57 protein-coding genes and 1 riboswitch (1 of these 58 only partly in view) are annotated in these 55,191 nt (G+C 66.7%); of the genes, 20 read left to right on the forward strand and 37 right to left on the reverse strand.

From position 1 onward, the window contains the following. Positions 1-190: 190 nt before the first annotated feature. Positions 191-1,552, forward strand: coding sequence for a chromosomal replication initiator protein DnaA (gene dnaA, locus SPYCA_RS00005; protein ID WP_232003406.1), 1,362 nt, complete (start codon positions 191-193; stop codon positions 1,550-1,552). Positions 1,553-2,096: 544 nt separating this feature from the next. Here the strand turns inward: dnaA and SPYCA_RS00010 are convergent. From SPYCA_RS00010 to SPYCA_RS00110, 21 genes are all read right to left on the reverse strand, one after another. After that, positions 2,097-2,768 carry a glutathione S-transferase family protein gene (locus tag SPYCA_RS00010; protein ID WP_120218442.1) on the reverse strand — a complete coding sequence of 224 codons (672 nt, stop codon included), beginning with the start codon at positions 2,766-2,768 and terminating at the stop codon, positions 2,097-2,099. 254 nt (positions 2,769-3,022) lie between these two features. After that, positions 3,023-3,682, reverse strand: coding sequence for a ribosome biogenesis GTP-binding protein YihA/YsxC (gene yihA / locus SPYCA_RS00015; protein WP_120222057.1), 660 nt, complete (start codon positions 3,680-3,682; stop codon positions 3,023-3,025). Next, on the reverse strand, positions 3,679-5,439 hold the full coding sequence (yidC, locus tag SPYCA_RS00020) for a membrane protein insertase YidC (RefSeq protein WP_120218443.1): 1,761 nt from the start codon (positions 5,437-5,439) through the stop codon (positions 3,679-3,681). Before yidC ends, yihA begins: the two co-directional genes overlap by 4 nt. Positions 5,440-5,485: 46 nt before the next feature. Continuing rightward, the gene (yidD, locus tag SPYCA_RS00025) at positions 5,486-5,698 is read right to left on the reverse strand and encodes a membrane protein insertion efficiency factor YidD (protein ID WP_120218444.1); all 213 of its coding nucleotides are present in this window, start codon (positions 5,696-5,698) and stop codon (positions 5,486-5,488) included. Positions 5,699-5,840: 142 nt separating this feature from the next. Next, positions 5,841-6,188 carry a ribonuclease P protein component gene (gene rnpA, locus SPYCA_RS00030; RefSeq protein ID WP_120218445.1) on the reverse strand — a complete coding sequence of 116 codons (348 nt, stop codon included), beginning with the start codon at positions 6,186-6,188 and terminating at the stop codon, positions 5,841-5,843. A gap of 29 nt (positions 6,189-6,217) precedes the next feature. Continuing rightward, on the reverse strand, positions 6,218-6,352 hold the full coding sequence (gene rpmH / locus SPYCA_RS00035; protein ID WP_003046693.1) for a 50S ribosomal protein L34: 135 nt from the start codon (positions 6,350-6,352) through the stop codon (positions 6,218-6,220). A gap of 101 nt (positions 6,353-6,453) precedes the next feature. After that, a complete protein-coding gene (locus SPYCA_RS00040) occupies positions 6,454-6,762 on the reverse strand; it encodes a PGPGW domain-containing protein (protein WP_232003408.1) in 309 nt (102 codons plus the stop codon). Between the two features lie 189 nt (positions 6,763-6,951). Continuing rightward, positions 6,952-7,731 carry an alpha/beta hydrolase gene (locus SPYCA_RS00045; protein WP_120218446.1) on the reverse strand — a complete coding sequence of 260 codons (780 nt, stop codon included), beginning with the start codon at positions 7,729-7,731 and terminating at the stop codon, positions 6,952-6,954. An 85-nt stretch (positions 7,732-7,816) separates the two neighbouring features. Then, positions 7,817-8,476 (reverse strand): glutathione S-transferase family protein, encoded by a 660-nt coding sequence (locus SPYCA_RS00050; protein ID WP_120218447.1) that lies wholly within the window; start codon positions 8,474-8,476, stop codon positions 7,817-7,819. Between the two features lie 4 nt (positions 8,477-8,480). Continuing rightward, positions 8,481-8,963: a VOC family protein gene (locus tag SPYCA_RS00055; protein WP_120218448.1), complete on the reverse strand. Its 483-nt coding sequence runs from the start codon at positions 8,961-8,963 to the stop codon at positions 8,481-8,483. 39 nt (positions 8,964-9,002) lie between these two features. Continuing rightward, the gene (locus SPYCA_RS00060; RefSeq protein WP_120218449.1) at positions 9,003-9,806 is read right to left on the reverse strand and encodes a VOC family protein; all 804 of its coding nucleotides are present in this window, start codon (positions 9,804-9,806) and stop codon (positions 9,003-9,005) included. Between the two features lie 40 nt (positions 9,807-9,846). Next, on the reverse strand, positions 9,847-10,146 hold the full coding sequence (locus SPYCA_RS00065) for a DUF6958 family protein (protein ID WP_120218450.1): 300 nt from the start codon (positions 10,144-10,146) through the stop codon (positions 9,847-9,849). Further along, entirely contained in the window at positions 10,143-10,694 is a 552-nt protein-coding gene (locus SPYCA_RS00070; RefSeq protein ID WP_120218451.1) for a GFA family protein, read from the reverse strand. Before SPYCA_RS00070 ends, SPYCA_RS00065 begins: the two co-directional genes overlap by 4 nt. Continuing rightward, positions 10,691-11,329: a glutathione S-transferase family protein gene (locus SPYCA_RS00075; protein ID WP_120218452.1), complete on the reverse strand. Its 639-nt coding sequence runs from the start codon at positions 11,327-11,329 to the stop codon at positions 10,691-10,693. The genes SPYCA_RS00070 and SPYCA_RS00075 overlap by 4 nt, the downstream gene beginning before the upstream one ends. A 164-nt stretch (positions 11,330-11,493) precedes the next feature. Next, positions 11,494-12,216, reverse strand: coding sequence for a DUF1428 domain-containing protein (locus SPYCA_RS19770; RefSeq protein ID WP_120218453.1), 723 nt, complete (start codon positions 12,214-12,216; stop codon positions 11,494-11,496). Between the two features lie 32 nt (positions 12,217-12,248). Further along, positions 12,249-12,920, reverse strand: a complete 672-nt coding sequence (locus tag SPYCA_RS00085; RefSeq protein WP_120218454.1) for a glutathione S-transferase family protein — start codon at positions 12,918-12,920, stop codon at positions 12,249-12,251. A gap of 29 nt (positions 12,921-12,949) precedes the next feature. After that, positions 12,950-13,912 carry an alpha/beta fold hydrolase gene (locus tag SPYCA_RS00090; RefSeq protein ID WP_120218455.1) on the reverse strand — a complete coding sequence of 321 codons (963 nt, stop codon included), beginning with the start codon at positions 13,910-13,912 and terminating at the stop codon, positions 12,950-12,952. A 29-nt stretch (positions 13,913-13,941) separates the two neighbouring features. After that, positions 13,942-14,160 carry a DUF4287 domain-containing protein gene (locus tag SPYCA_RS00095; protein WP_120218456.1) on the reverse strand — a complete coding sequence of 73 codons (219 nt, stop codon included), beginning with the start codon at positions 14,158-14,160 and terminating at the stop codon, positions 13,942-13,944. Next, positions 14,157-14,573 carry a DoxX family protein gene (locus tag SPYCA_RS00100; protein WP_120218457.1) on the reverse strand — a complete coding sequence of 139 codons (417 nt, stop codon included), beginning with the start codon at positions 14,571-14,573 and terminating at the stop codon, positions 14,157-14,159. The genes SPYCA_RS00095 and SPYCA_RS00100 overlap by 4 nt, the downstream gene beginning before the upstream one ends. A 25-nt stretch (positions 14,574-14,598) precedes the next feature. Then, positions 14,599-15,036 (reverse strand): VOC family protein, encoded by a 438-nt coding sequence (locus SPYCA_RS00105; protein ID WP_120222059.1) that lies wholly within the window; start codon positions 15,034-15,036, stop codon positions 14,599-14,601. A 67-nt stretch (positions 15,037-15,103) separates the two neighbouring features. After that, the gene (locus SPYCA_RS00110; RefSeq protein ID WP_232003410.1) at positions 15,104-15,805 is read right to left on the reverse strand and encodes a TetR/AcrR family transcriptional regulator; all 702 of its coding nucleotides are present in this window, start codon (positions 15,803-15,805) and stop codon (positions 15,104-15,106) included. A gap of 161 nt (positions 15,806-15,966) precedes the next feature. Here SPYCA_RS00110 and SPYCA_RS00115 point away from each other — a divergent pair, with 161 nt between their 5' ends. After that, positions 15,967-17,475: a YifB family Mg chelatase-like AAA ATPase gene (locus tag SPYCA_RS00115; RefSeq protein ID WP_120218459.1), complete on the forward strand. Its 1,509-nt coding sequence runs from the start codon at positions 15,967-15,969 to the stop codon at positions 17,473-17,475. A 161-nt stretch (positions 17,476-17,636) separates the two neighbouring features. Then, entirely contained in the window at positions 17,637-18,881 is a 1,245-nt protein-coding gene (locus SPYCA_RS00120) for a multidrug effflux MFS transporter (RefSeq protein ID WP_120218460.1), read from the forward strand. Between the two features lie 368 nt (positions 18,882-19,249). Here SPYCA_RS00120 and SPYCA_RS00125 read toward each other — a convergent pair whose 3' ends face one another. From SPYCA_RS00125 to SPYCA_RS00145, 5 genes are all read right to left on the reverse strand, one after another. Continuing rightward, positions 19,250-20,806 carry an amino acid permease gene (locus SPYCA_RS00125; protein WP_120218461.1) on the reverse strand — a complete coding sequence of 519 codons (1,557 nt, stop codon included), beginning with the start codon at positions 20,804-20,806 and terminating at the stop codon, positions 19,250-19,252. Positions 20,807-20,907: 101 nt separating this feature from the next. Beyond that, a complete protein-coding gene (pbpC, locus tag SPYCA_RS00130) occupies positions 20,908-23,079 on the reverse strand; it encodes a penicillin-binding protein 1C (RefSeq protein WP_120218462.1) in 2,172 nt (723 codons plus the stop codon). 284 nt (positions 23,080-23,363) lie between these two features. Further along, positions 23,364-29,201: an alpha-2-macroglobulin family protein gene (locus tag SPYCA_RS00135; protein WP_232003411.1), complete on the reverse strand. Its 5,838-nt coding sequence runs from the start codon at positions 29,199-29,201 to the stop codon at positions 23,364-23,366. Positions 29,202-29,367: 166 nt separating this feature from the next. Continuing rightward, complete coding sequence (locus tag SPYCA_RS00140; protein ID WP_120218463.1) at positions 29,368-29,745, reverse strand: histidine triad nucleotide-binding protein; 378 nt, start codon at positions 29,743-29,745, stop codon at positions 29,368-29,370. Between the two features lie 9 nt (positions 29,746-29,754). Continuing rightward, positions 29,755-30,087 (reverse strand): phosphoribosyl-ATP diphosphatase, encoded by a 333-nt coding sequence (locus tag SPYCA_RS00145; RefSeq protein WP_120218464.1) that lies wholly within the window; start codon positions 30,085-30,087, stop codon positions 29,755-29,757. A gap of 164 nt (positions 30,088-30,251) precedes the next feature. On the opposite strand from SPYCA_RS00145, the gene SPYCA_RS00150 reads away from it, so the two are divergent. Further along, complete coding sequence (locus tag SPYCA_RS00150) at positions 30,252-33,335, forward strand: TonB-dependent receptor domain-containing protein (RefSeq protein WP_120218465.1); 3,084 nt, start codon at positions 30,252-30,254, stop codon at positions 33,333-33,335. 107 nt (positions 33,336-33,442) lie between these two features. On the opposite strand, the gene SPYCA_RS00155 is transcribed toward SPYCA_RS00150, so the two are convergent. Both SPYCA_RS00155 and SPYCA_RS00160 read right to left on the reverse strand, forming a co-directional pair. Beyond that, a complete protein-coding gene (locus SPYCA_RS00155) occupies positions 33,443-33,922 on the reverse strand; it encodes a vgr related protein (protein WP_120222062.1) in 480 nt (159 codons plus the stop codon). Between the two features lie 126 nt (positions 33,923-34,048). Further along, complete coding sequence (locus SPYCA_RS00160) at positions 34,049-34,579, reverse strand: copper chaperone PCu(A)C (protein WP_120218466.1); 531 nt, start codon at positions 34,577-34,579, stop codon at positions 34,049-34,051. 165 nt (positions 34,580-34,744) lie between these two features. Between SPYCA_RS00160 and dnaK the strand changes: the two genes are divergently transcribed. The 12 genes from dnaK to SPYCA_RS00220 all read left to right on the forward strand — a co-directional run bounded on the left by dnaK (position 34,745) and on the right by SPYCA_RS00220 (position 44,207). Beyond that, the gene (gene dnaK, locus SPYCA_RS00165; protein WP_120218467.1) at positions 34,745-36,649 is read left to right on the forward strand and encodes a molecular chaperone DnaK; all 1,905 of its coding nucleotides are present in this window, start codon (positions 34,745-34,747) and stop codon (positions 36,647-36,649) included. A gap of 118 nt (positions 36,650-36,767) precedes the next feature. Further along, positions 36,768-37,895, forward strand: a complete 1,128-nt coding sequence (gene dnaJ / locus SPYCA_RS00170) for a molecular chaperone DnaJ (protein ID WP_120218468.1) — start codon at positions 36,768-36,770, stop codon at positions 37,893-37,895. A gap of 85 nt (positions 37,896-37,980) precedes the next feature. Continuing rightward, the gene (gene ung / locus SPYCA_RS00175; RefSeq protein WP_120218469.1) at positions 37,981-38,685 is read left to right on the forward strand and encodes a uracil-DNA glycosylase; all 705 of its coding nucleotides are present in this window, start codon (positions 37,981-37,983) and stop codon (positions 38,683-38,685) included. A 10-nt stretch (positions 38,686-38,695) separates the two neighbouring features. Continuing rightward, on the forward strand, positions 38,696-39,454 hold the full coding sequence (locus tag SPYCA_RS00180; protein ID WP_120218470.1) for a sulfite exporter TauE/SafE family protein: 759 nt from the start codon (positions 38,696-38,698) through the stop codon (positions 39,452-39,454). Beyond that, positions 39,451-39,912 (forward strand): YaiI/YqxD family protein, encoded by a 462-nt coding sequence (locus tag SPYCA_RS00185; RefSeq protein ID WP_120218471.1) that lies wholly within the window; start codon positions 39,451-39,453, stop codon positions 39,910-39,912. The genes SPYCA_RS00180 and SPYCA_RS00185 overlap by 4 nt, the downstream gene beginning before the upstream one ends. Before the next feature lie 132 nt (positions 39,913-40,044). Beyond that, positions 40,045-40,230: a hypothetical protein gene (locus SPYCA_RS00190; RefSeq protein WP_120218472.1), complete on the forward strand. Its 186-nt coding sequence runs from the start codon at positions 40,045-40,047 to the stop codon at positions 40,228-40,230. Positions 40,231-40,364: 134 nt separating this feature from the next. Then, positions 40,365-40,703: a DUF962 domain-containing protein gene (locus SPYCA_RS00195; protein ID WP_120218473.1), complete on the forward strand. Its 339-nt coding sequence runs from the start codon at positions 40,365-40,367 to the stop codon at positions 40,701-40,703. 48 nt (positions 40,704-40,751) lie between these two features. Then, positions 40,752-41,180 carry an OsmC family protein gene (locus SPYCA_RS00200; RefSeq protein WP_120218474.1) on the forward strand — a complete coding sequence of 143 codons (429 nt, stop codon included), beginning with the start codon at positions 40,752-40,754 and terminating at the stop codon, positions 41,178-41,180. A gap of 173 nt (positions 41,181-41,353) precedes the next feature. Beyond that, a complete protein-coding gene (locus SPYCA_RS00205) occupies positions 41,354-42,232 on the forward strand; it encodes an arylamine N-acetyltransferase family protein (protein ID WP_120218475.1) in 879 nt (292 codons plus the stop codon). 57 nt (positions 42,233-42,289) lie between these two features. Next, positions 42,290-42,634, forward strand: coding sequence for a sulfotransferase domain-containing protein (locus tag SPYCA_RS00210; RefSeq protein ID WP_172594940.1), 345 nt, complete (start codon positions 42,290-42,292; stop codon positions 42,632-42,634). Between the two features lie 84 nt (positions 42,635-42,718). Beyond that, complete coding sequence (locus SPYCA_RS00215) at positions 42,719-43,540, forward strand: IS5 family transposase (RefSeq protein WP_066114500.1); 822 nt, start codon at positions 42,719-42,721, stop codon at positions 43,538-43,540. A gap of 46 nt (positions 43,541-43,586) precedes the next feature. Then, positions 43,587-44,207, forward strand: a complete 621-nt coding sequence (locus SPYCA_RS00220; protein ID WP_269462453.1) for a sulfotransferase domain-containing protein — start codon at positions 43,587-43,589, stop codon at positions 44,205-44,207. 11 nt (positions 44,208-44,218) lie between these two features. Here the strand turns inward: SPYCA_RS00220 and SPYCA_RS00225 are convergent, their stop codons facing one another. From SPYCA_RS00225 to SPYCA_RS00235, 3 genes are all read right to left on the reverse strand, one after another. Then, the gene (locus tag SPYCA_RS00225; protein WP_120218478.1) at positions 44,219-44,662 is read right to left on the reverse strand and encodes an NIPSNAP family protein; all 444 of its coding nucleotides are present in this window, start codon (positions 44,660-44,662) and stop codon (positions 44,219-44,221) included. A gap of 112 nt (positions 44,663-44,774) precedes the next feature. Further along, positions 44,775-45,017 carry an NAD(+)--rifampin ADP-ribosyltransferase gene (locus SPYCA_RS00230; protein ID WP_120218479.1) on the reverse strand — a complete coding sequence of 81 codons (243 nt, stop codon included), beginning with the start codon at positions 45,015-45,017 and terminating at the stop codon, positions 44,775-44,777. A 52-nt stretch (positions 45,018-45,069) separates the two neighbouring features. Continuing rightward, on the reverse strand, positions 45,070-45,708 hold the full coding sequence (locus SPYCA_RS00235; RefSeq protein ID WP_146625072.1) for a hypothetical protein: 639 nt from the start codon (positions 45,706-45,708) through the stop codon (positions 45,070-45,072). A 164-nt stretch (positions 45,709-45,872) separates the two neighbouring features. Between SPYCA_RS00235 and SPYCA_RS00240 the strand changes: the two genes are divergently transcribed. Further along, positions 45,873-46,112 (forward strand): hypothetical protein, encoded by a 240-nt coding sequence (locus SPYCA_RS00240; protein ID WP_120218481.1) that lies wholly within the window; start codon positions 45,873-45,875, stop codon positions 46,110-46,112. Between the two features lie 139 nt (positions 46,113-46,251). Here SPYCA_RS00240 and SPYCA_RS00245 read toward each other — a convergent pair whose 3' ends face one another. The 4 genes from SPYCA_RS00245 to thiC form a co-directional block, all read right to left on the reverse strand. Beyond that, complete coding sequence (locus SPYCA_RS00245) at positions 46,252-46,737, reverse strand: 2'-5' RNA ligase family protein (protein WP_172594941.1); 486 nt, start codon at positions 46,735-46,737, stop codon at positions 46,252-46,254. 39 nt (positions 46,738-46,776) lie between these two features. After that, a complete protein-coding gene (locus SPYCA_RS00250) occupies positions 46,777-47,880 on the reverse strand; it encodes a Fic family protein (protein ID WP_120218483.1) in 1,104 nt (367 codons plus the stop codon). A gap of 110 nt (positions 47,881-47,990) precedes the next feature. Beyond that, the gene (locus tag SPYCA_RS00255) at positions 47,991-48,581 is read right to left on the reverse strand and encodes a DUF2199 domain-containing protein (RefSeq protein WP_232003413.1); all 591 of its coding nucleotides are present in this window, start codon (positions 48,579-48,581) and stop codon (positions 47,991-47,993) included. A gap of 14 nt (positions 48,582-48,595) precedes the next feature. After that, positions 48,596-50,488 carry a phosphomethylpyrimidine synthase ThiC gene (gene thiC, locus SPYCA_RS00260; RefSeq protein WP_120218485.1) on the reverse strand — a complete coding sequence of 631 codons (1,893 nt, stop codon included), beginning with the start codon at positions 50,486-50,488 and terminating at the stop codon, positions 48,596-48,598. Between the two features lie 41 nt (positions 50,489-50,529). Next, positions 50,530-50,641, reverse strand: a riboswitch (TPP riboswitch). Positions 50,642-50,721: 80 nt separating this feature from the next. On the opposite strand from thiC, the gene SPYCA_RS00265 reads away from it, so the two are divergent. The 3 genes from SPYCA_RS00265 (at position 50,722) to SPYCA_RS00275 (ending at position 52,354) form a co-directional block, all read left to right on the forward strand. Continuing rightward, positions 50,722-51,162, forward strand: a complete 441-nt coding sequence (locus SPYCA_RS00265) for a DUF6265 family protein (RefSeq protein ID WP_120218486.1) — start codon at positions 50,722-50,724, stop codon at positions 51,160-51,162. Positions 51,163-51,177: 15 nt separating this feature from the next. Continuing rightward, a complete protein-coding gene (locus SPYCA_RS00270) occupies positions 51,178-51,873 on the forward strand; it encodes a helix-turn-helix transcriptional regulator (RefSeq protein ID WP_120218487.1) in 696 nt (231 codons plus the stop codon). A 76-nt stretch (positions 51,874-51,949) separates the two neighbouring features. Further along, positions 51,950-52,354, forward strand: coding sequence for a GFA family protein (locus SPYCA_RS00275; protein ID WP_120218488.1), 405 nt, complete (start codon positions 51,950-51,952; stop codon positions 52,352-52,354). 96 nt (positions 52,355-52,450) lie between these two features. Here the strand turns inward: SPYCA_RS00275 and SPYCA_RS00280 are convergent, their stop codons facing one another. Both SPYCA_RS00280 and SPYCA_RS00285 read right to left on the reverse strand, forming a co-directional pair. Then, positions 52,451-53,824 carry a glutamate--cysteine ligase gene (locus tag SPYCA_RS00280; RefSeq protein WP_120218489.1) on the reverse strand — a complete coding sequence of 458 codons (1,374 nt, stop codon included), beginning with the start codon at positions 53,822-53,824 and terminating at the stop codon, positions 52,451-52,453. A gap of 49 nt (positions 53,825-53,873) precedes the next feature. Next, positions 53,874-55,191 carry the 3' portion of a proprotein convertase P-domain-containing protein gene (locus SPYCA_RS00285; RefSeq protein WP_232003414.1) on the reverse strand. 593 nt of this gene lie beyond the right edge of the window, so 1,318 of the gene's 1,911 nt are visible here — the last part of the coding sequence; its start codon lies beyond the right edge, outside the window — the gene reads right to left on this strand; the stop codon is at positions 53,874-53,876.

Consider the following 55,191-nt stretch of genomic DNA (forward strand, 5'->3'; position numbering starts at 1 on the left):
CGCCGGCGGCCGCCACATCGACATGATTCGCATCCTTTCGGGCCGCTTGTCCCGGACAGTTGACCTGTGCCCGGCGCAGGCGACGAATCGGCGCGTGGCGGCTGCCCGATACCGGCGCGAGGGGACCAGGGGGCGGCACGGCGTGACAGAGAGCGGCAATCGGCATGAGCAAGATGCAAAAGGTGGAGCAGTGAACGGCGATGCCGCGGCGCTCTGGCCGCGCGTCGCCGAGGGCCTGCGCCGCGACCTTGGCGCCCGCACCTTCGATCATTGGCTGAAGCCCGTGCGCTTCGCCGATTATTGCGCGCTGTCGGGCGTTGTGACGCTCGAGACCGCGAGCCGCTTTTCGGCGAACTGGATCAACGAGCGCTTCGGCGACCGGCTCGAACTCGCGTGGCGGCAGCAACTGCCCTCGGTGCGCGGCGTCAGCGTGCGCGGCGGTGCGGCAGCGGCCGAGCGCGCCGCGACGCTGGCTTCGGCGCCGCTCCCCGCTTTCGATGCGGCGCCCGCCGCCGCGACCAATCCCGCGCTGCTCGGTTTCGACCCGCGCCTGTCGTTCGATCGCTTCGTCGTCGCGCGCTCGAACATTCTGGCCGCCAACGCCGCGCGCCGCATGGCGATGGTCGAGCGGCCGCAGTTCAACCCCCTCTATCTCTGCTCGGGCACCGGGCAGGGCAAGACACATCTTTTGCAAGCGATCGCGCAGGATTATGCCGCATCGCACCCGACCGCGACGATCATCCTGATGTCGGCCGAAAAGTTCATGCTCGAGTTCGTCGGCGCGATGCGCAGCGGCGACATGATGGCGTTCAAGGCGCGGCTGCGCGCCGCCGACCTGTTGCTGCTCGACGATCTGCAATTCGTGATCGGCAAGAATTCGACGCAGGAGGAACTGCTCCACACGATCGACGATCTGATGACCACGCAGCGCCGCCTCGTCGTCACCGCCGACCGTCCGCCGGCGATGCTCGACGGGGTCGAGGCGCGGTTGCTCTCGCGCCTGTCGGGCGGCCTTGTCGCCGATATCGAGGCGCCCGAGGACGATCTGCGCGAACGCATCATCCGCCAGCGGCTCGCCGCGATGCCGATGGTTGAGGTGCCGGGCGACGTCGTCACCTGGCTGGTCAGGCATTTCACGCGCAATATCCGCGAGCTCGAAGGCGCGCTCAACAAACTCCTTGCCTATGCTGCGCTCACCGGTGCGCGCATTGACCTCGCCCTCGCCGAGGACCGGCTCGCCGAAAATGTCCGCTCGGCGCGTCCGCGCATCACGATCGACGAGATCCAGCGCGCGGTGTGCGCGCACTACCGGCTCGACAAGTCGGAGATGAGCTCGAAGCGCCGCGTCCGCGCGGTCGCTCGCCCGCGCCAGGTTGCCATGTATCTGGCCAAGGAACTGACGCCGCGCTCCTACCCCGAAATCGGCCGCCGTTTCGGCGGGCGCGATCATTCGACGGTGATCCACGCGGTGCGCACGGTAGAGGCGCTGCGCGTCGCCGACAGCGAACTCGACGCCGAAATCGCCGCGATCCGGCGCAGTCTCAACAGCTGATCCACAGGCCTGTCCCGGGGTTGTCCGCGGGGTTATCCACAACGCACGGCGGTCGCAGCCGATGGCCGCTCTGGCGTGCGGAGCGGTCGGCGCGGCCCCGGCGCAATCCGTCCAAAGGCCAGGAAAGGTCAGCCTTGTGCGGCGGCCGATTGGCTGCTCGCGGCGCGCAGGTCGCGCGATTGACGCTCCCGTTCCCACGCCGGGCGGCGAGCGCATTGTCCACATTTTGAAAGAGCCGGGATGAAGGCTGGCGCAGCCGGGCCATGTAGGACAGCTTTTTTGTGGCCGGTGTGGGGGTGGGGAGCGGACGTTCGCCTTATTGTTGTACCCCGGCGAAAGCCGGGGCCCAGGGCGCCCAGGAGCAGGCGTTGGCTTATCCCGCTCTGGACCCCGGCTTTCGCCGGGGTACGGCAACGATCGGTCGCTTCCAGACCTTTGTCATCCCGGACTTGATCCGGGATCCACGGCGGCGCTGAAGTCATGGACCCCGGATCGCGTCCGGGGTGACGATGAAAGAGAAGCCCGCCGTTCCGCGGCCCCCGCGCTACTCCTCGACCCGCCCCTCGAACTTCTCGATCACCCAATCCTCGGCCTGCGCGCCGCCGATCCATTCCTGCATGTGCGGATGGCTGATCACCGCCTGCGCATAGGGCAGGGCAAAGCGCGGCAGCGGGATCGAGTAAGTGATGAAGCGCGTTACCACCGGCGCGAACATCATGTCCGCCGCCGACCAGTCGCCGAACAGATAATCGCCTTTGCCGCCGAAGCGCGCGCGCGCCTCGGCCCAGATCTGCAGGATGCGGATCACGTCGGCCTGCACCTCGGGGGTCAGCTCGGCGGCGGGATAGATGCGGCGGATGTTCATGCTGTGCTCGCGGCGCAGCGCCGCAAAGCTCGAGTGCATTTCGGCGGCCATCGATCGCGCCATGGCGCGCGCCGCCATATCCTCGGGCCAATATCCGCGCGTGCCGCCGGTCTTTTCGTTGAGATAGTCGATGATCGCCAGGCTGTCCCACACGACGATGTCGGCGCCGTCCCACAGGATCGGCACCTTGCCCCCCGACGGCGCGAACTCGTCGCCCTCGCGCCGCCGGCTCCATTCCTCATTATAGAGGGGGACGGTGACCTCCTCGAACGGCAGGCCGCTGTGCTTGGCGGCGAGCCAGCCGCGCAGGCTCCAGCTCGAATAGGCCTTGTTGCCGATGAAGAGTTTCATGCCAATCCTCCTCCCTCTCCCTTGACGGGGGCGACGGGTCGTCCGTGTCCCCGGCACGGACTTGGATTGCCGGGGGCAATCCAACCCGTCGCCGGTTGCGCAGACTTGCCAGCTTGCTGGCTAGTCGAAGCTGGGAGAGGGTGATGCGAGCCCGTGGCTCGCGCGGCCCGGCGGGCCGCTTCCCCCTCTCCAGGTTACGGTAGCGGACAAGTCCGCAACCTTCACCATCCTCTCCCGCAAGGGGAGAGGATCGTCTATAATTCCACCGCCTCCAGCACCGCGGTGCGCAGCTCGGCGATCCCCATGCCCTTTTCGCTGCTCGTCGCGATCACTTCGGGGTGCGCGGCGGGGTGCCCCCGCGCCTCCGCCTCGGTCGCCGCATGGACGTCGGCGAGCGCGCTCGCCTTCACCTTGTCGGCCTTGGTCAGCACGAGGCGATAGCTCACCGCCGCTGTGTCGAGCATTTCGAGCACCTCGCGGTCGACGTCCTTGATGCCGTGGCGGCTGTCGATCAGCACCAGCGTGCGTTTCAAGACCTGCCGCCCGCGAAGATAATCGTTGATGAGGAAGCGCCATTTTCTGACGACATCTTTCGGCGCCTTGGCAAAACCATAGCCGGGCATGTCGACGAGCCGGAACACCAGCGGCTCGCCCACGTCGAAATAGTTGAGCTCCTGCGTCCGTCCCGGCGTGACCGAGGTGCGCGCGAGGCCGTTGCGGTTCGTCAGCGCGTTGAGCAGCGACGATTTGCCGACGTTCGACCGGCCCGCAAAGGCAATTTCGGGCACGCTGGGCACAGGCAGATGTTCGAGCGCGGGTGCCGATTTCAGAAAGGCGATCGGCCCTGCAAACAGCTTGCGCGCGCGCTCAGCTCGTTCGGGATCCGCGCCGGGTTCGAGTTCGATCTCGTTCACTTCGCCGGCGCCGCCTTCAACGCCGGGAACTTGCGATACATCCACTGCTGCTGCCCGATCGACAGGATATTGTTGGTGATCCAGTAGAGGAGCAGGCCCGCGGCGAACGGCGCCATGATGAACATGAACAGCCAGGGCATGATCTTGAACACCTGCGCCTGCACCGGGTCGGCGGGGGCGGGGTTCAGGCGGAACTGGAGCCACATCGTCACGCCCAGGATCACCGCGAGCAGCCCGATCGCGAGGATCGACGGCGGGGTGAAGGGGAGCAGGCCAAAGAGATTGAGGATGTGCAGCGGGTCGGGCGCCGACAGATCCTTGATCCACAGGATGAACGGCTGGTGCCGCATCTCGATCGCCAGCATCAGCACCTTGTACAGCGCATAGAAGATGGGGATCTGGATCAGGATCGGCAGACAGCCCGCGAGCGGATTGATCTTCTCGTCCTTATAGAGCTTCATCAACTCCTGCTGCATCCTGGGCTTGTCGTCCTTGTAGCGGTCCTGCAGCGCCTTCATCTTCGGCTGGACGACGCGCATCTGCGCCATCGACGAAAACTGCCGGTTGGCGATCGGGAACATCAGCAGGCGGATGATCAAGGTCAGCGCCATGATCGCGAGGCCGAAATTGCCGAGCTGCAGGAACAGCCAGTGGAGCAGCTTGAAGATCGGCACCTCGAAAAATTCGAACCAGCCCCAGTCGATCGCGTTCGACAGGCGGGTGATGCCCTGGTCGTTCTGATAGGTCTCCAGAATCTCCACTTCCTTCGCGCCGGCGAAGATACGGCTGGTCGCCGTCAGCTGCTGCCCCGGCGCGACCTCAGTAAAGTCACGCGCGAAAAGCGTCTGGTAATTGTTCGCGGCGGGCGAACTGATCGCCGCGGTCACGCGCTCGCCCCTGGCCGGGATGATCGCGGCGAGCCAGTATTTGTCCGTGAAGCCCAGCCAGCCCGCCGAAGCGTAGCGCACGCTGCGGTTCGCGGCTTCCTCGACATCGTCATAATCGACATCGAACACCGACTTGCCGTCGAGATAGCCCGTCGGGCCGACATGGATCGTCCAGCTGTCGACCTCGTGCGGGTCGGTCGGCTTGCCGAGGCGGTCGATCAGCGCAAAGCTGTTCAGCGACACCGGCGCGGTGCCCGCATTCACGACCGTCTGCTTCGCGGTGATCAGATAATTGGCGTCGATGCTATATTCGATGCGGAAGGTCTGGCCCGTGCCGTTCGCCCAGCTCAAGGTCACCGGGCTGGTCGGGGTCAGCTTGCTGCCGTTCGCGGTCCAGACGCTGTTGGCGCCCGGAACCCGGACGCCCTCAGCCGCCCAGCCGAGGCTGGCGAAATAGGCGGCGGGCGTGCCGCCCGGCGCGAACAGGCGCACCGGCGGCGAATCCTTCTTGATCGTCTGGCGATATTTGGTGAGCGTGATGTCGTCGATGCGCGCGCCGGTGAGGTTGATCGAGCCGCGGATCGCCGGGGTTTCGATCGGAATGCGCTGTCCTTCGGCGAGCACGACGTCGACCGGGCGGATCGCCTGCGCAGCCGGGGCGGCGGGCGCGGTGGCCGCCGGGGCAGGCAGCGCGCTCGGCTGACCCTGCGCCACGGGGGCGCTGGCGGGCGCGCCATTGGCGCGGGCGACGGTCCTGGTCACGTCGGGCTGTGCGGGAGTCGGGAAAAACCGCTCGGCGACGAAGTTCCAGCCGATCAGAATCGCCACCGACAACAGGATTGCCGCGATCAGGTTACGCTTGTCGTCCACGCTCTTCGGTCTCTCTTCGTCTCAAAAATGTCGGGGGATGCGGGCACTAAGGCACCGGGTCGTAGCCGTGACCGCCCCAGGGATGGCAGCGCAATAGCCGCTTTGTCGCGATCCAGCCACCCTTGATCGCGCCATAACGCCGAAGCGCGACGATCGCATATTCGCTGCACGACGGCGCATAGCGGCACGTCGGCGGCAGGATGCGCGAGGGCCCCAGCTGCCAGCCGCGCGCGATCAGGATGAGCAGCTTGGCGATCATGCGGGAGGCCTGGAAAACGGCCGAACTTCATTCGCAATCGTCCCTTTTTCGTCACCCCGGACTTGATCCGGGGTCCATGATGCCAAGGCAGGAATGGACCCCGGATCAAGTCCGGGGTGACGATGCGGAGGAGGGGGAGCGATCACGACGCCTTCGCCGCCAGCTTCTTCGCCGCGCGCTTCAATGCGGATTCGAGCTGCTCGCCAAGCTGGGCGAATTCGATGTCGTTGGCGCCTGCACGGCCGATCAGCACATGGTCGGCGCCGGATATTCCCGATTCGGGGAGCAGCGCGCGCGCGAGTTCGCGAAAGCGGCGCTTCATCCGGTTGCGCGTCACCGCGTTTCCGACCTTCTTGCTGACGGTATAGCCGATGCCCAGCGCATCGGCATCGTCGCCGCGCGGACGGACGAGCAGGACGAAGCCGGGCATGGGAAAGCGAAGGCCGCGATTCGCGGCCAGAAACTCGCTGCGTTTGTTAAGCGTTCGCACCAGACGCGCTGGCGGCGAAGCGTCGGTGATCAGGCCGACAGCTTCTTGCGGCCGCGGGCGCGGCGGGCGGCCAGCACCTTGCGGCCGCCGACGGTGGCCTTGCGGGCGCGGAAGCCGTGACGGCGCTTGCGCACGAGGCGGCTCGGTTGATAGGTGCGCTTCATCGCGGTTTTCCCTAGATCTCGTCAAATGCTGCAACAGAAAAGGGCCGCCAAGCGTGGGCGGCCACCGTTGGGGGCGCGGATAAGCAAGAGTCGGCCCAAAGTCAATCGCCATCTGGCGTTTCCGGCGCGCCGCGCGCCCCGCGGCGCGCGGCGCTGACGCGGCGCATCACCCGGTCGGTCCACGCGCCATAGCGGGGATGCCGCCATTTGAAGCGAACATAGACGCGCTTCGCCCACGCGCTGTTCTGAAGGCAGAGCATCAGCCCCAGTGGAAAGACGATCAGAAAGCCGGGGCCGGGCAGCGGGCCGATCACGATGCCGACGATCATCAGCAGCACGCCGAGCGCGAACAGCGCGGTGCGCACCTGCGCATTCGCCCTCAATCGCTGGTAAAGGCTCCGCTTCGCCATGGAGGCGATGTGGGGGAGCGAGCGGCGTGTTACAAGGCTAAAGCAGTTTGGTGTGTGGAGGTTGATGATGGCGAAGGTCGGCTTTGGGGTGGGGAGTGGACGTTCGCCTTATTGTTGTACCCCGGCTTTCGCCGGGGTACGGCAACGATCGGTCGTGAGCTGCCTGCCCGGACGCGGCGGCGCCGATCTTCAATCCAGCGGCACGAACCGCGCCATGTCGGCGCGGGTCAGGTAGCGCACCTCGTCGAACGGCGTCGCATTGGTCAGCGCGTAAAACTCGCGCGCCTTCGCCGCGTCCATGCCCATTTCGCGATAAAGGGCGATATAGTCGGCGTGGACCGGATCGTCGGCGGGATAGTCGTTCGCCTCGCGGCCATATTCGTCGGCCCAGCTGTGGACGCCGAACTCGGCGTCGGGCGCGGCGCGGCGGGTGCGCCCGGCGAGCCACAGTTCGACCGCGCCGGAGCGGACCGATCCGCCGCTCGGCACCACGGTCTCCAGCCCCGCGCGGCGGATCGCCCGTGCAAGGATCAGGTTGGCGTCCTCGTCGAGGCTGCCGGGGCAATCGACCATCTCGATCCGCTTGAGGCCGGGAAAGGCGGCGAGCATCGCCGCGAACTGGCGCGGCGTGGCGGACGTCACATCGCCCGCCATGCGCGCTGTTGCAGCGTCGACAACCGAAAAAGGACCGAAACGCGCCTTCGCCTGCCCCAGCGCAGCGAGCGTGGCGGCAGGCGCATAACGCCGCGTCGCCGCGAACGCGTCTTCCTCGGCCAGCGCGTCGTCGTCGAGGAGCGCCGCGTCCTCGTCGATATAGCCGAGGTCTTCGTCGCCCGCGTCGATATGGGTCCATGTCACCGTCGTCGTGGTGACGACCGTGACCCGCTGTGCCTGCGCGGGCGCGAGCGCCAGCACCGCGGCGAACGCGGTGATGACAAGCGTGCGCAGCAGGGCGGAGGGCAAAACCATGCCCCCGTTCTCGCGCGCCCGCGATGACCAATTGGCAAAGCGGCAGCGTCAGCGCCACGTTAACCGCGATATGGGACGGCGCCCGTCAATCGCGGCCCGACACGTCGAACGGGAAATAGCCGCGATAGGGGCGGGCATCCTCGATGCATCGCGCCACGCTCGGCCGCGCGAGCAGCCGGGCGCGATACGCGCGCACCCGTGCATGGCGCGGATCGATCGGATGAACCCAGTCGGCATAGAAGAGCGCCGGCGCGGCGGCGCAGTCCGCCAGCGAAAAGCCGTGCGACGTTGCCCAGCCGTCGTCGGGCAGCTTGGTCTCGAGCCAGCCATAGGCTTTTTCGAGCAGGTCGCGTGCGCGCTCGACACGGGCAAGATCGGGTTTTTCGGTGATGAAAGGCAGATATTCGGCAACCACGGCCTGAAACCGTGCCTGGAAATGATTGTCGAAGATCCGGTCGAGGAAGCGGACGTCGAGCGCCATTCGCTGGTCGGCGGGGATCAGCTGCGGGTCGGGGATTTTCTGGTCGAGATATTCGATGATGATCGACGATTCGAAAATCGGAACGCCATCGTCGACGATCAGCGGAAACTGCCCGACCGGCCAATGGGATCGCAGTTCGTCATAGTGGGTGAACGGCTCCTCGGTCTCGAGCGCGCGATATTCGAACGCGATGCCCTTTTCATACAGCGCGATCAACGCCTTCCACGCGTAGGAGGAGAAGGGATGGCCATAGAATATCAGCATCGCGTCAACCCTTCACCGCGGCCTCGATCGCCGCGATGTCGATCTTTTTCATCGTCATCATCGCCTCGAACGCGCGCCTCGCAGCCGCCTTGTCGCTGCCCGTCGTCGCTTCGAGCAGGACGCGCGGGGTGATCTGCCAGCTCACGCCCCATTTGTCCTTGCACCAGCCACAGACGCTTTCCTGCCCGCCGTTGGCGACAATCGCGTCCCACAGCCGGTCGGTTTCCTCCTGCGTGTCGGTGTGGACGATGAAGGAAAAAGCCTCGCTATGCTTGAACATCGGCGGGCCGTTGAGGCCGAGGCAGGGCATTCCAAGCAGCGTGAACTCGACCGTCAGCACATCGCCTTCCTTGCCGCCCGGCGTGTCGACGGGGGCGCGGTGAACCGCGCCGACATGGCTGTCGGCAAAGGTTGCGGCATAGAAGCTGGCCGCTTCCTCGGCATCGCCTTCGTACCAGAGGCAGAGGGTCAGGGGGGTCTTGCTCATCGTCACTCTCCTTCATATTGCCGGGTGGGTATTGGGGGGTCAGGATTTGCGCGGGCCGACAAAGCCGATGACGGCGCCCTGCGGGTCGATCGCGTTCATCGCGAACTCGCCGCCGGGGATTTCCATCGGTTCGTTGGTGATCGTCCCGCCGTTCGCGGCGACTGCACCTCGCGCGCGGTCGATGTCGTCGACGCCGATGTAGAAGGTCCACGTCGGGGCGGGGATGCCCTCCATGAGCGGCATCGCCGCGCCGATCATGTCGCCGCCGTGCTGAAGGAAGCGATATTGGCCAAGCTCGCCCATGTCGAGCGCGCCTTCCTGGCCCCAGCCGAAATGCTTGCGGTAAAAGGCAATGGCGGCGTCGGGATCGCTCGTCGCCAGCTCGTTCCAGCGGACATGCTGGGCCTCGGTCACCGAAAAGGCGTCGGCGGCGGCGTTGTCGGCGCCCGCGGGGGGGATGGGAGCCATCACGTAAAAGACCGCCCCCTGCGGATCGGCGACCATCGCCATGCGCCCGACGGGCAGATCCTTTGCCGGCATGTGCACGGCGCCGCCGTCGGCGGTGATCGCTGCGATCGCGGCATCGACGTCGGGGGTGTAAAGATAGCCGAGCCAGCCCGGCCGCGCGCCGCCGGCGATCATGTCGGCGCTGAGCGTCAGCACGCCGCCGGCGTGGCCGCCGCCGGTGCGGACAATCATCCGGTAATCGACGCCGCCGGGCGCGCCGGGGTCGCTGTGCGCGGCGATCGTCCAGCCGACGACCGCGCCGTAAAAGCGCGCCGCGCCCTCCGGGTCGGGGGTCATCAATTCATACCAGATGAAGCTGCCTGCGGGATTGGTCATCGTCGCTCTCCTTGTCGGAACCCGTGTCCGGAACCCGGCGTCAGCGCCGGTAAAAGCGCAGCGGCCTGGTGTCGGCGCGCGCCATCTGCCCGCGCGCCTCGAGGTCGAGCTGCACGCCCTTTTGCCACCAGCCCGCCTTCGCCCCGCCGGGAAACAGCGCATCGGGGAGCAGCGGCAGCAGCCGTTCCTTGATCTCCGCCGCGGTCAGCCCCGGCGCCTCGGTCGGCACCACCGCCAGCATGGCCGCGCGCATCGCTTCATATTTGGCGCGCTCGACGCGCACGACATGGCCGGGGCTGTTGACGTTCAGCATTTCGACGCGGTCGTCATTCTTCGTCATCGTGCAAATCCTTTCGTTGTTTCGACTTTCGGCGCACGAAACCCCATCGCCGCCCATGCTTTCAAAAGCCGCCACAAGAGCTTGCCCGACGGCGCGGCATGATTGGGAATGTCATCCGGCAGCTCGACACCATCGGGCCGTTCCTTGATCATCGTGCGCATCTCGGTCGCCGGGCGATTCTCAGCCGGAATGCGCGCCGAATAGACGCTCAGCCAATGGCCCTTGGTAAACTCGAGCGCGATCGGCGAATTGCAGCAGCGCGCGACAAAGCGCCGCGTCGGCGAATCGGGCCTCAGCCGATGTTCATCCAGCTGGTCGGTACCCGACAGCCATTCGATCCGATCCTTGCGGACGAGCAGATAAGGGGTACCGCCATCGGCCTCCAGCGTCCTCGGCGCGCCGGGTGGCACATCGAAAGTCTGCCCGGCCGCTTGGCAGCTATGGCAATAACAGGTTACCGCGGCGATCGGCTTGCCCGCCATCGCCAGTGCCACCGTGCCGCACTGGCAGGTTGCGGTGCGGATCCTGGTCGCGTCGTTGCCGCTCATGCCGCCAGCTCCGCCATCGCGGCGGCGATGGTGATCGGCGCCCTGGGCCGCGCATACATGGTGTCGAGAAAGGCGCGGAGCGCCGGCGCATCGTCCAGCAGCATTTCCTCGCGCGCCCAGTCGAGCGTGAAGGCCGCGTTGAAATCGGCGACGGTCAGCCCGTCGCCGACCAGGACGTCGCGCCCCTGCATATGCTGTTCGAGCACCGCGATCATGCGCCGCGCGTCGCGCTTCGCCAGCGCAATCTCGGCTTCCGACCGTTCGTCCGGCGCATAGATGAAATTGTGGAGCGCGATGCGCCACAGCGGCGCCTCGATCTCGGTCATCAGGAAGAACAGCCAGTGGTACATGCGGCCGCGATCTTCGGGCGTCGCGGGGATCAGCCCGCCGCCGGGGAAGCGCTCGCCATATTTGTCGGCGAGATAGAGCTGGATCGCCGCCGATTCGCTGATCACCGTGTCGCCGTCGACGAGCACGGGCAGCTTGGCGGCGGGATTGAGCGCGAGAAACGCGGGCGTCAGCTGCTCGCCCGCGCCGAGATCGATCGGGGCAATTTCGTGTGGCAGGTCCAGCTCGTTGAGCAGCCACATTGCGCGCAAGGCGCGCGTCGGGGGAGTGCCGTAAAGCCTGATCATCTTTCGCTCCTTCAACCCTTCCGGCGCCGACGGCGTGGAGAGGGGGGTCATCCCCGGATGGTGGACGGGCCGCGAGCCGTGCCGGCGCCGCGTTCGTCGGCCCTGTTCGTCAGCCCTCGGAAGTGCCGGCTCCCCAAGGTTTCGCCATGGGGAGGCGGCGGCCGTCACGCTTCGACGATCGGCACGAAGCCGCCATAGATCATGCGCTTGGCATCGAATGGTCGTTCCTCTTCGGGACCGGGGTTCATCCGTTCGTCGGCCATCACCTTTTCCCAGCCCTTGTCGCGCGCTTCCCTGCTCGGCCATTCGACCCAGCTGAACACGACGGTCTCGCCATCCTTTTTGTGCGCGGCGCGGGCATAGTCGGTGACCTCGCCACCGGGCACATCGTCGCCCCAGTTTTCGACGACGCGCGTGGCCCCATGTTCGATGAAAACGTCCGACGCCATTTTCGCCAGCTCGCGATAGCGCTCCTTGTTGGCGTCCGGGACGGGAGCGACGAAACCGTCGACATATCCGGTCGCGCCGCTGCCGCGATCATCGAGGATCGACTCGAAACCGCCGACGATCATCCGCTTGCCGTCGAATGGCATGGTGGCGCCCATTTCCTTCATCCGGGGGTCGGACATGATCTTTTCATTCGCGGCGTCGCGCGCCGCCCGGTCGGGATATTCGAACCAGCTGAACACGACGGTTTCGTCGGGTCTGGCCTGCACCGCGCCCTTGAAGTCGTTGATCTTGCCGTCGGGCACATCATCGCCCCACGCCTCGACCATCCGCCTGACGCCGAACTCTCTGAACAGCGGCGCCGCGTCGGCGGCATGTTTGCGATATGCGTCCTTGTTGGCGGTCGGCACCGCGACCACAAATCCTTCCACATAGGTCATCGTCTCTCTCCTTCGGGGGCAGGAAGTCGTTATCAGGCGGGCGGACCCGCCTCTTCGCTGAATGCGGCAAGCTGCGCGTCGAGCGCACGCTGAAAGGCGGGCCGTGCAAGGCATCGGTCGAGATAGGTCTGAAGCCGCGGCTGCTCGGCGACCAGCCCCGCCTCGACGGCTTCGCGCAGCACGGTCGCCATCGCGATGTCGGCGACGGTGAAGTCGCCCGCCAGATATGGCTTGTCGCCCATCGCGTCGTTCAGGCGGCCGAGTCGGCCGCGGATGAAGGCAATCAGGCCAGGGCGACGCAGTTTCGCCCATTCCTCGTCCTTCGCGAAAATGTCGACATTGCCGAGCTCGAACAGCATCGGTTCGACGCTGTTATAGGCGGCGAACAGCCAGGCGAGCGTGTTCGCCCGGCCCTGCGGATCGCGCGGCATCAACCGTTCGTCCTTTTCGGCGAGGTGGAGCAGGATCGCGCCACTTTCAAACAGGCGGACGCCATTATCGTTGAGCACCGGCACCTGCCCCCATGGCTGGAACAGGAAATGGTCGGCAGGGCGGTTGACCGCGCTGATCAGACGTTCGGCATAATCGAGGTCGATTTCCTCGCACGCCCAGCGCGGGCGCAGGTCGCGGACAAAGCCGCGCGCGAAATCCGGCACCCAGTCGAAGGCGGTGACCTCGATGGCGGCATCGGGATTGATCGGCATGAGGGATTCCTCTCGCTTCTTTCCGGGGATCAGAAGGCCGGCGGCGGCGGCGCCTTGTCGTCGAGAAAAGGCACGACCATCGCAGCGATAACGGGCACCTCGGCCATGATCCCGATGTGCGATGTCGCGGGCAGGATCGCCAGCCGTGCCTTGGGCGCTTCGGTCAGGAAACCCTGCGTCGCCGCCGCGACGTCGCCGCCACCGCGCAGTTTGAAGAGCTCGATCGCATGGTCGAGCGTCACGCCGTCGGCGTCGCCGATGATCACCATCGTCTTGCCGGGGATCGCGCGCACCGCGGCGTCGGACCAGCCAAAGGGCGTGGCGTCGAGTTTCTTGATATTCTCGACGAGTATGGGGAACTTCTCCGGCGCAGGCGACAGTCGTTGATATTCGGTCTCGATGATCGTGTTCGCGAAAAACTCGGGCCTGATCGCCGCAATGCCCGCCAGCACCTCGGGATACCAACCGTCGAGGCGCGAGGTTGCCGAGAGGATGATCTGCTTGCCGACCTTGTCGGGGTGCCGGATCGCCATTGCAATCGCGGCCGACCCGCCCATCGAATAACCGAGCACATCGACCTTTTCGACGCCCAGCTTGCCCAGCACCGCGGCGGCATCGTCGGCCATGCGGTCGTAATCCAGCGGCGTATCGACGCCGCCCGACCGGCCGTGGCCGCGCGCATCGATCGCGATCACCGGCCGCGTCGCGGCAAGCGGCGCGATCAGCGGCCGCATCGCATCGGCCGACATAAAGGCGCCATGCAGAACGAGCAGCGGGGTGCCACCCGCCCCTGGATCGCCATAGAGCTGGTAATGGATGGCGGCGCCGGCAACGTCCACATGACCATGCGCGGAGGCGTTGACGGGCGCCACCGCAGCGGCGGGCGCTTCGGCCGCGGCGCCCTGCGGCATCGCGACGAACGCCAGCGCGGCAATGATTTTGGCGAACGCCGCGCCTGCGGCCAGTCGGGGGAGGGGAGAAAGGCTTATCATTGAACGATCCTCATTCTTGAAAACGGTGACTAGCTTCGTTTGCCTTTGATGAAGGCGACGATCGACATGGCGTGGCCGTGGCCCAGGCCGTAATCGGCCTTGAGCCAGTCGATCACCGCGCTCGCCTTGACGCCGGGCGCCAGGCCCGTGTCGTCGGCGAGGCCTTTCTGGACCGCCTGCGCGGCCAGGGCATCGGGCGATTGCCCCGTTTTGGTCCGAACATTGTCGAGATAGGCCTGAAAGCTCATGCCGCGGCTCCCGCCCGGAACGGAATCATCGCGCGGACCCGCGGATCGCGCAGCCACAGGCCGCCCCACAGCATCACGCCCAGATAGACGCCGAACAATATATGGCTGAACAGCGGGTTGCCGACACGGACCTGCGTGGCGATCGCGCCGCCCAGATAGGCTGTGATCAGGATCGCGCCGAGGATGCTCGTGCGCGGCCAGACATGGAGCAGCGTCGGGATCAGCAGCAGGATCGCCAGCAGATACATGGTGCCGACCTCGAGCGGCCAGCCGAGGTTCGGCGGACTATATTTGATTGCGGTCTCCGGCGACACCAGCTTGAGCCCGGCGTCGAAGAGGAGGAAGAGGATCACCAGGCCGCTGAGCACGCGGCCAAGGATCAGCTGATATTTGGCGGGGACCGCATCGGACATTTTTTCCTCCTCCCTTATGCGCCGATCAGGCGGCCGTTTCGGCGGGTTCGCCGGCGGGAATTGCGGCGGGGTCCATCCACATCACTTCCCAGATATGGCCGTCGGGATCCTCGAAGCTGCGCCCGTACATGAAGTCGCCATATTCCTGCGTCGGCGTGGGGTCGGCGGCGCCGCCCGCTGCGGTCGCGCTGGCGACCAGCGCGTCGACGTCGGCGCGGCTGTCGGCGGAAAGGGCCAGCAGCACCTGCGCGTGGGTGCGCGCATCGGGGATCGTCTTTGGCGTAAAGCTCGCCCATTTTTCATGCGTCAGCAGCATGACATGGATCGCCCCTTCCTCGACCACCATGCAAGCGGCGGTGTCGTCGGTGAAGGCGGGGTTGTTGACCGCACCGATCGCGGCATAAAAGGCCTTCGATCTTTCGAGGTCGGCGACGGGCAGGTTCACGAAAATCATACGGGGCATCGTCATTCTCCTTCTTGGGGGTGTCGAGGTCAGCGCGCTCCGCGCGCCGCGGCAATTACCTGTTGCATCATGCTGCGCCGTTCCGTGCAAAGAGCATGGCGACATAGCGCTTCAGATGGGTGACGCTCTCGCGCGCGATCGCCGGATCGTTCGCCGATTTGGCGAGGATGAACGATCCCTGCAGCACGGCCTGGACGTGGCGGGCAAGGCCGATGGCGGTGACGCCTTCGGGCTTGCCGTGGCGGTCGAACGCCGCTTCGATGTCAGGGACGAGCGCCTCGCAATAGGCGTTGAGGCTGGCTTCGCACGCTTCGCGGATCGCTTCGCTTGTCGCATAGGCTTCCTGCACCATCGTGCCGACGAAGCAGGTATAATCCTCGGTCGGCCCGCCCAGCATCGACAGGCGGAAATCGATATGGCCGAGCAGCCGGTCCAGCGGATCGTCGAGCCGCGTGTGGGGCGGCAGTTCGAACAACGGTCGCGCGCGGTCGGTCCAGCCCTCGGCGGCGGCGACTGCGAGCGCCTCCTTCGACGCGAAATGATGGAAAAAGGCGCCCTTGGTCACGCCCGCAGCCGCGCAGATCTGGTCGACCGTCGTGGCGGCATAGCCCTGACGGCGCACCAGCTGATGCGCAGCGGTGATCAGCGCCGCGCGCGCGCTGCCCCGCGGCGCCCGGCCGCCGGGGGTGCCGCCGCCCGCCTGGGGGACTGCGCGGGCGGCGGCGTCGGGGAGCGCGGGGGAAGTCGGGGGCGTCTGATTCGTCGTCATGCGAATCGACATACCGACTGGTTGGTATGTTGTCAAACGAATGTCGCCCCCACGCGCCGCGGCACTTTTGCCAGCCTCCGAAAAAGACTCGACCTTCCCGTCGCTTCGCCTAAGAAGGCATTGGAACAAAGGGGGCACATCGCGCTGTTCCGGGGGAGCCAATGGTCGCAATCGTCTCAACCGCCGCCTATCTCGGCATCGAGGCCCGCGGGGTCGAGGTGCAGTGCCAGATCACGCCCGGCGTCCCGCGCTTCGTCGTCGTCGGGCTGCCCGACAAGGCGGTCGGCGAAAGCCGCGAGCGCGTCCGCGCCGCGATCGCCGCGATCGGCCTGTCGCTCCCGCCCAAGGTCATCACCGTCAACCTGTCGCCCGCCGATCTGCCCAAGGAAGGCTCGCATTACGACCTGCCGATCGCACTCGCGCTCTTGGGCGCGATGGGGGTGATCGATGCCGAGACGCTGGCGTCATACGTCGTCGTCGGCGAACTCGGCCTCGACGGGCGCGTCGCCGCCTCGCCCGGCGTGCTGCTCGCCGCGCTGCACGCGGGCAGCGTCGAGCGCGGCCTCGTCTGCCCCGCCGCGCAGGGGCCGGAGGCGGCGTGGGCGGGCAATGTCGAGGTCATCGGCGCACCCGATCTTTTGGCGCTGCTCAATCACTTCAAAGGTCATTCGCCGCTGCCGCCGCCGGTGCCGGGCGAGGTCGCGGTGGCGGCGCGCAGCGCCGACCTGTCGCAAGTAAAGGGACAGGAAACCGCCAAGCGTGCGCTGGAAATCGCTGCGGCGGGCGGGCACAATTTGCTGATGTCGGGGCCGCCGGGCGCGGGCAAGTCGCTGATGGCGGCGTGCATGCCCGGCATCCTGCCCGAACTCACCCCCGCCGAAGCGCTCGAGGTGTCGATGATCGCCTCGGTCGCGGGACAGCTCGAAGGCGGGCGGCTTGTCCGTGCGCGGCCATTTCGCGCACCGCATCATTCGGCGTCGATGCCCGCGCTCGTCGGCGGCGGCCTGCGCGTGCGGCCGGGCGAGGTCAGCCTCGCGCATCTCGGCGTGCTGTTCCTCGACGAACTGCCCGAGTTTCAGCGCGGCGTGCTCGATTCGCTCCGCCAGCCGCTCGAAACGGGCGAGGTCAGCGTCGCGCGCGCCAATGCGCATGTCACCTTTCCCGCGCGCGTCCAGCTGGTCGCGGCGATGAACCCGTGCCGCTGTGGCCATCTCGGCGATCCGGCGCTCGCGTGCAGCCGGGCGCCGCGCTGCGCCGCCGATTATCAGGCGAAACTGTCAGGGCCGCTGCTCGATCGCATCGACCTGCACGTCGAGGTGCAGGCGGTGAGCGCCGCCGACCTTGTCCTGCCGCCCCCCGCCGAGGGCAGCGCCGAGGTCGCGGCGCGCGTCGCCGCGGCGCGCGATGTGCAGACCGCACGCTATGCCGGGCACAAGGCGCGCACCAATGCCGAAATCGACGGCGAATTGCTCGAAGCGGTCGCAACGCCCGACGAGGCGGGGCGGAGGCTGCTTGCGCAGGCGGCCGAGGCGATGCGGCTGTCGGCGCGCGGCTATACGCGGATCCTGCGCGTCGCGCGGACGATCGCCGATCTCGGCGGAGCCGAAACGGTGGGGCGCATCCACATCGCCGAAGCGCTGAGCTATCGCCGCCAGGCACCGAAAAACTAGACACTGTTCCAGTCTCACTGAAACAGGCCCTGGGGCTGCGATCGGTCGATCTGGGTCATCATCGACGATCATGTGCAGCATGGCGCACCCCTTCAATTGCATAGCTTTTCCTTTCCGAAGGGCTATCCAAAGCGGCGGCATCGGCGCATAGGCTTGCTGCTATGCACAAAGCGACCGAATCCCCTCCGCGGAGCCTGCCCGGCGACCGTGAAATGGTTGTAATGATGGCGATGGTGATGGCGCTCAACGCGCTCGCGATCGATTCGATGCTGCCCGCGCTCCCGGCAATCGGCGAAGCGCTGGGGGTCGCCGTCGCCAACGATCGCCAATATATCATTTCGGTCTATCTGCTCGGCATCGGTTTCGGCTCGCTTCTCTATGGTCCATTGTCGGATCGCTTTGGGCGCAAGGGCGTGCTCGTCCCCGCCCTTTTCGCCTATCTCGCGCTCTCGATCGGCTGCGGGCTGGCGACAAGCTTTACGATGCTGATCGTGCTGCGTTTCGTGCACGGGCTGGTCAGCGCCGCGCTGGGCGTGATCGTCGTCGCGGTGATCCGCGACCTGTTCGCGGGCGACGCCATGGCGCGGCGGCTGTCGCTGATTTTCCTTGTCTTCATGATCGTGCCGATCATCGCCCCGACGCTCGGCGCCGGGGTCGCGGCGCTTGCGGGCTGGCGCGCGATCTTCATCCTGCTTGCCGTGATGTCGGTGGTGATGCTGGTGTGGCTCCGCCGCCTGCCCGAAACGCTCGACCCCGCCGACGTCCGCCCGCTCGACTTCAGGACGATGGCGGCGGGCTGGGCGACGGTGACGCGGCATCGGCGCGCGGCGGGCTATATGATCGCGTCGGGCACGATGCAGGGCGCGCTCTATGGCTATCTGAACAGCAGCGAACAGATCATCGGCGAGGTGTTCGACGCACGCAGCCTCTTCCCGCTGGTCTTCGCGTGCGTCGCCATCGGCATTGCGATCGCCAATTTTTCGAACGCTGCAATCGTCGAGCGCTTCGGCGCGCGGCGCGTCTCGCAGTCGGCGGTTTTTGCCTTCATGGCGACCTCGATACTGCAGATCGTCGCCGCACTGAGCGGGGTCGAGACCTTGTGGATGTTCACGCTGTTGATGATGGTCAACGTCGGCCTCATCGGCTTCATCGGCAGCAATTTCGGGTCGATCGCGATGGAGGATTTCGGCCATATGGCGGGCGTCGCATCCTCCTATCAGAGCTTTGCCAAGACTTTGCTCGCGGCGACCGTCGGCGCCGTCATCGGCCAGCAATATGACGGCACGACGCTCCCTCTCGCCCATGCCTTCCTCGGCTGCGCGATCGTCGGGCTGGCGCTGGTGCTGTGGGCCGAGCGCGGCAAGCTGTTCACCCGGCCGGGAACCGCGCCCAAAAGCCCCTTCTGACGTTGGGGGGCGCTGAACGGCGGCCTTGGGGTGGATTCCTGCCTTTCCCTTATCCGTCATCCCGGCGAAGGCCGGGATCTCGCCGGTGCGGTAAACCGATAGGGTGAGATCCCGGCCTTCGCCGGGACGACGATAAAGTTGAGGGCAACTACCGGTCGCAAGCCGCCTTCTGTTCGCGCAGAGGCCGCGGAGATCGCAGAGATGAAGCTGCTCATCTCTGCGGCCTCTGCGCGAATCTTATTCAAAACCGCCTACGCGGCCATGGCAGCTTCCGGCGGTCTCCGCTGGATAGCAACCGTCGTCGCGGCAGATACAGCCGTAAAGGAAAGGGGGCCGCAGCCCCCTTTCCCAATTGATCGGCGGTTCGGTCAGTCGAAAGACGGGACGGGCGGAACCGGAGGCGGCGGGGCGTCGGCGTCGTCCTCGTGGACCTCGACGATGCCGCGACCGACGTGGCTCTTGCGGTAACCATAGAGGAAATAGAGCACGAGCCCGATCGTGCCCCATACGGGCAGCACCATCTTCGCGTCGAAAGGCAGGTTTAGGTAAAGGCCGAGCGTGCCGAGGATCGCGAGCGGTGCGACGATCCACACCAGCGGGGTGCGGAACGGCCGGTGGCGCGTCGGATCCTTGACCCGCAGTGCAAGCACCGCGATCGCCACCATGAAGAAGGCGAAGAGCGTGCCCGAGTTCGAAATGTCGGCTAGCTTGCCCACCGGCAGGAAGGCGGCGAAGCAGGCGACGGCGACGCCGGTGATGGCGGTGACGATGTGCGGCGTTTTCCACCGGGGGTGGATCGACGCCAGCTTTTCGGGAAGCAGCCCGTCGCGCGCCATCACGAAGAAGATGCGCGTCTGACCGAACAGCATGATCAGGATCACCGACGGCAGCGCGAGGAAGGCGGCGATGCCGATGGCGTTACCGATCGCCGGATAGCCGATTTCGCGCAGCACATGGGCGAGCGCTTCGCGCGAGCAGACAAGCGGTTCCTGACCCAGCGCGGCGAGCGAGGCGCAGCGTTCGGCGAGCGCGGTCGAGCCGGGCGAAAGGATTTCACCCGCGGGTCCGGTGACCGGCTGCGCACCCATCGTGCCAATCGCCCCCGCGGCGACCAGCAGATAGAAGATGGTGCAGATGCCGAGCGAGGCGATCAGCCCGATCGGCACGTTGCGCTGCGGATTCTTGGTTTCTTCGGCGGCGGTGGAGACGGCGTCGAAGCCGACATAGGCGAAGAAAATCGACGCCGCGGCGCCCACGGCGCCAAGCCCCGCCATCTGTCCGAACCAGCCGTTCGGCATGAAGGGGTCGAAGTTCTGGCCCTTCAGCATCGGCAGCGTCAGCACGATGAACAGCGTGAGCGCGGTGACCTTGATGACCACCAGCACCGCGTTGACGCGCGCGCTTTCGGTCGTCCCGATCATCAGAAGCCACGTCACAAGCAGCGCGATCACCAGTGCCGGCAGGTTGACGATGCCACCCGCATAGGGCCCGACCGTCAGCTCCATCGGCAGGTTTATCCCCGCATTCGCCAATAGTCCGACGAAATAGCCCGACCAGCCGACCGACACCGCCGAGGCCGCGACGGCATATTCGAGGATCAGCGCCCAGCCGACGGTCCAGGCGAGCAGCTCGCCCATCACCGCATAGGTATAGGTGTAGGCGCTGCCCGAAACGGGCACCATCGAGGCGAGCTCCGAATAGCAGAGCGCCGCGACGACGCAGACGAGCCCGGCGATCACGAAGCTCCACATCATGCCCGGCCCGGCCTTCTGCGCGGCTTCGGCGGTCAGCACGAAAATGCCGGTGCCGATGATGGCGCCGATGCCGAGCATGGTGAGCTGAAAGGCACCGAGCGAGCGGTGCAACGACTTTTTCTCGGCGGTGGCCAAGATGGCGTCGAGCGGTTTGACGCGACCAAATATCATGTAATAGTCCCCTTTGGGGCCCGGCGCGGGCCTCTCCTGGCGGGGCAGACTAGCCGCTCCGCGCGTCAGCGCAACTTAATTTCAGGCGTGTGACAGGCGCTTCATCGCACGGTGAAGCGGATGCGGTCGATCGTCCGCCCGCCGGGATCGACGAGCGCGAGCATATGGGCGCCGGGGCGCGGCATGATCTGCTGCCCCGCATCGGCGTCGCCCAATGGTTTCTTGTCGAGAATCAGCCGGTATCCGGCGAGAGATCCGCTGACCGTCACGGCGATGCGTTGCCGATCCGGTGGAATGTCGGGGTCGAGCGCATAGACGCTGCCGCTGACCGGGCTGGTGATGCGCGGGCGACGCGCGGTGGCGGGCGCGGCGGCCATTACGGCCTGCGCGGTGCCGGCCAGGAAAAACTCGCGGCGCGGCGGCTCGCGCGTGCCGGGGAGGGTGATCGGGCGCACTTCGACCCCCGCGGGCATGGCGGGGGGTTTGCCGGGGCGACCCGCGTGGAGCGCGAGCATTACGTCGCGCCACACCGGCGCGGCGCCCGAAGTGCCCGACACGGCGCGCATCGAATCGCCCTCCAGATTGCCGACCCACACCGCGACGGTGAAACGGTCCGACCAGCCGACGCACCAATTGTCGCGCATCCCCTTGGACGTGCCCGTTTTCACGGCGGCCCAGAAAGGAAGGCGCAGCGCGCTGTCGGCGCCGAACGCATCGGCGCGCGCGGAGGCGTCGGCGAGAATGTCGCCGACGATGAAGGCGGCGGCGGGGCTGACGATCTGGCGCGGCGGAACTTGTCGAAGGTGCCGCGCGGGGTGGTAGCGGACGGGGGACCAGTTTCCGAGATTTGCCAATGTTCTAAAGGCGTTGGCTTGTTCGACGAGCGACACTTCGGCTGATCCGAGCGCCAGCGAGTATCCGTAATACTCGCCATCCTCGACGAGCCCGTGGTAGCCGAGCGCCCAGAGGCGGTCGCGGAATTGCTGGACGTCGTCGATGACGAGCGCGCGGACGGCGGGGACGTTGAGCGAGGCGGCGAGCGCGTGGCGGACGCTGACCGGCCCCTTGAAGCTGCGGTCGTAATTTTTGGGGACGTAGAGGCCGGAGGCGGTGTCGAGCTGGACCGGGCTGTCGTCGAGGATCGAGGCGGCGGTGAGCCAGCCATGTTCGATCACCTGCGCATAGAGATGCGGCTTGAGCGTCGATCCCGCCTGCCGCCGCGCATTGGCGCCGTCTACCTGTGCCGCGGTCGATTGGAGGCCGACGCCGCCGACATAGGCGAGCACGTCGCCGGTGGCATTGTCGAGCACGACGACCGCGCCGTCGCGGACGCGGTCTGCGCCGAGTCCGGCGAGCTGGCGGCGCAGCGCGACGATCGCCGCGATCTGGATGCGGCGGTCGATGGTGGTGGCGACGCGCTTGCCGGGTTTGTCGAGCAGGCGGACGGCGAGGTGCGGCGCCAGGCCGGGGTCGGCGCGCGCGGCGTGCTCGCCCGAAACGAGGGTCGCGGCGGCGGCGCGAATCGCCGCGCAATCGCTTGTCGCCGCGATCCGGCACGCGCGGCGGGCGAGCGCGTCGGCGCCCGCGCCGGGGCTGGGGAGGAGGCCCGCGAAGAGCGCGGCGTCGGAGCGGTTCATGTCGGCGGGCGCCTTGCCGAACAGGCCCGCCGCGCCCGCGCCGATCCCCTGCGCCTCGCCGCGCAGGGGCACGAGGTTCAGATAGGCTTCGAGCATCTGCTCGTGCGTCCACGCATCGGCGAGGTGCTGCGCGGCGCGCATCTGGCGCAGCTTGGCGCGCCAGTCGCGCTGCCCCGGCTGCGCGAGGCCGGGGTCGAGGAAGGCGGCGAGCTGCATTGCGAGCGTCGAGGCGCCGCGCGAGCGACTGGCGCGCGCGTCGCTGGTCAGCCGCGCGCGGACGGCGCTGGCGACCGCGAGCCAGTCGACCCCGCCGTGCGACCAGAAGCGGCGGTCCTCGCTTTGGACGACGGCGGTGCGGACGGCGGGGCTGATGTCCTTCAGCGGCACCCAGGCGAGGCGGCGACGCTGAAAATCGACGCGCTCGCTGTCGAGGAGGCGGCCGTCGCGGTCGGTGAGCCAGGCTTCGCTGGGCTGCCAGTCGGCGCGGACGGCGGCGAAGGAAGGCATGGGGGGCGGTTTGGTGGCGAGGTGCGCGGCGGTGGTGAGGATGAGCGCGGCGAGGGCGGCCCATGCGAGGGCGTGGGGCCAGCGGGGTTTGCGGGCGAGGCTAGCCGCGCTTTCCTTGAACATCGTCATGCTGAACTCGTTTCAGCATCCATGGCCTGTATTCTCGTTCGGCGCAGCGCCGAAGGAAAGGTCAGGCCATGGACCCTGAAACAAGTTCAGGGTGACGAGGTTTGAATGCGGGCGGCGTTCCTCCATTCCCGTTCGCATCGAGCCCTTCGACTGCCTTGGCAGGCGCTCAGGATAAACTTCCGGCATAGCCGGAAATCGAGACGCCCATCGGGATGGCGCGCGCCTTCGGGGTGTCTCGACTTCACTCGACACGAACGGAAACAGGAGGCGGTGGCTTGTAGCCATCACGACCCCACATTCGCCACCGTGACCGGCGCGTTCGGCCACTGGCCGCGGATCGCGGGCGAATACATCGCCTCGACGCGCGTCGGGGGCAGGGTGAAGCGGCCCGAGCCATTGAGCCGCACCACATATTCGACCGTGTGGGCGCCCGCGGGCATCCAGCCGAAATAGCCGCGCCAGCTGTCCTTGCCGCGCTCGACATAGCTCGGCTGCGCGCCCGATCCGCCTGCCTGGCTGCCCAGCATTTCAGACTGGCCGCCGAGATTGCCAATGATGGTGGCGCCGGGCGCGACGGGATCGCTGATGACGACCCACGTCCGGCCCGCGGCCGCGACAACCTCGATCCGCACTTTGATGACGTCGCCGCGCGTCAGCCGGTCCTTGTTCGCCGCCTTGACGATGCTGACCGAGCGCTTGATCCGGTAGCCGGCATTGAGCGGTTCCTTCAAAGGCACCGCCGCCTTGACGCTGACGGTGGCCCATGGCGAGCCGGTGCCCTGATGATTGAGGCTCATCGTCGCGGCGTTCAGCGCGACGCGGAGCGGCGACGGCGCTTCGGCGGGAAGCGGCCAGCTTTGCGACGCACTGTTCCCGGCAAGGCCGATGGTGGTGACGCCGGTGATCGCGCTCGCCGGATACAGTTCGGCAAAGCGGCGGACGGTGACCGCGCCCCACGCATTCGCCGGGGTGGTGTCCCAATGCCCCCTGCGCTGGCGCTGCGCGACGCCGACCATCAGCTTGCCCGCGTCATCCTCCCATCCCTTGCGGCCGAGGATAGCTTCGAGCGCCTTGATCGCCATCTCGTCGCCGCTGACCATCATCCACCAGGGCGCGCGCGCATCGTCGACGAGGTCGAGCCGCGTTCCTTCATAGACGAGGCGCTTGCGCAGCTCGGCTTCGGCGGCGGTGCGCAGCGCGGCGGCGTTCCGCACCCCCGGCGTCCGTTCGATCGCGACGAGCCAGTCGGCGAGCGTTCCCGTCGCCATCTCGGCGGGTGCCATGTCGATCGCGGCGACGAGGCGCGCGTTCGACGCATCGGCGCGCGCGAGCGCGGCGAGCGCGGCGATGCGGACGGGGCGAATGTCCCATGGGCCATAGCCGCGGCGCGTCAGCCGCCCCTCGACCACCGCCTGCAGCGCGGCGACCATCTTCGCGCGCGACGCTTCGGGGATGGCAAAGCCGTTCGCCGCGGTCACGCCGAGGACATAGGCGGTGAGCTCGATCGAGCCGGTGAGCCGCTCGTTCGGCCAGTAGCGCAGCAGCCCGTCGTCATCGAGATAGGTCGGCATCGCGCCCGCCAGCGCCTGCCACCGTCCGAGGTCGCCGAGCGCGACCGCGCGCGACGTCTGTTGCTCGAAGCAGCTGTAGGGATAGGCGGCCATATAGTCGCGCACCCCCGCGAGCGGCGGCGCGAGCGTGCCCGCGAGCGCGACGTCGACATATCCGCCGGGCAGCGCGCCCGCGGGAATCGCGATGGGCAAGGTCGTGGTCGGCCCGACGCGGAAGAGGCTGGCGGCCCAGGTTTCGACGGGCACCGCGGGTTCGACGACCTGTTCGAAGACGAGGCGGTCGCGCGCCTTGCCGTCCTTCGTTGCCGCCTCGACGGTCCAGCTCAGCGGCCCCGCCCGATCGGGGGCGGTGATCGCCCAGCTCACCGGCACGGCGCCGCCCGCGGGGATCGTCACCGTCAGCGGCGGCGCGGTCGCGATCGCGGGTGCGATCGTTGCGGTCGCGGTGACTTCCATCGCCTTGTCGGTGCCGTTGCGCAGCGTGAAGCGCGCGTCATAGGCGTCGCCGGTGCGCACCAGTTCGGGAAGCCCGGCAAAGACGCCGAGATCCTGCACGGTGCGGACGGTCGTTTCGCCGGTGCCGAAAAGCTGCGATCCGTCGGTCGCGATCGCGACGAGGCGGAAGCCCGACAGATTGTCGCTGAGCGGCACGTCGATGCTCGCGCGGCCCTTGGCGTCGAGCGGGACGCTGCCCTTCCAGAGCAGCACCGGGCGGAAATCCTCGCGCGTCAGCCCGCTGAGGTCGCCGCCGCCGCCGCCGGGTTCCAGTGCCTTGCGCCCATAATGGCGTTTACCCACGACCTGCATCTGCGCGGTCGAGGTGAGCACGTCGAGCGTGCGGTCGCCCATCATCGCGGCGAGTATGTCCCAGCTTTCGTTGGGGGCGAGCTGGAGCAGCGCTTCATCGACCGCGGCGAAGGCGACATCGGCGTTCTTCGGCGCCTTGCCGCCCGGCGCCTTGACCTCGATGCCGACCTTCGCGGTTTCGCGCACCGCATATTTTTCCTTGTCGGCCTTCACCTTGACGCCGAGCTGATGGCCTTCCCAGCCGACCTTGATGCGCGCGATGCCGATGCGATAGGCGGGCTTGGCGAGGTCGACGAGCGCGGTGGGCGGCGCGCCCTCGCTATTCTCGATCTTGAAACCCACCGCGCGCTTCATCTTGCGGAACCAGCTTTCCTGACCCGTCACGCGGCCACGCACCGCCATCACCGAGACATAGACGTCGGGGGCGTAGGTGGCGGGGAGCTTGACCTGCACGACGGGATTGGTGCCTTTGAGCGGCACCACGAAGCTCGACAGCACCCCTTCGCGTTCGACGGTGACGAGCGCGGTCGCTTCGCGGAAGGGCATTCGCACCTGAAAGCGCGCGGTGTCGCCCGCGGCGTAGCGCGGCGCTTCGGCGATCACATCCATGCGGTCGCCATTGTCGCCGCCGAACCACCATTCGTCGTCGCCCGCGAGCCAGACCGAGCGCACCGCGCGCGCTTCGTTGCCGTCGGCGTCGCGCGTCGTCGCCACGACGGTGACTTCGCCCGACACGCCGGGCGCCATCGCGCAGCTGGCGCGGCCGAGCGTGTCGGTCGTCGCGGCGCAGCTTGCCGACAGCTTCGCGGTGCGCATCTGGTTGTCATAGGCATAGAAACCGCCGATCAGGCGGCGGCGCGCGGTGATGATCTGGCGGCTGTAGAGCGCGACATCGACGCGCTGGCCGCGGATCGGCTTGCCGTCGAGATCGAGCGCGATGAAATTGAGGCGGAGGTCATCGTCGCGCATCATCCAGCCGTCGGTCTTGAGCCCGAGCCGCACGGCGGAGGGATAAAGGGTGATGCGGCGGCTCGCCGTCAGCGTTTCGCCATTGGCATCTTCGTAATCCATTTCGGCGGCCATCATCGTCGGCTCGGTGATCGGCTGGTCGACGACGACGCTGGTGGTCGCGGTGCCGTCGGCGCCGAGCGTCAGCGGCACTGAGCGCGCGAGCGGCAGCTCGCCGCCCGGTTCCTCGCCGCTGTCGTCGAGCTGGACGACGCCTTCCTTGACCGGGCGGCCGTCGAAATCCCAGTCGCGATAATCCGCTGGCGGCGACCAGGCGGCGCGGAAACTGGTGCGCAGTTCAACGGGGATGCCGGGTGCGGGACCGCCCGACAAATAGCCGACGAACAGGCTGAGCGGCACCGCGGCGGGGCGCACGAGCGAGCCCTTGGGGCCGGTGATCGCCGCCTTCATCGTCGGCAGGCGATATTCGTCGACGCGCACGCTCTGGCCCGTCCAGATGCTCTTGTCCTCGCCATCCTTGTCCTTGGTGACGAAGACCAGTTCATAATCGCCCATCGGCGCGGATTGCGGGACGTTCCACACGCTCTCGCCGCTGCCGGTGGCTGTAATCGCGAAGGGCATTTCGAACTCGGTGTCCGATCCGCGGTGGACGAGGCGGAGCTTGCCCGCCATCGGTTCGGGGGTACGAAAGCCGAGGCCGACGGGGCGGCGCAGCACATGCTTCATATGCACCGTCTCGCCCGCCTTTACGAGCGCGCGGTCGAAGATGGTGTGGAGGATGTCCTCGCGCTCGGACCAGCCATAGGGGAGGTCGAAATCATAGGGGCGGATGCCGTCGCCCCAGTCGGTGAGGGTGAAGCTGAAATCGTCGCCGCTGCGCGCGCTGACCATCAGCGCATGGCCTTCGCTGTTCGCGGGATCGGCGTCCTTTTCGCAGCTCGAATAGGTTTCGGGCTGCGGCAGGCCCGAGGGAAAGGCGAGGCGGCCGGCCTTGTCGGCGGTGCCGCGCGCGAGCAGGCGGCCGGTGCAGCTGTCGGAAACGCGGATCTCGGCGCCTGCGACGGGCTTGCCGGTGGCGAGCGAGGTGACCCAGGCCAGCGAGCCGTCGCGGCCCCATTTGAAATGCACCGCCATGTCGGTGACGAGCGCGGCGGTCGCGACATAGCGCGTCGCCTTGCGGCCGAGCAGCGCGGCGCCAAGCTCGGGGCTGGCGACCTCGACGACATGGAATCCCTTTTCGGCGAGCGGGATGCCGATAACCTCGAATGCCTTGCCGCCCGCGGGCGGGGTGAGCTGCATATCGCGGCGTTCGCCACCCGCAGGCGCGCCGTCGAACACCGATCGGGTGCCGGTGTAGTTGACGGTGATCGCCTTGCCGCGCGCGTCCTTTTCCTCGCGATAGTCGCTGTCGTCGGCGTCCTCGACGCGGCGAAGCCAGCGCGCGACCGCGGCATCGTCGTCGCCGATGCGCAGCGTTGCGGCGGGCATTTTGAGATTCTTCTGGACGAGCGCGGCTTCGACGCCGCGTACGGTGACGGGCAGCACGCCGCCCTCGCTCGCCTCCAATATGCCGAATTCGGCGGCGAATTTGACCAGCGGCGGGGTGCGGTCGATGTGGAATGTGAGCGGAAAGTTCGACGCGTTGAGCAGCGGTCGGCCGCTCTGGTCGGCGACGCCCGCCGGCAGGATCAGCGTCGCGTCGACATTTTGCGGCAACGGCCCGGCGAAACGCACCTGCGTCAGATGCGGGTCGCCCCGGTCGTCGTCGTCGACCCTGGCGGCGATCGTCTTTCCATCGGCGGTGGTGAGCCTGGCCGCGAGCGCCGTGTCGCGTGCGACAGGCGCGGTGAAGCGCAGCACGACGTCCTTGATCGGGTTACAGCCCGCCTGCGGATTGACGCGGCTGCACGCCATTTTGGCGGTGAAGGCGGGGCGCACCTCATAATCGAAGCGCTGGTCGCGCCCGGCGGTGCGGCCGGGCACGCCTGCCTGGGCGATGCGCGCGTCCCAGACGAGCGCCATGTCGCGCCCCGGCGGCAGCGGGCGGCGGCATTTGACGGCGACGATGCGGCCCAGCGCAGCGTCGCGCTCGGCGCCGGCGGCGGGTAGGCGCTGCGGCAGTCCGGCGTCATAGGTGAAGGACTGGCGCGACCAGTTGGCGTCGCCGAGTCCGGTGAGGATGTCGGCTGCGGTCGCGCGCGGCAGCACGTCGAGCGGGATCTTCTCGCCGATGCCGTCGACGGCGCAATAGCCGTAGCGGCCGACCGAGGCGCGGTCGGCGGCGACGTTGGTGGCGACGAGGAAGACCTGCTCCTCCTCGATCCCGCCGCCGATCCCGCCCGCGAGCACGGCGCGCGCCGAGGGGCCGCCGGTGTCGATCGCAAAGCGGTCGTTGCCCGCGACCGCGACGCCGCGCGCGGTAACGAGGCCGCTCCGCAGCTCGACATGACAGCGAAGCCCGCCGGGGAGCGGCGCGTCGAACTCCAGCACCCAGGTGCGCGTGTCGACCCAGCGGGCGGTCGACGGGCGTTTGCAGTCGTTGGTTGCGGGGGCCGCCGCGCGGGGGTCGCCGAGCGCGACCATGTCTTCGGAAAAGCGCAAGGTGAAGCGGGTGATCGTGCCGTCGCCGGTGCCGCTGCTGCCCGGCGTCGCGAGGATGACCTGCGGAACGGTATCGGCGGCGGTCGCGGCCATCGCGAGGCTGAGCGGGACTAGCAGCGCCAGCTTCGCCTTGCCGGCAAGGCGTTCTCCCAGCTCGCGCCAACCGATTTTCATCGCACCGTCTCCCCGCCTTGACCCGCGCCGCTATCCTGCTGGAAACAGGGGCGGCTGTCCACCCGCCGCCGCGTACCGGGAACGCTTAGCCGCGGTTCGGGAAAAGGCTGTGACCGCGATCATAGACAAACATGATCGTCGCCCCTGCCTGCGCGGGGGCGATGGGCTATCTGGCGAGCATCGGGCCGAGCGGGCGGCCGGCGAAGATATGGACGTGGAGGTGCGGCACCTCCTGATGGCTGTCGGGGCCGACATTGGCGAGCAGGCGGTAACCGGGGGCGACGAGCCCCGCGTCGCGCGCGACCTGGCCCACGGCGCGGACGAAGCCCGCGATCTCGGCGTCGCTGCCGCGCGCGGAGAAATCGTCCCAGCTGACATAGGCGCCCTTGGGGATCACGAGGATGTGCAGCGGCGCCTGCGGGTTGATGTCGTGGAAGGCGAGCGCATATTCGTCCTCGTACACGGTCTTCGCGGGCAGTTCGCCGCGCAGGATGCGCGCGAAGATGTTGCTGTCGTCATAGGGGAGGGTGGCGTCGATCGGCATGGGGCGCTCCTATGGCTGGCGGCTGGCTTTTTCGGCGTGGCCCGAAGTGCCGTGGCGGCGGTCGAGTTCGGCGGCGATGGCGTCCCAGGTCAGGCCGCGTTCGGCGAGCAGAATCGAGAGGTGGAAGACAAGGTCGCTCGCCTCGCCGACCAGCGCTGGATCGTCCTCGCTGACCGCGGCGATCACCGCCTCGACGGCTTCTTCGCCAAGTTTCTGCGCGATCTTGCCGCGACCTTTCGCGGCGAGGCTCGCGACATAGGAAAGCTCTGCCTCGCCCGCGGCGAGCCGGTCGTGGATGACCGCTTCGAGCCGTCCCAGCGTTTCGCCCATTGCCTTGCTCATCGCGCCGCTCCTTTCGGCGCCGTGCCTACCCCCGCTGCGCCATGCGGGCAAGCGCACAGCGCGCGTCAGAACTTTATCGCCGCGTAAACCATATCGAAACCGCTCGCGCCTAGGTTCGCGAACGCCGGGGGGCGTCATCAACTTTCCAGAGTCGGAACCGGACCATGAGATCGGGCCTCAACCCCCAGCTGTTTTTCGCCGCGACGGCGTCGACCATCGCGCTGATCGCATCGCCCGCCACCGCGCAGAGCCAGGACGACGACGCGATCGTCGTCACCGGGTCGCGGATCGCGAAGAGCGAGTTCACCAGCGCCGATCCGATCCAGATCATCGACCCCGAAGCCGCAAAGCAGCAAGGGCAGGTCGAGCTGGTCGGCGTGCTGCGATCCGCGCCTGCCGCGCAGGGGTCGATCCAGATCAGCTCCGCAATCTCGAACCGTTTTGTCGCCAATGGCGGCAATGACGTGCAGTCGCTGTCGCTGCGCGGCCTTGGCGCCGAACGCACGCTGGTGCTCATCAACGGCCGCCGCGCAGGGCCCGCGGGGATTCGCGGCGCGGTCGCGCCCTTCGACCTCAATGTGCTGCCGCTGTCGGTGGTCCGGCAGGTCGAGCTGCTCAAGACCGGTGCCTCGTCGATCTATGGGTCGGATGCGGTGGCCGGGGTGGTCAATATATTGACCCGCGACGACCTGAACGGCTTTGAAGGCGGGGGTTTTTCGTCGGTCACCGAGCATGGCGGCGGCGAAAGCCATGGCGCCGACGCAAGCTTTGGCAAGACGTTCGGCCGTGGCCATTTTTTTGCGACGGTCGATGTCTTCCGCCAGCAGAATCTGACGCGCCGCGACCGCGATTTCCTTTTCTGTTCGGAGGAATATCTGAAGCGCGAAGCCGATGGCAGCCGCGCCGACATCGTCGATTTCCGCACCGGGCAGCCCGCGTGCAGCAGCGCGCTGGGCAACGCCATCGTGTTCGCCGATTTTTCGGGCGTCGACCAAAATGGCTTTCCGACCTTTGGCCCCGGGCTGATCGCGCCGAACGGGCGGGCGATTTTTGCCGGCCAATATGGCGCCGAGTTCGCTGCCGTCGGCATCCCGATCAATGCCTATAATCCGATCGGCGTATTCGGCCCCACCGATTTCTTCGGGGTCAATTTCGACGGGCCTTCGACGGGAGCGCTCAACCAGTTCGAGCCGGCCGAACAGGATATGGATGTGTTTTCGTCCGTCAGCCGGGTGAGCGTCTTTGCCGATGGCGCATATGAGGTGAGCGATGGCGTCACCGCCTATGGCGAGTTTCTGTTCAGCAACCGCAAGTCGCACAATAATGGGTTTCAACGGATCGAGCTCGACCAGTTCACCGGCGCGTCCTTCCTGCCGATGTTTCTGTGCGATCCGACGCAGTTCAATTGCGATCCCGGCGACCCCGGCGATCCGCTCAACGCCGAGTTCGGCGGCAACATCATCCTGCGCCCGCGGGTGATCGTGACGTCGCAGAGCGAGGCCGACGTCGATTATTATCGCGGCGTGCTGGGGTTGCGCGGCGACCTTGGCGCGGGGTGGAAGTGGGATGTCCACGGCCAGCACAGCCGCTCGGACGCGGGCTATACGCAGGATGTCCTCTATCGGGACGCGCTGGCGTCGCAGACCTTGCGCACGCGCTCGTGCGTCGGGACGGTGACCGCGATCCGCGGCGCGGACTGCATCGACATCGACTTTACCGATCCGCGCGTGCTCCGCGGCGACCTCACGGCGGAGGAACGCGCCTTCCTGACGGGGCGCGAGACGGGGCGGACCTTGTTCGAGCAAAGCTCGGCCGAGGCGCTGCTGACGGGCAAGCTGTTCGACCTGCCCGCCGGTCCGGTGGGTGCGGCGTTCGGTGCGACGATCCGCCGCGACGAAATCAATGACACGCCGGGCGACGCGACGCGCGCGGGCAATGTCGCCAACTTCACCACTTCGGGAATCACCGCGGGGCGCACCGTGTCGAAGGAGGTTTTCGGCGAGGTCGAACTGCCGCTGCTCGAAGGCGTGCCGATGATCGAGCGGCTGACGCTGTCGGGCGCGGCGCGCTACACGCATGTCGAGGCGACGCGCCGCGACGGCGTGTCCGACCGCTTCAGCGACACGACGTGGAAGGTCGGCGCCGACTGGGCGGTGACCGGCTGGCTGCGCCTGCGCGGCACCTGGGGCACCTCGTTCCGCGCGCCCGCCCTGTTCGAGCTGTTCCTTGAGGATCAGACGGGTTTCCTCGGCCAGGCCGCGATCGACCCGTGCATCCAGACCGCGGCGCGGCTGGCGGCGGGGGCGATCAGCCAGCGCGTCTTCGACAATTGCGCGGCCGACGGCATCGCGCCCGACTATGCCGGGGGGATCGGCCCCGCGACGATCGTGTCGGGGGGCGGCATCGGCCGGCTGAAGCCTGAAAGCTCGACCGCAAAGACGGTCTCGCTCATCCTGACCCCCGATGTGTCGGGGGCGCTGTGGGGCGGGCTGCGCACGCGGCTGGCTGTCGATTATTTCGACATCAAGGTTCGGCAAGAGATCACCTTGCTGGGCGCGGGCAATATCCTGTCGGGCTGTTATGATTCGGAACTTTTCCCCGACGAGCCGCTGTGCGCGTTGTTTACGCGGGCGACCGCTGGCCCCGACGCGCAGAGCGTCGCGTCGGTCACCGACCGCTATGTCAATATCAGCCGCCAGCGGAATCGCGGCGTCGACCTGTCGCTCGCCCTCGATCAGGATCTGGGCAGGCTGGGCTCGCTGGCGTTCCGCGCGCAGATGACGTGGCAGGTCGAGGACAAGGTCGCGCTGTTCCCCGGCACGACCATCGACGACAATGGCACGATCGGCAATCCGAAATGGGTCGGCGATTTCACGCTCGGCTGGACGAAGGACCAATGGACGCTTTTCTATGGCCTCGACGTCACCGGCGCGGCGTCGAACAGGGCGGAACTGCTGCGTGCGCAGGGCGGCGATCCGTGCCGCACGTCGAGCTTCCGCCCCGGCGGGCGCTTCTGCCCCGATGTGAGCGTGCCCGCGACCTTCTATCATTCGCTTTCGCTGAGCCGCGATGTCGCCGAGCGGTTCCGCATCACGCTGGGGATCGCCAACCTGTTCGACACCCCGCCGCCGCGGGTGTCGACCGTGGTGACCGCAACGCCGCCGGTGATCGGTCAGGCGCCAGCGTTCGGGACGCAATATGATTATCTGGGGCGGCGGATGTTCCTGAACGTGCGGGGACGGTTGTAGCAAGGGCGAAACTTCGGGGGGAGGGTGACGGGATAGAGGTCCGCCTCCGACCGCGGCCGGTCGTTCTGCGTACCGGCGATGATGGTCCGTCGCGAACCGGCCAGACCTTACCCCGCTCCGCCCCCCGCAAATGGCAGGATGGCCCGATAGGCCTCGATCCCCGGTGCGCCGCCGACGACCGCGCCCTCGGTCAGCAGCCAGTAATGGCGCACAATCTCCGCCTGCTGTTCGAGGCCATAGCGGGTGAGCGGCCAGCCGGGTTTCAGGGTGTAGCTGTAGGTTGCGAACGGGTGGCGCATCAGCACCAGATACCAGCGGCCGCGTGTCTGCGCCTGCCACACATGCGTCATTTCGTGGATGAACAGCCCTTTGAGTCGCTGCGATGCGACGCTGAAATCGTCGCAGTAAAGGTCGCCGTGCGGGTTGAAATGCAGGTGGCCCATCGGCGCCATGACGATGTGGCGCGGCTGGAAGAAAGCCCATTTATGATGGTTCACGCGCACGCGGTCATAGGCGATCGCGTCACCGAACACGCGGCGCGCGAGCGCAATTTCGCCGGTCGTCAGAGGTCGGGAGGAGCGCGACATCAAATCCCCGTCATTGCGAGCGAAGCGAAGCAATCTCCAGCCGTCGGCCATGATTGACGACCGCGCACTGGAGATTGCTTCGTCGCTTCGCTCCTCGCAATGACAGCATCGGGATGCAGCATGATCCTACTTCGTGGCCGCGTCCGGCGTCGCCTTTTCGTCGCCATGCCCCATCGCATCATGATCCATCGCCGCTTCGCCGCCCGCGGCGCCCTCGGCGGGCTTGATCACCATGTCGAACAGGATGCGTTCATTATTGTTGTTGGTGAAGACGAACGCCATCGGCAGCTTGCCCGCGCGCACCGCGGCGCCGTTGATGCCCCAGATCATCAGATGCTTGCCGCCCTGTTTGAAGACGAGTTCGCCCTTCGCGGGCACCAGCGCGCGGTCGAGCGGCTTCATCACCATCATTCCGTTTTCGCGCACGCTTTCGTGCATCTCGACCCGCTGCGCGAGGTCGGCGGTCACCGCGACCAGTTCGACGTCGCGCGGGCCGCCCTCGACGCGGAAATAGCCGACCGCGGGGCGATCGGGCGTCGCCCCCATCACGACATGGCCGCTGACGACATTGAGCTGCTGACCCGCGCCCAGATTTTCGCCGCAGCCCGTCAGGCTGAGCGAGACGGCGGCAAGGGTGGCAAGAGCGAAGGGTTTCATTTCGGGAGGACTCCGTAAAAGCGCGACATTTTCGTATCCCCGATAAGCCTTCAAAGCCCTTGTGCCAAGGATTAGCGCACCTATATCGCGCCCATGAACCCCCAAGGGACTCCACTGACGGCGTGCCTTTTCAGGGCGCCGAAGAAGCAACAAGGACGAGTATAAATGGCCAAAGTGATCGGGATCGACCTCGGCACCACGAACAGCTGCGTCGCGGTGATGGAAGGCGGCAAGCCCAAGGTTATCGAAAATGTCGAAGGCACGCGCACGACGCCCTCGATCGTCGCCTTTGCCAAGGACGGCGAGCGGCTGATCGGCCAGCCGGCGAAGCGCCAGGCGGTGACCAACCCCGAAAACACCATCTTTGCGGTGAAGCGCCTGATCGGCCGCCGCTTCGACGATCCCATGACCAAGAAGGACATGGAGCTCGTCCCCTATTCGATCGTCAAGGGATCGAACGGCGATGCGTGGGTCAAGGCGGGCGGCGAGGATTATTCGCCCTCGCAGATCAGCGCCTTCATCCTTCAGAAGATGAAGGAAACCGCCGAAGCCTATCTGGGTGAAAAGGTGGAGCAGGCGGTGATCACCGTCCCCGCTTACTTCAACGACGCGCAGCGCCAGGCGACCAAGGACGCGGGCAAGATCGCGGGCCTCGAAGTGCTGCGCATCATCAACGAGCCGACCGCGGCCGCGCTCGCCTATGGCCTCGACAAGTCGGAGAACAAGACGATCGCCGTCTATGACCTTGGCGGCGGCACCTTCGACATTTCGATCCTCGAGGTCGGCGACGGCGTGTTCGAGGTGAAATCGACCAACGGCGACACCTTTCTGGGCGGTGAAGATTTCGACAGCAAGCTCGTCGAGTTCCTCGCCGACACTTTCAAGAAGGATGAAGGCATCGACCTGCGCGGCGACAAACTGGCTTTGCAGCGGCTGAAGGAAGCCGCCGAAAAGGCGAAGATCGAACTGTCGTCGGCCGCGACGACCGAAGTGAACCTGCCCTTCATCACCGCCGACGCCAACGGGCCGAAGCACCTCGTCAAGACGATCACGCGCGCCGACCTCGAACGCCTTGTCGAGGATCTCGTCAAGCGCACGCTCGAACCGTGCAAGAAAGCGATCAAGGACGCCGGGGTCAGCGCCAAGGACATCGACGAGGTCGTGCTGGTCGGCGGCATGACGCGGATGCCGCGGGTGCGCGAAGTCGTGAAGGATTTCTTTGGCAAGGAACCGCACACCGGCGTCAACCCCGACGAAGTCGTCGCGATCGGCGCGGCGATCCAGGCGGGCGTGCTGCAGGGCGACGTCAAGGACGTGCTGCTGCTCGACGTGACGCCGCTCTCGCTTGGCATCGAGACGCTGGGCGGCATCATGACCAAGATGATCGACCGCAACACGACGATCCCGACCAAGAAGAGCCAGGTCTATTCGACCGCCGACGACAATCAGTCGGCGGTGACGATCCGCGTGTTCCAGGGCGAGCGCGAAATGGCGGCAGACAACAAGCTGCTCGGCCAGTTCGACCTGGTCGGCATCCCGCCCGCCCCGCGCGGCGTTCCGCAGATCGAGGTGACGTTCGACATCGACGCCAACGGCATCGTGTCGGTCCACGCCAAGGACAAGGGCACCGGCAAGGAACAGCAGATCAAGATTCAGGCTTCGGGCGGCCTCAGCGACGCCGATATCGAACAGATGGTCAAGGACGCCGAGCAGTTCGCCGAAGAGGACAAGAAGCGCCGCGAGGCGGCCGAGGCGAAGAACAATGCCGAGAGCCTCGTGCACACGACCGAACGCCAGCTCGCCGAACATGGCGACAAGGTGGACGGCGCGCTGAAGTCCGAGATCGAGGCCGCGATCGCCGAAACCAAGACCGCGATCGAGGGTGGCGACGCCGCTGCGATGACCGAAAAGGCGGGCGCGTTGGCGCAGGTCGCGATGAAGCTGGGCCAGGCGATCTATGAAAAGGAACAGCAGGCCGCGGCATCGCCCGACGCCGACGCCGGCGAGAGCAAGGCCGACGAAGATGTCGTCGATGCCGAATTCTCCGAAGTCGAAGACGACAAGAAATAAGGATGATCTTCACCCGTCATGCCGGCGAAAGCTGGCATCGCTCTCGGCAAGGCACCGCCGGACCGGCAGCGACCCCGGCTTTCGCTGGGGTGACGGGTTGAAGAAGGGGCTTTGAAGCATGTCGCTCGACATCGATTATTACGAATTGCTCGAATGCGATCGCAGCGCCGACGAAGCGACGCTGAAGGCAAGCTATCGCAAGCTGGCGATGAAATATCACCCCGACAAGAATCCGGGGTGCAAGGACAGCGAAGCGCGCTTCAAGGCGATCAGCGAGGCCTATGACTGCCTGCGCGATCCCCAGAAACGTGCGGCCTACGACCGCTTCGGCAAGGCCGGCGTGAATGGCGGCGGCGGGTTCGGCGGCGGGCATGGCGCCGATTTCGGTGACATTGGCGATATTTTCGAATCGATTTTCGGTTCGGCGTTCGGCGGCGCGCGGCAGCAGCGTGGCCCGGCGCGCGGCGCCGACCTGCGTTACGACATGGAGATCCGGCTCGAGGACGCCTTCACCGGCGTAACGCGTGAGATCGAGGTCGATGTCGCCACGCGTTGCGACGCTTGCGACGGATCGGGGGCGAAGCCCGGCACGCGCACGCATCGCTGTTCGACCTGCGGCGGCCATGGCAAGGTGCGCGCGCAGCAGGGCTTTTTCATGGTCGAGCGCACCTGCCCGGCGTGTCAGGGCGCGGGCGAGGTCATCGCCGACCCGTGCGGGCAGTGTCATGGCGAGGGCCGCGTCGACCGGCGCAAGCGGCTCACCGTCACCATCCCGCCGGGGGTCGACGAAGGGACGCGCATCCGCCTGTCGGGCGAGGGCGAAAGCGGCGCACGCGGCGCGGCGCCGGGCGACCTCTACATCTTCCTCCACATGGCGCGGCACAAGGTCTTCGAGCGCGAGGGCACGACCTTGTTCACGCGCGCGCCGATCAGTTTCACGACCGCGGCGCTCGGAGGCTGCATCACCATTCCGGGGCTCGACGGCCGCAAGCACGACATCGCGATCCCGGCGGGAATCCAATCGGGCAAGCAACTTCGCCAGCGCGGCGCGGGGATGCCGGTGCTCAATGGCCGCGGTCACGGCGACCTCGTGATCCAAATCGATGTCGAGACTCCGACGCGGCTGACCGCAAAGCAAAAGGAGTTGTTGCAAGCGTTCCGGGAGACCGAAACCGGCGAGGAATGCCCGGCAAGCCAGGGTTTTTTCGGTCGCATCAAGGATATGTGGGACGAGTTGACCGATTGATCGGCAGCGGGGCGCATTCCGGGTAGCCGCCATGGCGCGGGGCGCGGGGCTGGACAAGCCGACGCCGCTCTGGTGAAGCACGCGCATGGCCGAGGTCAAACTGCATCCCGACTGGATCGCCCGCATCGGCGGCGAGTTTGCGCAGCCCTATATGGCGGCGCTCAAGCAATTCCTTGCCGACGAGCGCGCCAAGGGCAAGACCATCTATCCGCGACCGCGCGACTGGTTCGCGGCGCTCGACGCGACGCCGCCGGGGCAGGTGCGCGTCGTGATCCTGGGCCAAGACCCCTATCACGGGCCGGGGCAGGCGCATGGGCTTTGTTTCTCCGTTCAGCCCGGCGTGCGCGTGCCACCGAGCCTCGTCAACATCTATAAGGAATTGCGCAGCGATCTGGGCATCGCGCCCGCGCCGCACGGCCATCTGGCGCATTGGGCGCGGCAGGGCGTGCTGCTGCTCAACAATTGCCTGACGGTCGAGGCGGGACAGCCGGCGTCGCATCAGGGCAAGGGGTGGGAGAAGTTCACCGACGCCGCGGTCGCCGCGGTCGCCGCCGATCGGGCGCCCAAGGTGTTCATCCTGTGGGGCAGCCATGCGCAGAAGAAGGCGGCAAATGTGCCGGGGCTGGGGGCGGGAAGCCCGCACCTGATCCTGCGCGCGCCGCACCCCTCGCCGCTGTCGGCGCACAACGGCTTTTTCGGGTCGCGGCCGTTCAGCCAGGCCAATGCCTTCCTCGAGGCGCAGGGTCGCGGCGCGATCGACTGGCGCTTGCCCGACAGTCCCGACGCATGAGCCGGGCCGGGTGAGCCTGCTCGCCGATCCGGTGACGCTGGTGGTGCTGATCGCCGCGGTGATCCTGCTTGGGATGGCGAAGGGCGGGCTCGCAGGCGTCGGCGCGCTCGCGACGCCGCTCGCCGCACTGGTGCTGCCGCCCGCGACCGCGGCGGCGCTGCTGTTGCCGATCCTGATCGTCCAGGATGTCATCAGCGTCTGGTCTTTCCGCAAGACGTGGGACGGGTGGATCATCGGCTGGATGCTGCCGGGCGCGGCGGTGGGAATCCTGGCGGGCTACGCTTATGCCGAGCGGGTGAACGAGGCACGGCTGATGGCGGCGCTGGGCGCGATCACGCTCGCCTTCGGCCTCTATCGCCTGTGGGTCGAGCGCGGCGGGCGGATCGTCGCCGCATCGCGCTCGCCGGGCTGGGTCGGGACGATCTTTGGCGCCGTCATGGGGCTGACGAGCCAGATCGCCCACGCGGGCGGGCCGCCGTTCCAGATGTGGGTGACGCCGCGCAAGCTGCCGCACCTGAGCTTCATCGGGACGAGCGCGATCCTGTTCGCCATCGTCAACTGGATGAAGGTGCCCGCCTATCTGGCGCTCGGGGCCTTTCCGCATGAGGTGGTCGTCGCGGCGCTGCTGCTGATGCCGCTCGCGATCGTCTCGACGCTGCTCACGGTGCGCTGGATGAAGGCGATGCAGCCCGAACGCTTTTATGCGCTCATCTATGGGCTGATGGTGCTGCTTGGCGCGAAGCTGCTCTGGGACGGGCTTGGCGGATGAGCGTGCCCGTCATCCTTGTCGATGCCGACGCCTGCCCGGTGAAGGAGGAAATCTATCGCGTCGCGTGGCGGCACGGGGCCAGGGTCAAGGTCGTGAGCAACAGCCGGCTGCGTGTGCCCGACCACCCGCTGATCGAGCGGGTGGTGGTGTCGGACGGCTTCGATGCCGCCGACGACTGGATCGCCGAAGCAGCCGACGCGCAGAGCATCGTCGTCACCGCCGACATATTGCTCGCCGATCGCGCGCTGAAAGCGGGTGCGAGCGTCCTTGCGCACAATGGCAAGCCCTTCACGCCGGCGTCGATCGGCCCCGCGATCGCGACGCGCGCCATCATGGCCGACCTGCGCGCCGGGATGGGTGAGGGGTTGGGCGGGCCGCCGCCCTTTTCAAAGGCCGATCGCTCGCGATTTTTGCAGGCGCTCGACGCGGCGCTGGTGCGGATCAAGCGGCAAGCGTAATTTTCTTTCCTTCAATTTGAGTCGCTTGCGACTATTTTTGACGCGAGTGACGGCGATCACCGCGGAGCGTGGGGGCGTGCGGCACAAGCGGTGCATCGGGGCCGACCCGAACCCGTTTTGAAAGGAATGACCATGACCAGGAAGCTGATCCTCGCCCCCGCCCTCGCGCTCGGCCTTGCGCTGACGGCGACCCCCGCCATGGCCCAGTCGGCGCAGCCCGCGCAGGGCGGCATGGTGATCGCGTCGAATCCGATCCAGATACTGATCGGCCTGCTGCTCCCCGCAGTGCAGAAGGTTCGCGACGCCGCGTCGCGCTGATTCGATCCGATCCTTGGCATTTGGTCCGGCTCGTCGGACCGGACACCGGCCCTTCCGCCGTCGCGACCCCGGCGGGAGGGCTGTTTGCGCGGGCGCGGCTTGACCGCGCGGCGCGGGCGCGACATGCTTCGCCCATGGCGCAGCGCTATGCGAGCTTTGCCGATTTCTGGCCCTTTTACCTGCGCGAGCACAGCAAGGCCTCGACGCGCGCCTTGCATTATGTCGGGACCAGTCTCGTCGTCGCGATTGCGGTGGGCGTGGTGCTGTCCGGGCGGTGGGGTTGGCTGATCGCGCTGCCGCTCGCAGGTTATGCCTTTGCGTGGGTCGCGCATTTCGCGGTCGAGAAGAACCGGCCGGCCACCTTCACCTATCCGCTATGGAGCCTCGCCGCTGATTTCAGGATGTGGGCGCTGTGGCTGACCGGGCGGCTCGGCCCCGAACTCGACCGCGCGGGAGTGGCGCGGCGGAATTGACAAGCGTAAGCGAAAAGGCGCGCTGATCCCAGCCAAGGAGACATTGCCATGACCGTCAACCGCGCATCCGCCCGCTACGAAGGCTTCGGCAAGGAGGGCAGAGGGTCGATCACGACCCGATCGGGCGTGCTCGAGGAGCAGCCCTATGGCTTTGGCACGCGCTTCGAGGGGCAGCCGGGGACGAACCCCGAGGAGCTGATCGCCGCGGCGCACGCCGCCTGCTTCACCATGGCGCTTTCCTTCGGGCTCGCGCGCGCGGGCTATTCGGGCGACACGCTGGAGACGAGCGCGGCGGTGACGCTGGAGCAGCAGGACGGCGGCTTTACGATCACCAGGTCGGCGCTGACGTTGACCGCCAAAGTGCCGGGGATTGGTGCCGAAGAGTTTGCGGCGCTCGCCGCCGAGGCCGAAAAAAATTGCCCGGTGTCGAAGCTGCTCAACTGCGAAATCACGCTCGAGCATCGACTTGAGAGTTAGACCCTGTTTCAGCAAGATCGAAGCGACGCGCCCAGCGCGGCTCGCTGGAGGATCTCGTCGCTTCGATCTTGCTGAAACAGGGTCTGGGTGCACCGGGCGGCGATAAGCGCTTGATCTCAACCGTGCTTGAGCTTTCATAAGATGCTCCATTGATTCGCAATGGAGCCCCGATCATGCTGCACCAACCCACCGCCGCCGCGTCCGATTCCGTCCATGCCGGGGACGAAACGGCCCCCGACGCCTTTCTGGCACGCTATCTGGCGCGGATCGGCTATCGCGGCGCGCTCGCGCCGACGCTCGACGTTCTTGCGGCGTTGCAGGCGGCGCATATCGCGGCGATCCCGTTCGAGGCGATCGACGCGCTGACCGGCGCCGGGGTCGACATCGGCGCGGCGGCGGTCGAGGCCAAGCTGATCGGCCAGCGGCGCGGCGGCTATTGTTTCGAGCAGAACGGCCTGTTCCTGCGCGCGCTGCGCGCGATCGGCTTTGAGGCCGAGGGACTGATCGGCCGGGTGCGCTGGATGCTGCCCGACGATGCGCCGCCGACGCCGCGGTCGCATATGGTGGTGCGCGTGAAGATCGACGGCCGCGCCTGGCTCGCCGACGTCGGTTTTGGCGCCGCGGTGCCGCCGCAGCCGCTGGCGATGGACGACGAGGCGCCGCAGCCGACGCGCCACGAAAGCTATCGCATCGTCCGCCAGGGCGCCGAATGGCAGGTCGCGGCGCTGATCGAAAGCGAATGGCGGACGCTCTATCGGATCGAGGACGCGCCGCCCCCGGCGATCGATTATGAGGTCGGCAACTGGTACACTTCGGCGCATCCCGATTCGCATTTCCGCCACCAGCTGATCGCCGCGCGGACGAGTGCCGAGGCGCGCTATGGCCTTCGCGACAACCGGCTGACGGTGCGGCTGGCCGACGGGCGGATCGACCGCCGTTACCTGACCGCCGACGAGATCGAACGCGTGCTGGCGGAGATTTTCCTGCTGCCCGTCGCGCGCCACTGGCGCCCGGCGATCGAGCGTGCCGCGACCGCCGAAATCGCCGGATAGCAGCGGCGATGACGACGGCGGCGATTTGCGCTATGTCCGATGCGGGAGGGCTTCATCATGCAGCACATGATTCCGCCGCGCGTGCGGCCGGCGACGCGCCCCGTGCGTTCATGGGCGTTCGATAGCGCGGGGTGGGACGATTTCCCGCTGCGCCGCGACGATATTGTCATTTCGACCTATCCCAAATGCGGGACGACGTGGATGCAGCGCATCGTCGGGATGCTGGTCTTTGGCAGCCCCGCGCCCTTTCCCGTCCAGGATAGCTCGCCCTGGCCCGATTTCCGCCTGATGCCGCTCGAGGCGACGATGGCGCTCGCCGAGGGGCAGACGCACCGCCGCTTCATCAAATCGCACCTGCCGTTCGACGCCCTTCCGGTGCATGAGAGCCTGATCCGAAATTAAGTTGAGTGGTGCCAGCGGGTTAGCTTGACGCGAGCCCAAGTCGCTGATTCACGGGGTTTTGCAACAAACTTCGGGAGTTCAACGATGTGGACCGACACCACCCGGGCGCAGTATGCCCGTGCCGACCTGGCTTTGCCAAGCGATTTGACCGATGCGGAATGGGCCGTGCTGGAGCCGTTACTTCCGGGCCCTTGCTGTGTAGGGCGACCGCGCAAATGGCCGCTGCGGCGGATCATCGAGGCGATCCTGTATCTGCTGCGCGGTGGGCTGCCCTGGCGGATGTTGCCGCCCTGCTTTCCTCCGGTCTCGACGGTGCGGCGCTGGTTCTATCTGTGGCGCGACAATGGTCTGTGGCTCTCGCTCAATCACGCCCTGCTGCTGATCGGGCGGGAAGCCCTCGGGCGCGAGGCTTCTCCGAGCGCTGGGGTCATCGACAGCCAAAGCGTGAAAACCACGGAAAGCGGCGGGCCTTGCGGCTATGACGCAGGCAAGAAGATCAAGGGCCGCAAGCGACACATCGTGACCGACACCGAGGGCAATCTCGTTCATGCCGTGATCCACACCGCTGACGTGCAGGATCGCGATGGCGCGCCGTTTGTTCTGGCCGAGATCATCCGCCGTCACCCTTGGCTCAGGCACATCTTCGCCGATGGCGGCTATGCTGGCGACAAGCTTCGCCAGGCGCTGCGCAAGATCGGGAAGTGGACGGTCGAGATCATCAAGCGATCCGACCATGCCAAGGGCTTCGAGGTCCTGCCCAGACGCTGGGTGGTCGAGCGGACCTTTGCGTGGCTCGGTCGCAACCGCCGCCTCGCCAAAGACTTCGAGCAGACCATCGCATCGGCAACCGCGTGGCTGTTCATCGCCTCAATTCAGCTCTTCGTCCGCCGTATCGCAAGAGCATGAAATCTATCGCGATAATTTTGAATCAGACTCTGAGGGAATCAAATATATCCATGTCGCCCGCGACGGCCGCGACGCCGCCATGTCCTTTTTCAATCACAAGGCCAATTATACGGCGGAGGCGGTCGAGCTGATCGGCGGCATCGTGCGGAGCGATCCCAAGTTCGGCTATACGCCGCGGCTCGTGCCAAGCGACCCGGCGACGCATTTCCACGACTGGCTGGTCGGCGACGAGGATGCGCTGGGCGATCCCGGCGCGTCCTTTTTCACGATGGAAAAGAGTTTCTGGGACGCGCGGAGCGACCCGAATCTGCTGCTCGTCCACTATAACGACCTCAAGGCCGACCGGATGGGCGAGATGCGGCGCATCGCCGACTTTCTGGACATCGCGGTTCCCGACGACATCTGGCCCGATCTGGTCGCCGCGGCGGGGTTCGACGCGATGAAGGCGGCCGCCGACGCGCTGCTCCCCGCCGCGGGCGACATCTGGGAGGGCGGCGGGCGGACCTTCCTGCACAAGGGAACCAACGGGCGCTGGCGCGAGCTTTACGCCCCCGACGATCTGGCGCTTTACGATGCGCGCGTCGCCGCCGAATTCACCCCCGGCCTCGCCGCGTGGGTCGAAAAGGGCCGACTGGCCACGACCGATCCCCGCGACGCCCCCGACTGAGGGGGTCAGCATCATGGCGCTGCCGCGGCGCCCGCGCGGTCGGGCGACCAGGGCAGGGGTTCGAGCGTGCGGTCCGATATCGCATCGACGAAGCGGCCATGCCGCGCGCCCGTCTCGCGCTTGATCGCGGCCCATTCCTCGTCGGCCATGAAGGCCGCCCACGCCGCCTTCATCGCGGCGGCGTCGGGCCAGTCGAGCAGATAGACGAACTCGACCTTGCCCTCATGCTCGCTGCGCCAGATCGCGCGCACCGCAAAGCCGTGGCGCGCCATGATGCGTAGCGCATGATCGCGAAACCGATCGTGAAACACGCCCTCGTTGGTGCGCGGGATTTCGTAGATGCGCAGCTGTTGCAGCGGGGCGGGCGGCGTCGGCGGCGCGGCCTCTGCGGCGGCGGCCGTGGGAGCGAGCGCGAGCAGCGCGGCGAGGGTGAGGGTGCGGATGGGGGAGGGCATGGGGGTTCTCCGTTTCTTGTTCCCGTCATCCCGGCAAAGGCCGGGATCTCGACCTCGCATCGCAACGCACCGGCGAGATCCCGGCCTGCGCCGGCATGACGAACCTAAAAATTCAGTCGATGATGACGTCCTTCCCTTCCGCCTTCAGCCTGGCAAGGCCGTTTTTCATCGCTTGCAGCACGTCGGGCGGGTGCGGGGTCCAGCTTTCGAGCTCGCCGACGATGCGCAGCGGCGCGCCGTCTCCATGGTTGCTCGCGCGGCCCGGGTGGAGCAGGTCGCCGACGGCAAGGTCGGCGCGGGTGCCGTGATAGAAGATCGCGCCCGCATCGGGGCCGGTGGGGGTGGTGTCCGTCATTCCGTCGGCTTTGCCTTAACTTGTCAAACTTGTCACCTCCGGGCCCATGAAATCAGTCACTTGGGTCCGCGCCATCGCCGTCGTCGGCAGCCGGGCCGGGCAGGCGCAGCGGGGCGGGGGGCGGCGGGTCGTCGGCGGGCGCGCCGATCCGCGCGAGCGCATCGGCCAGCCGAGCTTCGGCGGGGTCGCCGTGCGCTGGCGCGGCGTCGCCATTCGCGTCGCCGGGCCCCGCGGCGCCAAAGCGATGGGGGTCGAGCGCGCGCATCAGGAACATCGCGAGCCGTTCGGGATATTCGCGCCGCTCGCCCACCTGTTCGCCCTTGTAGAATATGGGGACCGGCACACCGTGGACCGCGCGCGCCGGCGCGGCGTCGACCAGCCGCCGCATCCCGCAATCGATCGCGGCATCCCACGCATGGCGGAAGGCATGGGCATCGGGGCGGCGGCGGAGGTTATAGGCCGATGTCGCCGACAGCCCGACGCTCGCCACCGCCTCGGTCACGCAGGCCGATGCGGCGAGCGCCTCGATGAACTTGCGCTGGCGGTCGGGGGTCCAGCCGCTGCTGCGGCGGCGCTGAAGCTGCGCGGGGGTGAAGGAGGACAGCGCGGCGGTCAGGCTTTGCGGCGCCAGGCCTTGCAAAGCCGGACCACGCGGCCGCGCGGGGCGAGCATGGGGTTTGGGCTGGGTCATCGAACAGGATGAAGCATGGCGATGCGATGTAGGAAAGGGGTTTTTGCGGGAGGCCGCGTAGTGGCGGCTTTTCGACGATTGGACGACATTTCGCCGCAGCTCTGGTAAAACCCTGTTTCGCATTGTCGGCATCGGTCGCGCGAAGATGGTGGGGGAGAGGCGGGATGATGGAGAGTTTCGGGGCACTGGTCGGCTGGGGCCATCATGACGCGGGCGACCGCATCATGCTCCGGCTGGAAAGCGTGCAAACTTCGGAAGCGGCCAGGGCGCACGACCCCGACCTGTTCCGGTTCCTGATGACCAAGCAGCAAGCGGCGATCCTGGGCCATTATCTGGTCCGCATTTCCGGCCAGTCGCCGGTCGTTCCCGGAAAGCGGGGCTGGTTTCGGCGATACTTTGGCTGACGGGGTGCCCACCATCGCTGCGCGACAGGGAGGATATTTCCATTGTCGTCACCCCGGACTTGATCCGGGGTCCATGACTTCAGCGCCGCCGTGGATCCCGGATCAAGTCCGGGATGACGAAGGTGGGTTACGTTCCCGTTCAGCCTGCAACCCCGCGCAGTCGCCAGCGGCCGTGTTCGACATGGGTGGTTTTGCCGACGATGCTTTCGGTCAGGATGATTTCATCGACCGTCCAGCCGATCGGCGGGATCTTCTGGGCATTCAGGCGGTCGCCGCGATAGTTGATCGTGATGTGCGGTTCGGGGGTGGTGCCGTCCATGATCGGCGCTTTTTCGCGCAGCAGATGGTTGACCAGCGCCTTCTGTAACGCCCGCGCTTCGGTTAGCGGCTCGCGCGTGCGCAGCGTCACCGCCTTGCGGTTCTCGATCCGGTCGAAGCGAAGCGGGAAGGGGGGCGCGACGAAGCTGTCCAGCGCGGCGATGGTCGCGGGCAGCCACTCGGGCGGGGCGTAGTGGAGGTCGTAGAGCGAGATGAGCGTGACATGGAGGAGATCGGGGCCGCGCCCGGGATCGTTGCGCGGCAGCGCGACGATCGCCGCCTGCACCTCCGGCGGCGGCTTGGCCATGACGTAGAGGGGGTTTCGGGGGCGCATGGGTGGGAGTGGTTACGCTGATCGAGCTTCATCTTCGCCGCGCTGGAGTAACGCCACGAGAGGAGTGTTGATGAAATAGACGTTCCTTCCCGACTGATGTTTCACTAGCAAGTCGGCCTCCGCTAGTTGATCGAGATATTTTGCGGCGGTTTGTCGAGACACACCTAACTCGCTGACGATGTAGTCAATCCGCGTGTAGGGATGTCGGAACAAATTATTGAGCAAGTCCTGCGAATAGATTTTTCCATGCTCTGAACGGATTCGCTGTTTGTAGTCGGCCATGAGGGCGCGAATGTCGGCAACAAGGTCGATCGTCTGAGCCGCCGTTTTAGCTACTGCCGTGAGCATATATACGAGCCAAGGCTCCCATTCGCCGGTGTCTCTCACCGACTGCAGCAACCGGTAATAGTCCGCTTTGTTGGCGGTGATGTATCGGCTGAGGTAGAGGATCGGGATGTCGAGCAAGCGCTGCTGCGTGAGGTAAAGCACGTTGATGATACGCCCCAATCGACCGTTGCCGTCCGGAAAGGGGTGAATGCTCTCGAACTGATGGTGGATAATGGCCATTCGGACCAGCGGATCGAGATGCTTATATTCATCGCTGTTGATGAATTTTTCCAGCGCCGTCATGTGCGCTATAACTTCAGCTCCCGTCTGCGGCGGAATATAGACGATTTCTTTCGTCTGGTCGTTTTTGAGCGCGGTTCCGGGCGTGTTGCGAAATCCGCCGTCGGTGCGCTTTAAAACCTGAAACATCGCGACGATTATATTGTTGGTTAGGAGGCCCTGCTTATCACGCATCTCTACGAGTCCCAAACGCAAGGCGTCCCGGTAGAGGGCGACCTCCTTTGCTGCAGGGGAGGAAGGGATTTCGGGAAAAAGGGTTGCCTGAAAGAGTTCGTCCTGTGTGGTGACGATATTTTCGATCTCTGAACTCGCTTTGGCCTCTTGCAACGAGAGCGTGTCGATGAGGATACCCTGATTAGGGATCGTAGCTGCACGTCCTTTGAGCTCGGCGAGGAAGCGGTGCGCAATGGCTGCCACCTTTAGGACGGCCTTGCTTTCCAACTCGCCGGGAGGTGGCAGGTCCGGGATGGCATAGGTTGATGTCAGCATAATGCAGCCTGCATATGGATTAGCGATTTCGCTAACATATCGCGAAAACGTGTTAACGAAAGAGTATTTTTATAACACGTCTCAAATCGCGGTGACAGATACATTAACCCCTATCCCTCTGGTCTGCTTACGTCGGGCGCGTGACCATATTCTGAGTAGAGTTCGAGCAGCCGCTCGGGGCTGATGCCGTCTTGCTGGGCAATCGTCAGGTCGTGGGCGTCGTCGTCCAGGCTGATCGCCGGCCTTTGCCTGCCCAGCTGCGGATAGACCCAGCAGCCTTGATTGAGCGTTTCGGGAAAACCCTTGAGGCTGTTCGCGAACCAGCCCCACCACGGCCCCATGTCGCTGTATTTGCCGTCGTCGAAGCCATCGACGTAGCGGTCGAAATTCTCGCGCGAGAGGGTCGACCAGACGCCGTAGCCGAATTTTTCGGCCATTCCGTGGACAGGGATGTCGAAGACGCAGCGGACGAAGAAATGTTCGCCGCCGATCACGCAGAAATCCTCGGACAGGAAATCGCCGTCGAGGCGTAGCGCACTGTTGGGTTCAAGCTCTTCCGCCTTGCCCCAATGATCGGGGGCCAGCGAGGCGATGTCGAACATGCCTTCATGATCGACATCGCAGTTCGCGCATTTCCAGCGGGCGGATTGCAGGATTTCGAGAGCGGACGGTTTGCGCCGTCCGAACAGTTTGCCGAACAAGCCGCCTCCGCTCATCAGTCGTGTTCGCGCCCGCCGGAGCCGAGATAGAGTTCGCGGCCCGATTCCTCATAGACTTCGCTCATCTGCGCCATGCCTTTTTCAGCTTCCTCGACGGCGATGAAGCCTTCGGCATCCTGATTTTGCAGCTTCGCAAACTCCCGCACTTCCTGGCTGATCTTCATCGAACAGAATTTCGGGCCGCACATGCTGCAGAAATGCGCGGTCTTGGCGCCCTCGGCGGGGAGCGTCTGGTCGTGATATTGCTCCGCCGTGTCGGGGTCGAGGCTCAGGTTGAACTGGTCGCGCCAGCGGAACTCGAACCTTGCTTTCGATAGCGCATCGTCGCGGACCTTGGCGGCGGGGTGGCCCTTGGCGAGATCGGCGGCGTGCGCGGCGAGCTTGTAGGTGACGACGCCGACCTTCACATCGTCGCGGTCGGGCAGGCCCAGATGCTCCTTGGGCGTGACGTAGCAGAGCATCGCGGTGCCGTACCAGCCGATCATCGCGGCGCCGATGCCGCTGGTGATATGGTCGTAGCCCGGCGCGATGTCGGTGGTGAGCGGCCCGAGGGTATAGAAGGGCGCCTCGCCGCAGGCCGCCAGCTGCTTGTCCATATTCTCCTTGATCTTGTGCATCGGGACGTGGCCCGGCCCCTCGATCATCACCTGTACATCCTGCGCCCAGGCGCGCTTGGTGAGCTCGCCGAGCGTGTAGAGCTCGGCGAACTGCGCCTCGTCGTTGGCGTCGGCGATGCTGCCGGGGCGGAGGCCGTCGCCGAGGGAGTAGGCGATGTCATAGGCCTTCATGATCTCGGTAATCTCGTCGAAGCGTTCGTAGAGGAAACTTTCCTTGTGATGCGCGAGGCACCATTTCGCCATGATGCTGCCGCCGCGGCTGACGATGCCGGTGACACGGCTAGCGGCGAGCGGGACGTAGGGCAGGCGCACGCCCGCGTGGATGGTGAAATAATCGACGCCCTGCTCGGCCTGTTCGATCAGCGTGTCGCGGAAAATCTCCCACGTCAGCTCCTCGGCGATGCCGCCGACCTTTTCGAGCGCCTGATAGATGGGGACGGTGCCGATCGGCACCGGCGAGTTGCGGATGATCCATTCGCGCGTGTCGTGGATGTTGCGCCCGGTCGACAGGTCCATGACGGTGTCGGCGCCCCAGCGGATCGACCAGACCATCTTGTCGACTTCGGACGCGACATCGGATGCGACCGCGCTGTTGCCGATATTGGCGTTGATCTTGACGAGGAAGTTGCGGCCGATCGCCATCGGCTCGCTTTCGGGGTGGTTGATGTTGCTGGGGATGATCGCGCGGCCGCGCGCCACCTCGTCGCGGACGAATTCGGGGGTGACATAGTCGGGGATGCTCGCGCCCCAGTCCTGCCCGTCCCTCACATATTCGGCGAGGCGTTCGCGACCGAGATTTTCGCGGGTGGCGACATATTCCATCTCGGGCGTGATGATGCCGCGGCGGGCATAGTGCATCTGGCTGACGTTGGCGCCGGGCTTGGCGCGGAGCACCTGCTTCTTGACGTTCGGGAAGGCGGGGACGCCGCCGCTGCGGTCGGGGCCGAGCTGGCCGTTGTCCTCGGGGCGAACCTCGCGCTGGGTGACTTCCTCGACGTCGCCGCGGCCGCGGATCCAGTCGCGGCGGAGTTCGGGAAGGCCCTTTGCGATGTCGATCGTCGCACTGGGGTCGGTATAAGGCCCGCTGGTGTCATAGACGCGCACCGGCGGCTCGCCCGACGAGGGTTCGAGCAGGATTTCGCGCATCGCGACGCGGATGCCGCTGCCGGTGGGCGAGGCGACATGAATCTTGCGGCTGCCCCTGATGGGTCCGGTGGTGACGCCGATCGGTTCGGCTTGCGTCTTGTCGAGGCGGGAATCGATGTCGGCCATGTCTGTTCGCTCCATAGGTTCGGAGCGAGAACGGATTTCCTGCGTGGAATACCGGCCCTCCCTCCGCCGGTATTACCCGGATCAGGTTCAACGGGTCGCGGTCTATTCCGCTCTCAACCTGCGTTTGCGCGACAGGCTCCCCGGGGATGGAGGGGTTATAGGGGGCGCCGCGGGTGCTGTCCATGGCGATGCCGATGCCGCGGTGGTAAGGCGCGACGGAGAGGAAGCGATTCATGCGGATCATGGTGGCGGCTTTGGCGGTGGCGCTGGTGGCGGCAAGTCCCGCGGCGACGGTCGACGATCTCGGCTGGCTCGCGGGCGACTGGGTCAGCGAGGCGGGCGAACGCTGGACCGAGGAGCGCTGGACGCCCCCGCGCGCCGGGCTGATGCTGGGGGTGAGCCGGTCGGGGCGCGGCGAGGAATTGCGCGAATATGAGTATATCCGCATCAGCCGGGGCGACGACGGCGCGATCGCCTATATCGCGATGCCGCGGGGCGGGGCGCCGGTGGCGTTCCGGCTGGCGCGGCACCATGGCAACAGCGCGACGTTCGAGAATGCCGCGCACGATTATCCGCAGCGCATCGCCTATGTCCGCGACGGCGACACGCTGACCGCAACGATCTCGGCGATCGACGGGTCGAAGCCGCGCCGCTGGACCTATCGACGGCGCTGACGGACGCGGGGCATCATGGCGGACAGGACGGGGCGGCTCTTCGCGATCATCGACAGTCTGCGCCGGCGGCGGCGGCCGGTGACGGCCGAGGCGCTGGCGGAAGAGCAGGGCGTGTCGGTGCGCACGCTCTATCGCGACATCCAGGCGCTGATCGCGCTCGGCGCCCCGATCGAGGGCGCGGCGGGGGTCGGCTATATGCTGCGCGCGGGATTTTTCCTGCCGCCGCTGATGTTCACCGCCGAGGAACTGGAGGCGCTGGTGCTGGGCGCGCGCTGGGTCGAGGCGCGGCAGGACGGCGACCTGTCGCGCGCCGCGGGGCTGGCGCTCGCCAAGATCGCGGCGGCGAGCCCCGATGACTTGAAGCAGCGAATCGACGAGGCGGGGCTGTGGCCGGTCAGCCGCCGCTGGCGCGAGAAGGATGCGCCCCTGCTTGCGACGGTGCGCGCGGCGATGCGGTCCGAAAAGACGCTGCATATCGACTATGCCGACGAACAGGGGCGGACGAGCGAACGCGCGATCTGGCCCGCGGCGCTCGCCTATTATGAGGACAAGCAGGTCATCGCCGCGTGGTGCCTGCTGCGGCAGGATTTTCGCAGTTTTCGCATCGACCGGATCGCTGCGGCGCGGATCGGCGACGGGCGCTTCGGGCGGCGGCGCGCCGTGCTGATGGCCGACTGGTGGCGCCAGAAGGGGTGGGACGACGCCTCCTGACATCTTCTGTCAGGGGGCTTCGCTACATCGCTTCGGGTGAAGGCGGCCGGAGCCGCCACCAACCGGAGGACAGGAAATGCTGAAGACCCATCATGGTTCGTGCCACTGCGGCGCCGTCCGGTTCGAGGCCGACATCGACCTCGAAGCGGGCACGGGCAAATGCAATTGCTCGATCTGCACCAAGAAGAGGAACTGGAGCGCGCAGATCAAGCCCGAGGCTTTCCGGCTGCTGAGCGATCCGGCGGCGCTTTCCGACTATCGGTTCGGGTCGGGGAGCGTACATCATGTCTTTTGCCGGACGTGCGGGGTGTCGCCCTTTGGCCATGGCTATGTCGAGGAGATCGGCGGCGCCTATTATTCGGTGGCGATCGCGTGCCTCGACGATCTGACCCCGGCCGAAATGGCGGCGCTGCCGGTAACCCATATGGACGGCGCAGGGAATAACTGGTGGAACCCGCCCGAGGTCACCGCGCATATGTGAGCGGGCAGGCAGCGGGATGGCCGTGAAGCCTTCCCGTCGCGGCGCGGCTGCGATGGATTGCGCCAGCGGCTCCCGCACCCCAAGGGTTTCGCTGCGTCAGAAGCTCAGCTCGTCATAGATTCTGGAAAGGTCGTGCCCCCACGCATCCTCGTAGCGGTCGAGCAGGTCGTGCGCGGGGGACTTGCCGCTTTTGGCGATGCGGCGGAGCGGTTCGAGGAAGCCGACCTCGTTGTCGCCCATCGAATTGACCTCGCCGCGCGCGGCGAGGCCCGACGCCGCGATGTCGAGAACGCGGTGCGCCAGCTGTCCCAGGGTGCCGCCGCCGGGGGCCGGGGCGTCGAGTCCGTCGCGCGGCACCGCGTCGCGCAGCGCCTGTTGCTCCTCGATGCTCCAGCCCTTGACCAGATCCCAGGCGGCGTCGAGCGCGCTCTGGTCATAGAGGAGGCCGACCCAGAGCGCGGGGAGCGCGCAGATACGGTTCCACGGGCCGCCATCGGCGCCGCGCATTTCGAGGAAGCTTTTGAGGCGCACTTCGGGAAAGGCGGTCGAGAGATGGTCGGTCCAGTCGGAGAGGCGCGGCAGCTCGCCGGGGAGCGCGGGCAGCTCGCCCCTCAGAAAGTCGCGGAAGCTCTGTCCGGCGGCATCGATATATTTGCCGTCGCGGAAGACGAAATACATCGGGACGTCGAGCATATAGTCGACATAGCGCTCGTAACCGAAGCCATCCTCGAACACGAAAGGCAGCATGCCGGTGCGTGCGGGATCGGTGTCGGTCCAGATATGGCTGCGGTACGACATATAGCCGTTGGGCCGCCCCTCGGTGAAAGGCGATGAGGCGAAAAGCGCGGTCGCGAGCGGCTGGAGCGCGAGCGACACGCGGAACTTCTGCACCATGTCGGCCTCGCTCGCATAGTCGAGGTTGGTCTGGATCGTGCAGGTGCGCAGCATCATGTCGAGCCCGAGGCCGCCGACGCGCGGCATGTGCTCGAGCATGATCTTGTAGCGCCCCTTGGGCATGATCGGCAGTTCGTCGCGCGTCTTGTCGGGCCACATGCCGAGCCCGAGGAAGCCGAGCCCGAGTTCGGCGCCGACCTCTTTCACCTGCTTCAGATGCCGCCCGGTCTCGGCGCAGGTCTGGTGCAGATTTTCGAGCGGCGCGCCCGACAGTTCGAGCTGCCCCGCGGGTTCGAGACTGACGGTGCCGTCGCTGCCCGCCAGCGCGATAACCTTGCCGCCCTCGATCACCGGCTCCCAGCCGAAGCGGGTGAGCGCCATCAGGAGGTCGTGGATGCCGCCGGGTTCGTCATAGGAAGGCGCGCGGTGATCGCTCACGCGGTAGACGAACTTTTCATGCTCGGTGCCGATGCGCCAGCGCTCTTTGGGTTTTTCACCCTGGGCCATGGGGGCCGCGAGCTGGTCGCGGTTTTCGATGACGGGATCGTGGCGGTCCGAGGCGGTGCGCGTGCTCATGCCCGGCATTTAGACTATCCGGTATAGAATGCAATCGGCGCTGTGCGGGTCAGTCGATGGTGACGGTGAAGGCGATCGCCATCGCGCCGCCGGGGGCCAGCGTCGCCGTGCTCGCGGCGATGGCGCTCCCCGCGATCGAGGCGCCGAAGGGGTCGCTTTCGTCGCCGCCGCTGGCGTTGTCGTCCTCGGCCGTCGTCGCGGCGGCGCAGCTCGCGCCGCTGCGCAGCGAGGCGGGAACGAAGGTCGTGCCCGCGGGCAGCGCGTCGGCGATGGCGATGCCGGTCGCGGTGCCGCTGCCGTTGTTGGTGACGAGGATGCAATAGCGCATTGTCGCGCCGGGAATGGCTTTCGGGTTGGTCGTCCCGTTCACCGGATCGCCGACGACGCTGCTCGTCTTGGCGATGGTGAGATTGGCGGTAGGGCGGCAGAAGAGGATGTCGTGGATCGCCATGCCCTGCTGCCCCGGATTGGCGGGGGCGAGGGCGTGGCTGCCATAGTCGATGACGATCGTGTCGACCGGCGCGGTGAAGGTGACGGTGATATTGCCGTTGCCGCTGGCGTCGGTCGACAGCACGTCGCCATAGGCGCTGTTGCCGATGACATAATTGGCGGTGCCGTTGGTCAGCACCGGCGTGACGGGCGCGCCATTATAGCTGCCGGTGACGGTGACGCGGTCGGCGAACTGGCCCGCGGCATAATCGACATCGAACAGGCGGAACTGCGCGCCGGGCACCGCGGTCGGCAGGCTGATCGTCGTGGCGACGCTGCCCGCCTGGCTGGTGAAATCGACGAGCTGGAAGATCGAAAATTGTGCAGGCGTCAATCCGCCGGTGACGACATTCTGCCGCGTCGGCGACTGGCCGCCATAGGTGGCGTTGGAAAGGAAGGCGCCGCCGCTGACCGCGATGCCGATGCTGGCGGTGCCGATCGCGGTGAGCGCCGGGCTGGCGCTCGTCGTGCCCGCGCTCCAGCCGATCGCGTCCCAGTCGAGGGTCGTCGTGCCGACCGGACACACGAGCGTCGGCGGCGTGCCCGCGACGCGCGTGCCCGACACGGTGAAGCTCGCGCTGTCGCTGTCGTCCTCGCCCGCCGCGCCATTGCCCGGGACCGAATCGGGGTCGAAGGCCGAGGAGGCGCTGATCTCGGCGCTGTTGGTCACGCTCGCGCCCGCGCTCGCGGCGACGGTGCCACTGATCGTCAGCGTGCGCGTGACGCCGGGCGGCACGCTGCCGACGGTCCAGACGCCCGTGCTGCTGCTGTAGCTGCCGAACCCCGACGCGGCGGTGAAGGTGAAGCCGGCCGGGAGCGTGTCCTGCACGGTGACGCCCGTTGCGGTCAGCGTCGAACCGCCTGCATTGGTGACGCTC

The organism is Sphingopyxis sp. FD7 (assembly GCF_003609835.1).
In the GTDB taxonomy this organism is placed as follows: domain Bacteria; phylum Pseudomonadota; class Alphaproteobacteria; order Sphingomonadales; family Sphingomonadaceae; genus Sphingopyxis.

Coding starts and splice junctions, on each gene's coding strand:
- SPYCA_RS00010 (WP_120218442.1), bottom strand. CDS start 2,768: ATGAAACTCTTCATCGGCAACAAGGCCTATTCGAGCTGGAGCCTGCGC.
- yidD (WP_120218444.1), bottom strand. CDS start 5,698: ATGATCGCCAAGCTGCTCATCCTGATCGCGCGCGGCTGGCAGCTGGGG.
- rpmH (WP_003046693.1), bottom strand. CDS start 6,352: ATGAAGCGCACCTATCAACCGAGCCGCCTCGTGCGCAAGCGCCGTCAC.
- SPYCA_RS00040 (WP_232003408.1), bottom strand. CDS start 6,762: ATGGCGAAGCGGAGCCTTTACCAGCGATTGAGGGCGAATGCGCAGGTG.
- SPYCA_RS00045 (WP_120218446.1), bottom strand. CDS start 7,731: ATGGTTTTGCCCTCCGCCCTGCTGCGCACGCTTGTCATCACCGCGTTC.
- SPYCA_RS00050 (WP_120218447.1), bottom strand. CDS start 8,476: ATGCTGATATTCTATGGCCATCCCTTCTCCTCCTACGCGTGGAAGGCG.
- SPYCA_RS00055 (WP_120218448.1), bottom strand. CDS start 8,963: ATGAGCAAGACCCCCCTGACCCTCTGCCTCTGGTACGAAGGCGATGCC.
- SPYCA_RS00060 (WP_120218449.1), bottom strand. CDS start 9,806: ATGACCAATCCCGCAGGCAGCTTCATCTGGTATGAATTGATGACCCCC.
- SPYCA_RS00065 (WP_120218450.1), bottom strand. CDS start 10,146: ATGACGAAGAATGACGACCGCGTCGAAATGCTGAACGTCAACAGCCCC.
- SPYCA_RS00070 (WP_120218451.1), bottom strand. CDS start 10,694: ATGAGCGGCAACGACGCGACCAGGATCCGCACCGCAACCTGCCAGTGC.
- SPYCA_RS00075 (WP_120218452.1), bottom strand. CDS start 11,329: ATGATCAGGCTTTACGGCACTCCCCCGACGCGCGCCTTGCGCGCAATG.
- SPYCA_RS19770 (WP_120218453.1), bottom strand. CDS start 12,216: ATGACCTATGTGGAAGGATTTGTGGTCGCGGTGCCGACCGCCAACAAG.
- SPYCA_RS00085 (WP_120218454.1), bottom strand. CDS start 12,920: ATGCCGATCAATCCCGATGCCGCCATCGAGGTCACCGCCTTCGACTGG.
- SPYCA_RS00090 (WP_120218455.1), bottom strand. CDS start 13,912: ATGATAAGCCTTTCTCCCCTCCCCCGACTGGCCGCAGGCGCGGCGTTC.
- SPYCA_RS00095 (WP_120218456.1), bottom strand. CDS start 14,160: ATGAGCTTTCAGGCCTATCTCGACAATGTTCGGACCAAAACGGGGCAA.
- SPYCA_RS00100 (WP_120218457.1), bottom strand. CDS start 14,573: ATGTCCGATGCGGTCCCCGCCAAATATCAGCTGATCCTTGGCCGCGTG.
- SPYCA_RS00105 (WP_120222059.1), bottom strand. CDS start 15,036: ATGCCCCGTATGATTTTCGTGAACCTGCCCGTCGCCGACCTCGAAAGA.
- SPYCA_RS00110 (WP_232003410.1), bottom strand. CDS start 15,805: ATGACGACGAATCAGACGCCCCCGACTTCCCCCGCGCTCCCCGACGCC.
- SPYCA_RS00115 (WP_120218459.1), top strand. CDS start 15,967: ATGGTCGCAATCGTCTCAACCGCCGCCTATCTCGGCATCGAGGCCCGC.
- SPYCA_RS00120 (WP_120218460.1), top strand. CDS start 17,637: ATGCACAAAGCGACCGAATCCCCTCCGCGGAGCCTGCCCGGCGACCGT.
- SPYCA_RS00125 (WP_120218461.1), bottom strand. CDS start 20,806: ATGATATTTGGTCGCGTCAAACCGCTCGACGCCATCTTGGCCACCGCC.
- pbpC (WP_120218462.1), bottom strand. CDS start 23,079: ATGACGATGTTCAAGGAAAGCGCGGCTAGCCTCGCCCGCAAACCCCGC.
- SPYCA_RS00135 (WP_232003411.1), bottom strand. CDS start 29,201: ATGAAAATCGGTTGGCGCGAGCTGGGAGAACGCCTTGCCGGCAAGGCG.
- SPYCA_RS00140 (WP_120218463.1), bottom strand. CDS start 29,745: ATGCCGATCGACGCCACCCTCCCCTATGACGACAGCAACATCTTCGCG.
- SPYCA_RS00145 (WP_120218464.1), bottom strand. CDS start 30,087: ATGAGCAAGGCAATGGGCGAAACGCTGGGACGGCTCGAAGCGGTCATC.
- SPYCA_RS00150 (WP_120218465.1), top strand. CDS start 30,252: ATGAGATCGGGCCTCAACCCCCAGCTGTTTTTCGCCGCGACGGCGTCG.
- SPYCA_RS00155 (WP_120222062.1), bottom strand. CDS start 33,922: ATGTCGCGCTCCTCCCGACCTCTGACGACCGGCGAAATTGCGCTCGCG.
- SPYCA_RS00160 (WP_120218466.1), bottom strand. CDS start 34,579: ATGAAACCCTTCGCTCTTGCCACCCTTGCCGCCGTCTCGCTCAGCCTG.
- dnaK (WP_120218467.1), top strand. CDS start 34,745: ATGGCCAAAGTGATCGGGATCGACCTCGGCACCACGAACAGCTGCGTC.
- dnaJ (WP_120218468.1), top strand. CDS start 36,768: ATGTCGCTCGACATCGATTATTACGAATTGCTCGAATGCGATCGCAGC.
- ung (WP_120218469.1), top strand. CDS start 37,981: ATGGCCGAGGTCAAACTGCATCCCGACTGGATCGCCCGCATCGGCGGC.
- SPYCA_RS00185 (WP_120218471.1), top strand. CDS start 39,451: ATGAGCGTGCCCGTCATCCTTGTCGATGCCGACGCCTGCCCGGTGAAG.
- SPYCA_RS00190 (WP_120218472.1), top strand. CDS start 40,045: ATGACCAGGAAGCTGATCCTCGCCCCCGCCCTCGCGCTCGGCCTTGCG.
- SPYCA_RS00195 (WP_120218473.1), top strand. CDS start 40,365: ATGGCGCAGCGCTATGCGAGCTTTGCCGATTTCTGGCCCTTTTACCTG.
- SPYCA_RS00200 (WP_120218474.1), top strand. CDS start 40,752: ATGACCGTCAACCGCGCATCCGCCCGCTACGAAGGCTTCGGCAAGGAG.
- SPYCA_RS00205 (WP_120218475.1), top strand. CDS start 41,354: ATGCTGCACCAACCCACCGCCGCCGCGTCCGATTCCGTCCATGCCGGG.
- SPYCA_RS00210 (WP_172594940.1), top strand. CDS start 42,290: ATGCAGCACATGATTCCGCCGCGCGTGCGGCCGGCGACGCGCCCCGTG.
- SPYCA_RS00215 (WP_066114500.1), top strand. CDS start 42,719: ATGTGGACCGACACCACCCGGGCGCAGTATGCCCGTGCCGACCTGGCT.
- SPYCA_RS00225 (WP_120218478.1), bottom strand. CDS start 44,662: ATGCCCTCCCCCATCCGCACCCTCACCCTCGCCGCGCTGCTCGCGCTC.
- SPYCA_RS00230 (WP_120218479.1), bottom strand. CDS start 45,017: ATGACGGACACCACCCCCACCGGCCCCGATGCGGGCGCGATCTTCTAT.
- SPYCA_RS00235 (WP_146625072.1), bottom strand. CDS start 45,708: ATGACCCAGCCCAAACCCCATGCTCGCCCCGCGCGGCCGCGTGGTCCG.
- SPYCA_RS00240 (WP_120218481.1), top strand. CDS start 45,873: ATGATGGAGAGTTTCGGGGCACTGGTCGGCTGGGGCCATCATGACGCG.
- SPYCA_RS00245 (WP_172594941.1), bottom strand. CDS start 46,737: ATGGCCAAGCCGCCGCCGGAGGTGCAGGCGGCGATCGTCGCGCTGCCG.
- SPYCA_RS00250 (WP_120218483.1), bottom strand. CDS start 47,880: ATGCTGACATCAACCTATGCCATCCCGGACCTGCCACCTCCCGGCGAG.
- thiC (WP_120218485.1), bottom strand. CDS start 50,488: ATGGCCGACATCGATTCCCGCCTCGACAAGACGCAAGCCGAACCGATC.
- SPYCA_RS00265 (WP_120218486.1), top strand. CDS start 50,722: ATGCGGATCATGGTGGCGGCTTTGGCGGTGGCGCTGGTGGCGGCAAGT.
- SPYCA_RS00270 (WP_120218487.1), top strand. CDS start 51,178: ATGGCGGACAGGACGGGGCGGCTCTTCGCGATCATCGACAGTCTGCGC.
- SPYCA_RS00275 (WP_120218488.1), top strand. CDS start 51,950: ATGCTGAAGACCCATCATGGTTCGTGCCACTGCGGCGCCGTCCGGTTC.
- SPYCA_RS00280 (WP_120218489.1), bottom strand. CDS start 53,824: ATGAGCACGCGCACCGCCTCGGACCGCCACGATCCCGTCATCGAAAAC.